Annotated in this window: 55 protein-coding genes (2 of these 55 cut by a window edge); 39 read left to right on the top strand and 16 right to left on the bottom strand. The window is 65.6% G+C overall.

The window, feature by feature from the left end:
• From J5M67_RS17220 to J5M67_RS17205, 4 genes are all read left to right on the top strand, one after another.
• On the top strand, window positions 1–1,267 hold the 3' portion of the coding sequence (locus J5M67_RS17220) for an ATP-binding protein (protein WP_207886550.1). 113 nt of this gene lie to the left of the window's left edge; only the last 1,267 of its 1,380 coding nucleotides appear in the window; the start codon falls outside the window, past its left edge; its stop codon occupies window positions 1,265–1,267.
• Window positions 1,268–1,382: 115 nt separating this feature from the next.
• Window positions 1,383–1,643 (top strand): hypothetical protein, encoded by a 261-nt coding sequence (locus J5M67_RS17215; protein WP_207886549.1) that lies wholly within the window; start codon window positions 1,383–1,385, stop codon window positions 1,641–1,643.
• Window positions 1,640–2,005: an NUDIX hydrolase gene (locus J5M67_RS17210; RefSeq protein WP_243434724.1), complete on the top strand. Its 366-nt coding sequence runs from the start codon at window positions 1,640–1,642 to the stop codon at window positions 2,003–2,005. Before J5M67_RS17215 ends, J5M67_RS17210 begins: the two co-directional genes overlap by 4 nt.
• 92 nt (window positions 2,006–2,097) lie before the next feature.
• Window positions 2,098–2,670, top strand: coding sequence for a hypothetical protein (locus tag J5M67_RS17205; protein ID WP_207886547.1), 573 nt, complete (start codon window positions 2,098–2,100; stop codon window positions 2,668–2,670).
• On the opposite strand, the gene J5M67_RS17200 is transcribed toward J5M67_RS17205, so the two are convergent.
• On the bottom strand, window positions 2,657–3,481 hold the full coding sequence (locus J5M67_RS17200) for a phosphatase PAP2 family protein (RefSeq protein WP_207886546.1): 825 nt from the start codon (window positions 3,479–3,481) through the stop codon (window positions 2,657–2,659). The genes J5M67_RS17205 and J5M67_RS17200 overlap by 14 nt on opposite strands.
• Before the next feature lie 17 nt (window positions 3,482–3,498).
• Window positions 3,499–4,152: a histidine phosphatase family protein gene (locus J5M67_RS17195; protein WP_207886545.1), complete on the bottom strand. Its 654-nt coding sequence runs from the start codon at window positions 4,150–4,152 to the stop codon at window positions 3,499–3,501.
• Window positions 4,153–4,492: 340 nt separating this feature from the next.
• Between J5M67_RS17195 and J5M67_RS17190 the strand changes: the two genes are divergently transcribed.
• From J5M67_RS17190 to aceF, 3 genes are all read left to right on the top strand, one after another.
• On the top strand, window positions 4,493–5,464 hold the full coding sequence (locus J5M67_RS17190) for a sensor domain-containing diguanylate cyclase (RefSeq protein WP_207886544.1): 972 nt from the start codon (window positions 4,493–4,495) through the stop codon (window positions 5,462–5,464).
• A gap of 178 nt (window positions 5,465–5,642) precedes the next feature.
• Window positions 5,643–8,291 (top strand): pyruvate dehydrogenase (acetyl-transferring), homodimeric type, encoded by a 2,649-nt coding sequence (aceE, locus tag J5M67_RS17185; protein ID WP_207886543.1) that lies wholly within the window; start codon window positions 5,643–5,645, stop codon window positions 8,289–8,291.
• 154 nt (window positions 8,292–8,445) lie between these two features.
• Entirely contained in the window at window positions 8,446–10,071 is a 1,626-nt protein-coding gene (gene aceF, locus J5M67_RS17180) for a dihydrolipoyllysine-residue acetyltransferase (RefSeq protein ID WP_207886542.1), read from the top strand.
• Between the two features lie 240 nt (window positions 10,072–10,311).
• Here aceF and J5M67_RS17175 read toward each other — a convergent pair whose 3' ends face one another.
• The 6 genes from J5M67_RS17175 to J5M67_RS17150 all read right to left on the bottom strand — a co-directional run bounded on the left by J5M67_RS17175 (window position 10,312) and on the right by J5M67_RS17150 (window position 14,091).
• Complete coding sequence (locus tag J5M67_RS17175) at window positions 10,312–11,175, bottom strand: MBL fold metallo-hydrolase (protein ID WP_207886541.1); 864 nt, start codon at window positions 11,173–11,175, stop codon at window positions 10,312–10,314.
• Window positions 11,172–11,606 carry a DUF6691 family protein gene (locus J5M67_RS17170; RefSeq protein WP_207886540.1) on the bottom strand — a complete coding sequence of 145 codons (435 nt, stop codon included), beginning with the start codon at window positions 11,604–11,606 and terminating at the stop codon, window positions 11,172–11,174. The genes J5M67_RS17175 and J5M67_RS17170 overlap by 4 nt, the downstream gene beginning before the upstream one ends.
• A gap of 3 nt (window positions 11,607–11,609) precedes the next feature.
• Window positions 11,610–12,038 (bottom strand): YeeE/YedE family protein, encoded by a 429-nt coding sequence (locus J5M67_RS17165; protein WP_207886539.1) that lies wholly within the window; start codon window positions 12,036–12,038, stop codon window positions 11,610–11,612.
• On the bottom strand, window positions 12,035–12,364 hold the full coding sequence (locus J5M67_RS17160; RefSeq protein WP_207886538.1) for a helix-turn-helix transcriptional regulator: 330 nt from the start codon (window positions 12,362–12,364) through the stop codon (window positions 12,035–12,037). Before J5M67_RS17160 ends, J5M67_RS17165 begins: the two co-directional genes overlap by 4 nt.
• A 154-nt stretch (window positions 12,365–12,518) precedes the next feature.
• A complete protein-coding gene (locus J5M67_RS17155; protein WP_207886537.1) occupies window positions 12,519–13,622 on the bottom strand; it encodes an exo-alpha-sialidase in 1,104 nt (367 codons plus the stop codon).
• A 199-nt stretch (window positions 13,623–13,821) separates the two neighbouring features.
• On the bottom strand, window positions 13,822–14,091 hold the full coding sequence (locus J5M67_RS17150) for a MoaD/ThiS family protein (RefSeq protein ID WP_207886536.1): 270 nt from the start codon (window positions 14,089–14,091) through the stop codon (window positions 13,822–13,824).
• 234 nt (window positions 14,092–14,325) lie between these two features.
• On the opposite strand from J5M67_RS17150, the gene J5M67_RS17145 reads away from it, so the two are divergent.
• The 8 genes from J5M67_RS17145 to J5M67_RS17110 all read left to right on the top strand — a co-directional run bounded on the left by J5M67_RS17145 (window position 14,326) and on the right by J5M67_RS17110 (window position 23,246).
• Window positions 14,326–14,514 carry a hypothetical protein gene (locus J5M67_RS17145; RefSeq protein WP_207886535.1) on the top strand — a complete coding sequence of 63 codons (189 nt, stop codon included), beginning with the start codon at window positions 14,326–14,328 and terminating at the stop codon, window positions 14,512–14,514.
• Between the two features lie 173 nt (window positions 14,515–14,687).
• The gene (locus J5M67_RS17140; protein WP_207886534.1) at window positions 14,688–16,052 is read left to right on the top strand and encodes a glutamine synthetase family protein; all 1,365 of its coding nucleotides are present in this window, start codon (window positions 14,688–14,690) and stop codon (window positions 16,050–16,052) included.
• Window positions 16,053–16,272: 220 nt separating this feature from the next.
• The gene (locus tag J5M67_RS17135) at window positions 16,273–17,586 is read left to right on the top strand and encodes an FAD-binding oxidoreductase (protein ID WP_207886533.1); all 1,314 of its coding nucleotides are present in this window, start codon (window positions 16,273–16,275) and stop codon (window positions 17,584–17,586) included.
• A gap of 664 nt (window positions 17,587–18,250) precedes the next feature.
• Window positions 18,251–19,174, top strand: coding sequence for a LysR substrate-binding domain-containing protein (locus J5M67_RS17130; protein ID WP_207886532.1), 924 nt, complete (start codon window positions 18,251–18,253; stop codon window positions 19,172–19,174).
• Window positions 19,175–19,310: 136 nt separating this feature from the next.
• Window positions 19,311–20,396 (top strand): ABC transporter ATP-binding protein, encoded by a 1,086-nt coding sequence (locus tag J5M67_RS17125; protein WP_207886531.1) that lies wholly within the window; start codon window positions 19,311–19,313, stop codon window positions 20,394–20,396.
• A 55-nt stretch (window positions 20,397–20,451) separates the two neighbouring features.
• Complete coding sequence (locus tag J5M67_RS17120) at window positions 20,452–21,567, top strand: ABC transporter substrate-binding protein (RefSeq protein WP_207886530.1); 1,116 nt, start codon at window positions 20,452–20,454, stop codon at window positions 21,565–21,567.
• Between the two features lie 16 nt (window positions 21,568–21,583).
• Window positions 21,584–22,420 (top strand): ABC transporter permease, encoded by an 837-nt coding sequence (locus J5M67_RS17115; protein WP_207886529.1) that lies wholly within the window; start codon window positions 21,584–21,586, stop codon window positions 22,418–22,420.
• Between the two features lie 10 nt (window positions 22,421–22,430).
• The gene (locus J5M67_RS17110; protein ID WP_207886528.1) at window positions 22,431–23,246 is read left to right on the top strand and encodes an ABC transporter permease; all 816 of its coding nucleotides are present in this window, start codon (window positions 22,431–22,433) and stop codon (window positions 23,244–23,246) included.
• Between the two features lie 216 nt (window positions 23,247–23,462).
• Here J5M67_RS17110 and tusA read toward each other — a convergent pair whose 3' ends face one another.
• Window positions 23,463–23,702 (bottom strand): sulfurtransferase TusA, encoded by a 240-nt coding sequence (gene tusA, locus J5M67_RS17105; RefSeq protein ID WP_015477744.1) that lies wholly within the window; start codon window positions 23,700–23,702, stop codon window positions 23,463–23,465.
• A 154-nt stretch (window positions 23,703–23,856) separates the two neighbouring features.
• On the opposite strand from tusA, the gene J5M67_RS17100 reads away from it, so the two are divergent.
• Window positions 23,857–25,413: an alpha/beta hydrolase gene (locus J5M67_RS17100; protein WP_207886527.1), complete on the top strand. Its 1,557-nt coding sequence runs from the start codon at window positions 23,857–23,859 to the stop codon at window positions 25,411–25,413.
• A gap of 115 nt (window positions 25,414–25,528) precedes the next feature.
• On the opposite strand, the gene J5M67_RS17095 is transcribed toward J5M67_RS17100, so the two are convergent.
• Window positions 25,529–26,407, bottom strand: a complete 879-nt coding sequence (locus J5M67_RS17095) for a MaoC family dehydratase (RefSeq protein WP_207886526.1) — start codon at window positions 26,405–26,407, stop codon at window positions 25,529–25,531.
• 390 nt (window positions 26,408–26,797) lie between these two features.
• Between J5M67_RS17095 and acnA the strand changes: the two genes are divergently transcribed.
• Together acnA and J5M67_RS17085 are read left to right on the top strand one after the other, a co-directional pair.
• Window positions 26,798–29,530, top strand: coding sequence for an aconitate hydratase AcnA (gene acnA, locus J5M67_RS17090; RefSeq protein ID WP_207886525.1), 2,733 nt, complete (start codon window positions 26,798–26,800; stop codon window positions 29,528–29,530).
• A 178-nt stretch (window positions 29,531–29,708) separates the two neighbouring features.
• Window positions 29,709–31,274 (top strand): PAS domain-containing methyl-accepting chemotaxis protein, encoded by a 1,566-nt coding sequence (locus J5M67_RS17085; protein WP_207886524.1) that lies wholly within the window; start codon window positions 29,709–29,711, stop codon window positions 31,272–31,274.
• A 50-nt stretch (window positions 31,275–31,324) separates the two neighbouring features.
• Here the strand turns inward: J5M67_RS17085 and J5M67_RS17080 are convergent, their stop codons facing one another.
• Complete coding sequence (locus tag J5M67_RS17080) at window positions 31,325–32,032, bottom strand: alpha/beta family hydrolase (RefSeq protein ID WP_243434714.1); 708 nt, start codon at window positions 32,030–32,032, stop codon at window positions 31,325–31,327.
• 120 nt (window positions 32,033–32,152) lie between these two features.
• Between J5M67_RS17080 and ccoN (J5M67_RS17075) the strand changes: the two genes are divergently transcribed.
• The 17 genes from ccoN (J5M67_RS17075) to J5M67_RS16995 all read left to right on the top strand — a co-directional run bounded on the left by ccoN (J5M67_RS17075) (window position 32,153) and on the right by J5M67_RS16995 (window position 48,792).
• Window positions 32,153–33,577, top strand: a complete 1,425-nt coding sequence (gene ccoN / locus J5M67_RS17075) for a cytochrome-c oxidase, cbb3-type subunit I (RefSeq protein WP_207886522.1) — start codon at window positions 32,153–32,155, stop codon at window positions 33,575–33,577.
• A 10-nt stretch (window positions 33,578–33,587) separates the two neighbouring features.
• Window positions 33,588–34,196, top strand: coding sequence for a cytochrome-c oxidase, cbb3-type subunit II (gene ccoO, locus J5M67_RS17070; protein WP_207886521.1), 609 nt, complete (start codon window positions 33,588–33,590; stop codon window positions 34,194–34,196).
• A gap of 5 nt (window positions 34,197–34,201) precedes the next feature.
• On the top strand, window positions 34,202–34,393 hold the full coding sequence (locus J5M67_RS17065) for a cbb3-type cytochrome c oxidase subunit 3 (protein WP_207886562.1): 192 nt from the start codon (window positions 34,202–34,204) through the stop codon (window positions 34,391–34,393).
• Window positions 34,390–35,313, top strand: coding sequence for a cytochrome-c oxidase, cbb3-type subunit III (gene ccoP, locus J5M67_RS17060; RefSeq protein ID WP_207886520.1), 924 nt, complete (start codon window positions 34,390–34,392; stop codon window positions 35,311–35,313). The genes J5M67_RS17065 and ccoP (J5M67_RS17060) overlap by 4 nt, the downstream gene beginning before the upstream one ends.
• A 333-nt stretch (window positions 35,314–35,646) precedes the next feature.
• Window positions 35,647–37,089 (top strand): cytochrome-c oxidase, cbb3-type subunit I, encoded by a 1,443-nt coding sequence (gene ccoN, locus J5M67_RS17055; RefSeq protein WP_207886519.1) that lies wholly within the window; start codon window positions 35,647–35,649, stop codon window positions 37,087–37,089.
• A complete protein-coding gene (gene ccoO / locus J5M67_RS17050) occupies window positions 37,089–37,697 on the top strand; it encodes a cytochrome-c oxidase, cbb3-type subunit II (RefSeq protein WP_207886518.1) in 609 nt (202 codons plus the stop codon). Before ccoN (J5M67_RS17055) ends, ccoO (J5M67_RS17050) begins: the two co-directional genes overlap by 1 nt.
• A 5-nt stretch (window positions 37,698–37,702) precedes the next feature.
• Window positions 37,703–37,894 carry a cbb3-type cytochrome c oxidase subunit 3 gene (locus J5M67_RS17045; RefSeq protein WP_207886517.1) on the top strand — a complete coding sequence of 64 codons (192 nt, stop codon included), beginning with the start codon at window positions 37,703–37,705 and terminating at the stop codon, window positions 37,892–37,894.
• The gene (gene ccoP, locus J5M67_RS17040) at window positions 37,891–38,856 is read left to right on the top strand and encodes a cytochrome-c oxidase, cbb3-type subunit III (RefSeq protein ID WP_207886516.1); all 966 of its coding nucleotides are present in this window, start codon (window positions 37,891–37,893) and stop codon (window positions 38,854–38,856) included. The genes J5M67_RS17045 and ccoP (J5M67_RS17040) overlap by 4 nt, the downstream gene beginning before the upstream one ends.
• 212 nt (window positions 38,857–39,068) lie before the next feature.
• Window positions 39,069–40,484, top strand: a complete 1,416-nt coding sequence (gene ccoG, locus J5M67_RS17035; protein WP_207886515.1) for a cytochrome c oxidase accessory protein CcoG — start codon at window positions 39,069–39,071, stop codon at window positions 40,482–40,484.
• 131 nt (window positions 40,485–40,615) lie between these two features.
• Window positions 40,616–41,161, top strand: a complete 546-nt coding sequence (locus tag J5M67_RS17030; RefSeq protein ID WP_207886514.1) for a FixH family protein — start codon at window positions 40,616–40,618, stop codon at window positions 41,159–41,161.
• Window positions 41,158–43,635, top strand: coding sequence for a heavy metal translocating P-type ATPase (locus tag J5M67_RS17025; protein ID WP_207886513.1), 2,478 nt, complete (start codon window positions 41,158–41,160; stop codon window positions 43,633–43,635). Before J5M67_RS17030 ends, J5M67_RS17025 begins: the two co-directional genes overlap by 4 nt.
• A 1-nt stretch (window position 43,636) precedes the next feature.
• The gene (ccoS, locus tag J5M67_RS17020; protein WP_207886512.1) at window positions 43,637–43,855 is read left to right on the top strand and encodes a cbb3-type cytochrome oxidase assembly protein CcoS; all 219 of its coding nucleotides are present in this window, start codon (window positions 43,637–43,639) and stop codon (window positions 43,853–43,855) included.
• On the top strand, window positions 43,848–44,573 hold the full coding sequence (locus tag J5M67_RS17015) for a sulfite exporter TauE/SafE family protein (protein ID WP_207886511.1): 726 nt from the start codon (window positions 43,848–43,850) through the stop codon (window positions 44,571–44,573). The genes ccoS and J5M67_RS17015 overlap by 8 nt, the downstream gene beginning before the upstream one ends.
• Before the next feature lie 72 nt (window positions 44,574–44,645).
• Window positions 44,646–46,028: an oxygen-independent coproporphyrinogen III oxidase gene (gene hemN / locus J5M67_RS17010; protein WP_207886510.1), complete on the top strand. Its 1,383-nt coding sequence runs from the start codon at window positions 44,646–44,648 to the stop codon at window positions 46,026–46,028.
• A 249-nt stretch (window positions 46,029–46,277) separates the two neighbouring features.
• Window positions 46,278–47,012, top strand: coding sequence for a transcriptional regulator Anr (anr, locus tag J5M67_RS17005; protein WP_024763934.1), 735 nt, complete (start codon window positions 46,278–46,280; stop codon window positions 47,010–47,012).
• A gap of 116 nt (window positions 47,013–47,128) precedes the next feature.
• Window positions 47,129–47,677: an adenine phosphoribosyltransferase gene (locus J5M67_RS17000; protein WP_207886509.1), complete on the top strand. Its 549-nt coding sequence runs from the start codon at window positions 47,129–47,131 to the stop codon at window positions 47,675–47,677.
• 284 nt (window positions 47,678–47,961) lie between these two features.
• Window positions 47,962–48,792, top strand: coding sequence for a metal-dependent hydrolase (locus J5M67_RS16995; protein ID WP_207886508.1), 831 nt, complete (start codon window positions 47,962–47,964; stop codon window positions 48,790–48,792).
• 158 nt (window positions 48,793–48,950) lie between these two features.
• Here J5M67_RS16995 and J5M67_RS16990 read toward each other — a convergent pair whose 3' ends face one another.
• Both J5M67_RS16990 and J5M67_RS16985 read right to left on the bottom strand, forming a co-directional pair.
• Entirely contained in the window at window positions 48,951–49,346 is a 396-nt protein-coding gene (locus tag J5M67_RS16990) for a GFA family protein (RefSeq protein ID WP_207886507.1), read from the bottom strand.
• 28 nt (window positions 49,347–49,374) lie between these two features.
• A complete protein-coding gene (locus tag J5M67_RS16985) occupies window positions 49,375–50,070 on the bottom strand; it encodes a TetR family transcriptional regulator (protein ID WP_207886506.1) in 696 nt (231 codons plus the stop codon).
• A 115-nt stretch (window positions 50,071–50,185) separates the two neighbouring features.
• Here J5M67_RS16985 and J5M67_RS16980 point away from each other — a divergent pair, with 115 nt between their 5' ends.
• Window positions 50,186–51,727 (top strand): NAD(P)/FAD-dependent oxidoreductase, encoded by a 1,542-nt coding sequence (locus tag J5M67_RS16980; protein WP_207886505.1) that lies wholly within the window; start codon window positions 50,186–50,188, stop codon window positions 51,725–51,727.
• Window positions 51,724–52,614, top strand: a complete 891-nt coding sequence (locus J5M67_RS16975) for an SDR family oxidoreductase (protein WP_207886504.1) — start codon at window positions 51,724–51,726, stop codon at window positions 52,612–52,614. Before J5M67_RS16980 ends, J5M67_RS16975 begins: the two co-directional genes overlap by 4 nt.
• Window positions 52,615–52,879: 265 nt before the next feature.
• Here J5M67_RS16975 and J5M67_RS16970 read toward each other — a convergent pair whose 3' ends face one another.
• Together J5M67_RS16970 and J5M67_RS16965 are read right to left on the bottom strand one after the other, a co-directional pair.
• Entirely contained in the window at window positions 52,880–53,692 is an 813-nt protein-coding gene (locus J5M67_RS16970) for a class I SAM-dependent methyltransferase (protein ID WP_207886503.1), read from the bottom strand.
• Window positions 53,693–53,721: 29 nt separating this feature from the next.
• A complete protein-coding gene (locus J5M67_RS16965; protein ID WP_207886502.1) occupies window positions 53,722–53,994 on the bottom strand; it encodes a DUF4242 domain-containing protein in 273 nt (90 codons plus the stop codon).
• A 181-nt stretch (window positions 53,995–54,175) separates the two neighbouring features.
• On the opposite strand from J5M67_RS16965, the gene J5M67_RS16960 reads away from it, so the two are divergent.
• Window positions 54,176–54,709 carry an OsmC family protein gene (locus tag J5M67_RS16960; protein ID WP_207886501.1) on the top strand — a complete coding sequence of 178 codons (534 nt, stop codon included), beginning with the start codon at window positions 54,176–54,178 and terminating at the stop codon, window positions 54,707–54,709.
• Window positions 54,709–55,677, top strand: coding sequence for an AraC family transcriptional regulator (locus J5M67_RS16955; protein ID WP_207886500.1), 969 nt, complete (start codon window positions 54,709–54,711; stop codon window positions 55,675–55,677). The genes J5M67_RS16960 and J5M67_RS16955 overlap by 1 nt, the downstream gene beginning before the upstream one ends.
• Before the next feature lie 38 nt (window positions 55,678–55,715).
• Here the strand turns inward: J5M67_RS16955 and J5M67_RS16950 are convergent, their stop codons facing one another.
• Window positions 55,716–55,727, bottom strand: the final stretch of a protein-coding gene (locus J5M67_RS16950) for an acyl-CoA dehydrogenase family protein (protein WP_207886499.1). Its footprint extends 1,128 nt past the window's final position; 12 of the gene's 1,140 nt are visible here — the last part of the coding sequence; its start codon lies beyond the right edge, outside the window; the stop codon is at window positions 55,716–55,718.

Below are 55,727 nucleotides of genomic sequence, written 5' to 3'. Positions count from 1 at the left end.
CTACGACGCCCACCTGGCCCAGAACGCCCGCCTGCTGCAGGGCGTGATGAGCCTGCCGCTGGCCGGCGCCGAGCGACAGACGCTGTACCACGCCTTCAATGAAGCACTCAGCCAGTCCGGCGAGGGGCGCCCTGGCCACCCGTACGAAAACAAGCTGGCCTTCGCCGTCTGGAGCGATGACGGCGAGCTGCATGTGCGCTCCCCCAGCGCGCCGACCTTCGACACGCCGCCCAAGGCTCCCGGCTTCAGCAACGAGACCCGCGACGCCCAGCAGTGGCGAAGCTTCGTGCTGCCGGTGCCGGCGCAGAAGCTGGTGATCTGGGTGGGCGAGCGTTACGACGTGCGCGACGACCTGGTCGGCCGCATCGTGCGCCACACCCTGATGCCCTACCTGGCCGGCAGCCTGGCGCTGGCGCTGCTGGTCTGGCTGGCGATCGGCTGGGGGCTGGAACCTCTGCAGAACATGGCGCGGGTGATCCGTGGCCGACATGCCGATTCGCTGGAACCCTTGCAACTGGTGCCGTTGCCGCGCGAGCTGGAGCCTATGCAGGCGGCGCTCAACCGCCTGCTCAGCCAGGTGGAATCCCTGCTCCACCGCGAGCACCGTTTCATCGCCGACGCGGCCCATGAAATGCGCACGCCCCTGGCGGTCCTGCGCCTGCACGCACAGAACGCCACCCAGGCGGACAGCGAGCAGGAGCGCCAGAAAGCCCTGGACTTCCTGATCGATGGGGTCGATCGGCTCAGCCGGGTGGTCAACCAGTTGCTGACCCTGGCGCGCCTGGAGCCGGCCGCCGACCGTAGCCACTGGAAGGTGCTGGATGTACAGGCATTGATCACCGACAGCCTCGCCGAGCTGACGCCCTGGATGCTGCGCCAGCAGGTGGAACCGGACCTTGAGATCGCCAGCGGCGATTACCTCACGCGAAGCGATCGCGGCGCGCTGGAAGTGGTCCTGCAGAACCTGGTCAGCAACGCGGTGAACTTCTCCCCCGCTGGCGCCACCGTGCGCATCGCCCTCGAACGCCAGGATGACGACCTGCTGCTGACCGTGCAGGACAGCGGCCCGGGGATAGAGGAAGCCCGGCTGGAGCGGGCCTTCGAGCGGTTCTACAGCGAAGGCAACCCCAATGGCGCAGGCCTGGGCCTGTCCATCGTCAACCGCGCGATGCAACGCCTGGGCGGCGACGTGAAGCTGAGCAACCGTCCCGAAGGCGGCCTCCAGGCCCGCGTGCGTCTGCCCGTGCAGGCCCCGTCCCGCCCCTGAACTTCACCGCACGTCGAGATTATTGGCCTAACCCATTTAGCCGATGGAGATTTTCTTCCGACCTCTTATGCTTACAGAAAAAAGCACCCGCGCTCTGAGGTAAGGAGAAAGGGTCATGGGGAAGAATCTCAAGGAACATGCCACCGCGCCCTGCCGTCTGAAGAAAAAATACCCCGGACGTTCGAGAGTCAGGATGTCGAAGCAGGATGCTAGGAAACCCCCTACAGACGCCGCTGAAGCCCGGCCCTTGCCATCCGCGCATTTCATCTACGTAACTGACTACCCCACCCAGCAATTCTTCATCCATGGCGACGCGTCCGAGGTTTGCAGAGTGATTGGTTTTGCCGCAGAGGTGCCGCCATGGGTAAATCGCTGAAAGAACGTGCGACGGTCATCTGCCGTCTCGACGACAAGATCCTCTTCGTCCGCAAGGCCCGGTCGAAATGGAACCTGCCCGGCGGGCGCATCGAACGGGACGAGCGCCCGGGCCAGGCCGCCTTGCGCGAACTGAACGAGGAAACCGGCCTGCACGCCGCGCAGCTCAGCTACCTCGCGCCGCTGGAGCTGTACCAGACGCTGCACTACGTGTTCGAAACCCCGATCGACCCGGCCCAGCAACCCGTACCGCTGAACGAGATCGCCGATTGCCGCTGGTTCGGCCCGGAAGACGTCGAGCGGCGCAAGATCAACAAATCGGTGCGCCGCCTGCTGCGCACCTGCCTGTCCAGGGCGAGCTGAGCCCCGGCGGGCAACTCGGAGGTGCAAGGCGCCGGTGCTTCGCGGTATCTTCGGCGCCTTCTGAATGATCCCTCTGACAGGACTTTCCACCCATGCGCCGCGTCACCCTGCTCTGCGCCACCCTTTTGTGTTCCGCCACTGCCCTGGCCAAGGTCGAGGTGCAGCCGGTGCAGCACAGCAAGGTCGGCCCGGTGCTGGCGGTGCGCATTTCCGAGGACATCGCCCCTGGGGACTACGAGCGGCTGCTCAAGGGTCTGATGGGCAATCCCGGGAAGTTCGCGCGCAAGGTGGCGTTGCTCGACAGCATCGGCGGCAGCGCGGCGGAGTCGATCAAGATGGGGCGCCTGCTGCGCGAGTCCGGCTTCGAGACGCTGGTGCCGTCCAACAGCCTGTGCCAGGGCTCATGCGTCTACCTGCTGGCCGCCGGCAAGCGCAAGACGGTGCGCGGCTATGTCGGCCTGCACCGTCCCTACTACCCGGGCGGCGACTCGTCCCTGGCCAGCGGCGCGTACAACGCCCGCGGCTACCTGCGCGACATGGACATCCCACTTGCCCTGGCCGACGACATGCAGGGCATCGAACCGCAGAAGATGCGCGTACTCACGCCGCAGGAACTGGAGCGCTACCGCCTGGGCAGCGCTTCCAGCAGCATCAGCGCGCGCTGACGGAAATCCCTTCGGCCACCGACTCCGGCGTCTGCCGGATCGCCCCCAAAGCGGGCTGGCTCAGACGCTCACGCCCGTAGAACGCCAGGGCGGTGCCCAGCATCGTCAGCCACACGAGAATGGCCGACCAGAAGGTGTGCGAAACGAAGTGCCAGCCCTGGGGTACGCGGGTGGTGCCGTAGATCATGCCGATGGTCATCACGGCGATGAACAGCTTGCGGGCGTGCTGCCAGCGATAACGACGGGCGACGAAATACAGCGCCAGCAGGGTGAAACCGCTGGAAGCATGGCCGCCCGGCCAGCAGCGCCCCTCGCCCGCCTCGTGCAGCAGGCTGAAGTTCTCGAACCACTCGCGCTTCTCGTGCACGCCGCCGTAGAGCGTGGTTTCCACCGGGCACCAGACACTGGTGTGGCTCTTGAAGTAATGCACCATGCCGGTGGTGATGGCGATCGATACCACCAGGAAAATGAAGTCGCGGCGATGCGCCACGAACCAGCGCAGCACCGGCGCGACCCGCACCTGCTCCAGCCAGGCGGTGAAGCGTCCCTTGGGCAACAGCGTCCAGACGAAGGACAGCACCATCCCGATCACCGAAAGCTCACCCAGGGAGTTGGGCAGGATGCGCGGCAACTTGTGGGTCAGCTTCTCGAACAGACGGTCGTGCTGCAGCACGAAGGTCTTCGTCAGCGGGTCGTAGAAGTGGTTGCTGATCAGCACATCCAGGTTGGTCAGGTCGAAGGTGCAGAACAGCAGTACCGCCAGAAGCAGCGGTACACCCAGGGTGATCAGGTAGAAACGTGTTGCGGACATGCAGGGTCCTTGCGGGGTCAACGGATCGGTGCGACGGCGGCCCATTGATCGGCATCCAGGTAGCCGAGCAGCTTGGGTGCGGTGCTGCCGTCGCTGATGAGGAACAGCGACGACGCATAGTCGGGCGTCGCCGGTTCGGCGATGCTCACGGTGGCCTCCAGATCCTCGATGCACTCGCTATGGGTCACCAGGATCAGGTTGCGGTGGGGAAGCTTGTGTTGCCGGGCATCGCGCAGCATCGAGCCCCGGCAACTGGCCAGCCACTCCTGCTGCGCCGGGGCCTGGCCGAACATCGAGGCGGCGGTCTGCTCGGCGCGGATTTTCGGGCTGCTGAGGATGTCGCTGTCGGTCAGGCCAAGTACGCGGAAGTGTTCGCCCAGCACCTGGGCTTCAGCCTGGGCACGCACGGTAATGCCTTCGGGCGAGGCCAGGCAGGGGGAATCGGAGCGGTCGCAACGCTCGGCGTGGCGCACCAGGACGATCAGGTCACCCTTGCGCCAGTGCTCGCGCAACGCATCGAGGCTGGCCTGGTCGTGGGCGATGTTCTCGGCGGCTGGCGGGCGAATGAGCCAGAAGCCGCTGATCAGCCCCAGGACGAGTACCACCAGCGGCACCACCAGCAAGCGCTTGGCAAGGATTCGTCGCACGTTACGGGCGAAGGGCATTGGCATTTGATTTCCGCTGGCTGGCATTCGAGGCTGCTTCCCTGCCCTACCCGGAATGCCCTGTGGCACACCGAGACCCTGCCCGCTCCTGGGCTCACATCGCACGGCTGGTTGTCGGATGTCGGGCGAGGAGAACGTAGCGCCGAGAGTGTGAAGATGGCGTCATGAATTGCTGAAGATGTCGTTACCACCCACCTGGACCTTGAGGACGCCGGGCACACGAGCGTTCAGGCCGATGACCGCCCGTCGAGAAGGCGCGCCAGGTGAGCCTCTCTGTCGCCCGGCGACACGCCGGGAGGCATGGGAGTACGGTATAAACAAGGCACTTTGCCACCAGGATGCGCACATGCAGTACGACGCCCCTTCCGACAGCGCGGTATACAAGACCTTGCTCGAATCGACCCAGGCCATCCCCTGGAAGATCGACTGGAAGACCATGACCTTCGCCTACATCGGCCCGCAGATCGAAGCGCTGCTGGGCTGGAGCCAGTCGAGCTGGATCAGCGCCAACGACTGGGCCGAACGCATGCATCCCGAGGACCGCGAGCGGGTCGTGGGCTTCTGCGTGTCGCAGTCGCGCGAGGGCACCGACCACGAGGCCGACTACCGGGCGCTCACCGCCACCGGCGACTACGTGTGGATTCGCGACGTGGTGCACGTGGTGCGCGACGCCAACGGCGAGGTGGAATCGCTGGTCGGATTCATGTTCGACATCAGCGAGCGCAAGCGCGCCGAGGAACAGCTGATCATGCTGCAGCGCCAGCTGGAGGAGTACTCCTACAAGGACGGCCTGACCGGCGTGGCCAACCGGCGCATGTTCGACTCGGTGCTGGACACCGAATGGGGCAGCGCCCAGCGCAGCGGCCAGCCGCTGTCGCTGGTCCTCCTCGATATCGACTACTTCAAGCAGTACAACGACCACTACGGCCACGTCCAGGGCGACGACTGCCTGCGCAGCGTCGGCAAGGCGCTGGCCGGCGCGCTGCACCGCCCGCGCGACTTCATCGCGCGCTTCGGCGGCGAGGAGTTCGTCCTGGTGCTGCCGGAAACCGACAGCGAGGCGGCGGCCCAGGTCGCCGAGCGCTGCCGCCACGTCATCCGCGAGCAGCGCATCGCCCATGAGCAGTCCCGCGTCGCCCCGCTGCTGACCATCAGCCTGGGCGTCGGTACCGCTGTGCCGCATGCGGGGGATCGCCCGCTGGACTTCGTGGCGGCGGTCGACCGGCTGCTCTACCAGGCCAAGCAGGACGGACGCAATCGGCTGGCAGTGGCGCAATGGGCGCGTGGCGAGGACCTGCGACTGGACGGCACGCGCTGATTCGACGACCTGCCCCGACAGGCGCGCCCGGGCTGACTAAGCTCTAACCCACGCGCGCGTGCCGGCGGCAGGCAGCGAAGTTCGGAAACGGACTTCGACCTTTCCGCCAAACTGGCGGTGGGACTGGCCCCGGAGCCGGCATAGCGTAGAGCCGACCCCGTAACCAGGACCCCTGACCATGCACGACATCGACCCCGTGGAAACCCAGGAATGGCTGGACGCGCTGGAATCCGTACTGGAAAAGGAAGGTGAGGACCGCGCCCGCTACCTGATGACCCGCCTCGGCGAGCTGGCCAGCCGCACCGGCACCCAACTGCCCTACGCCATCACCACGCCGTACCGCAACACCATCCCGGCCGGGCACGAGGCGCGCATGCCCGGCGACCTGTTCATGGAGCGACGCATCCGCTCCCTGGTGCGCTGGAACGCCCTGGCCATGGTGATGCGCGCCAACCACAAGGACCCGTCGCTGGGGGGGCACATCTCCACCTTCGCCTCCTCGGCAACCCTCTACGACATCGGCTTCAACTACTTCTTCAATGGCCCCACCGAGGAACACGCCGGCGACCTGATCTACTTCCAGGGCCATGCCTCGCCGGGCATCTACGCCCGCGCCTACATCGAGGGGCTGGTCAGCGACGAGCAATTGGTGAACTTCCGCCAGGAGGTGGACGGCAAGGGCCTCTCCTCCTACCCGCACCCACGGCTGATGCCGCACTTCTGGCAGTTCCCCACGGTGTCCATGGGGCTGGGGCCGATCCAGGCCATCTACCAGGCGCGCTTCATGAAGTACCTGGAAAGCCGCGGCTTCATCCCCGCCGGCAAGCAGAAGGTCTGGTGCTTCCTCGGCGATGGCGAGACCGATGAGCCCGAATCCCTCGGCGCCATCTCCCTGGCCGGGCGCGAGAAGCTGGACAACCTGATCTTCGTCATCAACTGCAACCTGCAGCGCCTTGACGGCCCGGTGCGCGGCAACGGCAAGATCATCCAGGAGTTGGAAGGCGTGTTCGGTGGTGCCAACTGGAACGTGATCAAGGTGATATGGGGCCGCTTCTGGGACCCGCTGTTCGCCAAGGACCATGCCGGCCTGCTGCAGGCGCGCATGGACGAAGCGGTGGACGGCGACTACCAGAATTACAAGGCCAAGGACGGGGCGTACGTCCGCGAGCATTTCTTCGGCGCGCGGCCGGAGCTGCTGGAGATGGTCAAGGACCTCTCCGACGAGGAAATCTGGAAGCTCAACCGGGGCGGCCACGACCCCTACAAGGTCTACGCCGCCTACCATGCGGCGGTGAACCACAAGGGCCAGCCCAGCGTGGTGCTGGCCAAGACCATCAAGGGCTACGGCACCGGCACGGGCGAGGCGAAGAACATCGCCCACAACATCCACGAGATCGACGTCGACAGCCTGCGCGCCTTCCGCGACCGCTTCGACATCCCGATCCGCGACGACGACCTCGCCAAGCTACCCTTCTACCGCCCCGAGGAAGGCAGCGCGGAGGCGCGCTACCTGAAGGAGCGCCGCGCCTCCCTGGGCGGCTTCATGCCCCACCGCCACGGCAACAACCAACGCATCGCGACACCGCCGCTCGACACCCTCAAGGCCATACTCGATGGCACCGGCGACCGGGAAATCTCCACCACCATGGCCTTCGTGCGGATCATCTCGCAGCTGGTCAAGGACAAGGAGCTGGGCCCGCGCATCGTCCCGATCATCCCCGACGAGGCGCGCACCTTCGGCATGGAGGGCATGTTCCGCCAGCTGGGCATCTACTCCTCGGTCGGCCAGCTCTACGAGCCCGTCGACAAGGAACAGCTGATGTTCTACCGCGAGGACAAGAAGGGCCAGATCCTCGAGGAAGGCATCACCGAGGCCGGCGCCATGTCCTCCTTCATCGCCGCCGGCACCGCCTACAGCAATTACCGCCAGCCGATGCTGCCGTTCTACATCTTCTACTCGATGTTCGGCTTCCAGCGCATCGGCGACCTGGCCTGGGCCGCCGGCGACAGCCTGACCCGCGGTTTCCTGCTCGGCGGCACCGCCGGGCGCACCACGCTGAACGGCGAAGGTCTGCAGCACGAGGACGGCCACAGCCACGTGCTGGCATCGGTGATCCCCAACTGCCGTACCTATGACCCGACCTACTCCTACGAGCTGGCGGTGATCATCCAGGAAGGCGTGCGGCAGATGATGGAGGAGCAGCAGGACGTCTTCTACTACATCACCGTGATGAACGAGAACTACCCGCACCCGCCGCTGCCCGAAGGCGCCGCGGCCGGGATCATCAAGGGCATGTACCTGCTCGACGAGGACCGCCGCTCTGCCGCGCATCACGTGCAGCTGCTCGGTTCAGGGACCATCCTGCGCGAGGTCGAGGCGGCGGCGAAGATCCTCCGCGAGGAGTTCGGCGTCGGCGCCGACGTCTGGTCGGTGCCCAGCTTCAACGAACTGCGCCGCGACGGCCTGGCGGTGGAACGCTGGAACCGCCTGCACCCGGGGCAGAAGCCCAGGCAGAGCTATGTCGAGGAATGCCTGGGTGGGCGCCGAGGCCCGGTGATCGCCTCCACCGACTACATGAAGGTCTACGCCGAGCAGATCCGCCAGTGGGTACCGAGCAAGGAATACAAGGTGCTGGGCACCGACGGCTTCGGCCGCAGCGACACCCGCGCCAGGCTGCGCCACTTCTTCGAGGTGGACCGCCACTGGGTGGTGCTGGCCGCCCTGGAGGCCCTGGCCGACCGTGGCGACATCGAGCCGAAGGTGGTGGCCGAGGCCATTGCCAAGTTCGGTCTCGACCCCGAAAAACCCAACCCGCTGGACTGCTAGAACCTGTTCAAGGTCTTGCCGAACGCAGCTCAGGCAAGGCGAGAGCAGGCGAGAAAGCGCAGTTTACGAGCGGTAAATGAGCATTTCGAGCCTGCTCTCAACGCCGCATGAGCAAGTGCAGGCAGACATTGAGCAGGTTCTGAGGAGAGACACAGTGAGCGAGACTATCCGCGTACCCGACATCGGCAACGGCCAGGGCGAAGTCATCGAACTGCTGGTCAAGGTCGGCGACCGCGTGGAGGCCGAACAGAGCCTGCTGACGCTGGAGTCGGACAAGGCCAGCATGGAAATCCCCTGCCCCCGCGCCGGCGTGGTGAAAGCCATCAAGGCGAAGGTGGGCGACACCCTCAAGGAAGGCGACGAGATTCTCGAACTGGAAGCGGAAGGCGCCGCCGCTGAAGCTCCGCCCCAGACGTCTGCCCCGCCCGCCGCCGAGGCACCGAAACCGGCTGCCGCCCCCGCGCCGCAACCTGTCTCCAGCGGTGGCGGCGTGGAAACCATCAAGGTGCCGGACATCGGCAAAGGACAGGGCGAGATCATCGAACTGATGGTCAAGGTTGGCGACCGCATCGAAGCCGACCAGAGCCTGCTGACGCTGGAATCCGACAAGGCCAGCATGGAAATCCCCGCGCCCAAGGCCGGCGTGGTGAAGGCCATCAAGGTGAAGATCGGCGACACGCTCAAGGAAGGCGACGACATCCTCGAACTGGAAACCGCAGGCGGTACGCCGGCGGCCAGTGCGCCTGCGGCAGCAGCCCCCTCGCCGGCACCGAGTGCGGAGAAACCCACTGCCCCCGCCACGAAAGCCGCCGAACCGCCCAAGGCTGCGGATGCAGCTCCGGTCGGCGCCCCCAGCCGCGACGGCACCAAGGTTCACGCCGGCCCGGCCGTGCGCATGGTCGCCCGCGAGTTCGGCGTCGACCTGGCGCAAGTCACCGGTACCGGGCCCAAAGGCCGCATCCTCAAGGAAGACGTGCAGGCGTTCGTGAAGGAACAGCTGCAACGCAGCAAGTCCGGTGTGCCAGCGGGAGCAACCGGTGACGCGGGCATCCCGCCGATCCCGGAAGTCGACTTCAGCAAGTTCGGCGACGTGGAGGAAGTGGCGCTGACCCGCCTGATGCAGGTCGGCGCCGCCAACCTGCATCGCAGCTGGCTCAACGTGCCCCACGTCACCCAGTTCGAGTCCGCCGACATCACCGAGGTGGAAGCCTTCCGCGTGGCGCAGAAGGCGGTTGCCGAGAAGGCCGGAACCAAGCTGACCATCCTGCCGATCCTGCTGAAAGCCTGTGCTCACTTGCTGCGCGAACTGCCAGACTTCAACAGCTCCCTGGCCCCCAGCGGCAAGGCGCTGATCCGCAAGAAGTACGTGCACATCGGCTTTGCCGTGGACACCCCGGATGGCCTGCTGGTGCCGGTGATCCGCGACGTGGACAGGAAGGGGCTGCTGCAACTCGCCCTGGAGGCTGCCGAGCTGGCGGAGAAGGCGCGCAGCAAGAAGCTCTCCGCCGACGCCATGCAGGGCGCATGCTTCACCATCTCCAGCCTCGGCCACATCGGCGGCACCGGCTTCACGCCCATCGTCAACGCACCGGAAGTGGCGATCCTCGGCGTGAGCAAGGCGGCGATACAGCCGGTATGGGACGGCAAGGCCTTCCAGCCACGGCTGATGCTGCCGCTGTCGCTGTCCTATGACCACCGGGTGATCAACGGGGCGGCGGCGGCGCGGTTCACCAAACGGCTGGGTGAGTTGCTGGGGGATATACGCAGTCTGTTGCTGTAAACCGAAGCCCCTGTAGGAGCAACTGTCTGCTAGCGGGTTAATCCGTGCCTGTGCTTCCCCTCACCCCAGCCCTCTCCCAGAGGGAGAGGGGGCTGTCCGTACCAGCTGACACCGTGGCTTCCGCCTGCACCCAACGGTCCCCTCTCCCGCTTGCGGGAGAGGGTTAGGGTGAGGGGCTCTTGATCTCGTAGGAGAGGGCCATGCCCGCGATCGCGCCCATGGGGCGCTCCTACAGGTTCGCTACATCCGATCCAGCGGAATCCTCAGGTAACGCACGCCGTTGTCCTCCTCCTCGGGCAACACCCCGCCGCGCACGTTCACCTGGATCGACGGCCAGATCAGCGCCGGCGCATGCAGCGTCGCATCGCGCTGCTGGCGCATGCTGACGAAGGTCTCTTCGTCCACACCGTCATGCACGTGCACATTGTCCTGGCGCTGCCGGGCGACGGTGGTTTCGTGCGCATGCTCCTCGCGGTGCGCCGACAGGTAGTCGTGACACATGAACAGCCGGGTCTCTTCCGGTAGTGCGAACAGCCGCTGGATGGAACGGTACAGCTGACGCGCGTCGCCGCCGGGGAAGTCGCAGCGGGCGGTGCCGTAGTCGGGCATGAACAGGGTGTCGCCGACGAAGGCAGCATCTCCGATCCGATAGGTCATGCACGCGGGGGTATGGCCGGGCGTGTGCAATGCCTCGGCCTCCAGCTCGCCGATGAAGAAGCGCTCACCGTCTTCGAACAGGTGGTCGAACTGGCTGCCATCACAGGGGAAGCTGCCACCCAGGTTGAGCAGCCCGGCAAAGGTGCGCTGCACCCGGGTGGTGTTCGCACCGATGGCCAGGCGGCCGCCCAGTTCACCCTTGAGCCAGGCCGACGCGGACAGGTGATCGGCGTGCAGGTGGGTCTCCAGCAGCCACTCCACGGCCAGGCCCTGTTCGCGCACGTAATCGACGATGCGCCGGGCGCTGGCATGACCGATGCGCCCGGCGGCAGCATCGTAGTCCAGCACCGGGTCGATGATCGCGCAGCACAGCGTCTGCGGATCACTCACCACATAGCTGTAGGTGGACGTGGCCGAATCGAAGAAGGGTTGGATAGTGGCGCTCATGCGGGTCTCCTCTTCGCGTCACGTTGCCATTCGTAGCCGGCGTGCAGCCCCATGCCCACCAGCATGGCGAGGCAGAACAGCGCGCCTTGCCAGTAGCCGGCGGCGAAGGTCACCAGCGCCGGCCCCGGGCAGATGCCGGCGATGCCCCAACCAACGCCGAACAACAGGCTGCCGCCGATCAATTGGCCATCCAGGTCGCGGCGCTTGGGCAACTGCATGACGCCGCCCAGCAGCGCCCGATCATGCCGCCGCGCCCAGGCGAAGAACGGCAGTGCCGTGCCGATGGCAGCGACCATCACCAGCGCCAGCGACGGGTCCCAGGGCCCGGCGAGATCGAGAAAGCCCAGCACCTTCTCCGGATTGGCCAGGCCCGACAGCAGCAGGCCGGTGCCGAACAGCAGTCCGGCCAGAAACGCGACGATCTTGCCCATGCTTCAGGCTCCCAGCAGGTGACGCAGAATGAACACGGTGATGAAGCCGGTGGCCATGAACGACAAGGTTGCCACCAGGGAACGGCCGGACAGCCGGGACAGGCCGCAGACGCCGTGGCCGCTGGTGCAGCCGGAACCGAAACGGCTGCCTACGCCGACCAGCAACCCCGCCGCCAGCAAGGTCGCCCAACCCGCTTCGAAATGAATCTCCGGCAGCGGCCGCATCAGCGCCCACAACAAGGGCGCCGCCAGCAGGCCAAGCAGGAACAACGGCCCCTCACCCCGCCAGCCGGAACCTTTGAAGAGCCCGCCGAGCAGACCGCTGATGCCGGCGATGCGGCCATCGAGCACGGCGAAGAGCCCCGCCGACAGCCCGATCAGCACGCCACCGGCCAGGGCACTGACGGGAGTGAAGCTGGTCCAGTCGATCATTGCGTTGCCTCCGCGCAAAACAGGCGATACAGGGTCTCGATCACCGCCAGCGCCTGCTGGCTGGCGATGCGGTAGTAGACCTGCTTGCCCTCGCGGCGGGTTTCCACCAGTTCCTCGCGGCGCAGCACCGCCAGCTGCTGCGACAGGGTCGGCTGGGCAATGCCGGTGCAGGCTTCCAGCTCGCCGACGTTCAGCTCGCCCTGGGCCAATTGGCAGAGCAGCATCAGGCGGTCGGTATTGGCCAGGGCCTTGAGCAACTGGCAGGCGGATTCGGCGGATTGGTGCAGGCGCAGGGCGTCGGCGGGGTCGAGCGTGGTAACGGTCATGGCAACGATCTACAAATAAACAATCTATATTTTTATAGATTGTTTTTCGCAGCGTGACCAGCCCGCTATCAGCCCACCAGATCAGCGGTGGGTTTTAGTGCAGGCCGCGCCGGGGCACTCCCCTGCCCTGGCGCCGCAATGCCGGACGCGGAACCTAACCGAAACGCACGCAGTAGATCGGCGGCAGGTTGGCCGACAGGCATTGCCAGTGGTCGCCGCCGTTTTCCGACAGCCACAGTCCACCGGTTGTGGAGCCCATCGCCAGGCAGATGCCGTCGTCATCCACCGCCAGGCCGTGGCGGTACACCAGATCGAACGCCGGCCCCTGCGGCAGGCCACTGTCCAGCACGTCGAAAGTGGCCCCGCCATCGCGCGTGCGGGTGACCACGAAGCGCCCGTCCACCGGCACCCGGCAGACGTCCTTCACCGCCGGTACGAACCAGGCGGTATCCGGCTCGGTGGGGTGCACCGCAACGGCGAAGCCGAAGCTGGACGGCTTGACCTGCACGTCGTGCCAGCGCGCACCGCCGTCGGTAGAGGTGAAGATGCCGTTATGGTGCTGTACCCACAGGCGGTCCGGTTGCGCCGGGCACTGCACCAGGCGGTGCGGGTCCTGGATGGCGCCATCCTCGCGCAGTTCCGGCGGCATGTAGTCGGCGTACATGCCCGTCGTGGTGTTGCGCCAGTTGGCGCCGCCGTCATCGCTCTGCCAGACACCGCCGCAGGACACACCCACGGTCAGGTGCTGGCTGTCACGCGGGTCGACGCAGACCGAATGGATACCCGGCCAGTCGTAGCCACCGCCGAACCAGCGGGCGCGCTCGGGGCGGTCCCACAGCGGGCGGTTCAGCTCCCAGCTGTCGCCGCCGTCAGCACTGCGGAACAGTCCGCCGGGAATGGTCCCGGCCCAGAGCACGCCGGGCTCGGCCGCGCCGCCGGTTTCCAGGCACCATATCTGCTGGAGGGTCCAGGGCGCGGGGGGCGCATCGCCCCCCTTCGGCTCCGGCAGCGGGTCGGGCTGCGGCGGGTAGACCGGCACCGCGATTTCCTGCCATTCCTCGCCCGGACGCTGGCGCCACAGCTTGCAGCCGAAGTGGCCAAGGTTGAGCGCGGCATAGAGGATGTCGTCGCGAGGATCGGCGAGCACCACGCTCAGGGGTTCGCCGAGGAATTCGCGGCGGGCTTCCTGCCAACCGTTCACGTCGCGCTGAAAGGTGAACAACCCCTTGCGGGTCGCCACCAGCAGTCGATCATCCATAGTCCGCCTCCTAATTCTCCAAGAGAAGTCGTCGAGCGAAGGTCAGGCGAGGCGCAACGACCAACGGGAGTAACAGCCAAAGGCTGGCCCGAAGGGCGAGCGCCAGCGAGTCAAATCGGTGAGGACGCGGAGTTTACGATCTGTAAATGAGCAGTCCGAACCGATTTTTAACGACGCATCACCGAGCGCAGACACTTCTCTAGCCGCCACTTAGAGCCTGCACCACATAGACCTCACTATCCGCCGCTAGCGCATCGCTCAGGCGGACACGGTCGCGCAGGCGCAGGCCGTCGATGAAGATCGTCAGGTGCCGGCGCAACCCGCCCTGGTCATCCAGCAGGTAGCCACGCAGGGCCGGCGCTTCGGCGAATACCATCTCCAGTGCCGCGCGCAGGGTCGGCGCCGACAGCTCACGCTCCTCCAGCGCGACATGGCGCTGGATCGAGGGGGCGAAGACGATGCGGCACATGGGCTGACCCGGTTCTGACGAAAGATGTTCCCAGTGTAGGGGAGGCTCGATTGCCCATCGGCGCACGCGACCGGCTGCATCCGATCCCCTCCCGACGCGTCTGGAACGGCGCTCGTGGCGATGAGCCTCGGGCATTCAGTTTCGATTTTTCAAATCTAAGCATCTCGAAAATCACATTTAATAAACGCATGAGCCTGTGCGACGCTGCTCGCATCGTCAGCCATCTCGCCCAACATGCACCTGCTCGTTTCGCCCGCACCGCTGGATACCGTCGCCGCCCGCAAGGCCGGCAGCGCTACCCGTCTGCCGCGCAAACATGCCCGTTGGCTCGAACTGCAACCGCTGACCCTGCCTCTCGAACTGGCCTTCTGGGCGCTCTGGCATTGCCGCCACGCGCGTCCACCGGATAGCGCCAACCACTGACGGGCCGCCGCGCCCGAACGCCATCGACGGAACTACGCTCAAGGGGGGCATGCGCCCTCCTCGAACAAGACGTAACCCGTTGCATCGCTTGCCTGCCTTTTATCCCCGCACCCGTGGTGCGGCCCTGGCCTGCAGGTCGTCAGCGCATCCGCCTGGATGCTATCGAGAGCCCCATGAATTTCGCCTCCGTGCAAGAAGCCCAGGATTTCCTGGCCCAGAACCCCGATATCGAAATGGTCGAGCTGTTCATCCTCGACGCCAACGGCGTGCCGCGCGGTAAGCTGCTGCACCGCGAGGAACTGCTCGCCGTGTACCAGTCCGGCCGGCCGCTGCCCAGCACCATCCTCGGGCTCACCCTCCATGGCGAGGATGTGGAGGACTCCGGGCTGGTCTGGGACGTCGGCGATATCGACTGCCGCGCCTACCCGCTGGCGGGCAGCCTGGTACGCCTGCCCTGGCGGCAGATTCCCACGGCGGCGGTGCAGGTCAGCATGCACCCCGTGGAAGGCAAACCGGCGGACATCGCCGACCCGCGCCATGTGCTGATCCACGTGATCGACCAACTGAAGGCCGAAGGCTTCCACCCGGTGATGGCCTGCGAGCTGGAGTTCTACCTGCTCGACGCCAAGCGCGACGCCAACGGCCGCCCACAGCCGGCGCTGGATGCCGACGGTGGCCGCCCGCGCGCTACCCAGGTGTATGGCCTGCGCGAGCTGGAGCAGATCGAGCCCTTCCTCGCCGACCTCTATGCCGCCTGCAGGGCCCAGGGCATTCCGGCGCGCACGGCGATTTCCGAGTACGCACCGGGTCAGGTGGAGATCACCCTGGAACACGGCGACGCGCTCACCGCCATGGACCAGGCGGTGCGCTACAAGCGCCTGGTGAAGGGCGTGGCGCACAAGCACGGCATGCAGGCGTGCTTCATGGCCAAGCCGTTCGACGACCTGGCCGGCACCGGCATGCACATGCACGTATCCCTGGCCGACGCCGAGGGCAACAACCTGTTCGCCAGCGAAGACCCAGCCGGTACGCCGCTGCTGCGCCAGTCCGTGGGCGGCATGCTGAAAAGCCTGCTCGACTCGCTGCTGCTGTTCTGCCCCAACGCCAACTCCTACCGCCGCTTCCAGGCCAACAGCTACGCGCCACTGGCGCCGACCTGGGGCTGCGACAACCGCACCGTGAGCCTGCGCGTTCCGGGCGGCCCGGCGCATACCCGGCATGTGGAGCACCGTATCTGCGGCGCCGATGCCAACCCCTATCTGGCGGCCGCCGGCATTCTCGCCGGCATCCATCGTGGCATCCGCGAGGCCATCGATCCGGGTGCGCCGGTGGAAGGCAACGGCTATGCCCAGGCCAAGGAGCTGCTGCCTACCGACTGGCTGACGTCGCTGCGCGCGCTGGAGCGCTCCAGCTGGGCGCGGGATGCGCTGGGGCATGAATTCCTCGGCGTCTACCTGAAGGTCAAGCAGGCCGAGTACCGCCAGTTCATGGGCGAGGTCGGCGAGCAGGATTGGCGGTGGTATCTGACGCAGGCGTGAGTATTCGAGGATCGCTAAAAAGCCCCTCACCCCAACCCTGGCTGCGCGCCCCGCTCCAGAGGGAGAGGGAGCCGAATGTGCCGAGATGAGCTTCCCACTCACTGAAACACCCGGCAAAAACCAGACATCTAAGCTTGCTCCGATCAGTCCCCTCTCCCTCTGGGAGAGGGTTAGGGTGAGGGAGGCAGGCCACACGAACGAACAAGAAAGGAACACCGCAATGAACGCCGCTGTTAACCCCGCCACTCCCGCCCCCGAGCGCGCGAAGTCCTATTACTCCGCCAGCCTCAACGAGGAAACCAGCTACCCCACTCTGCAAGGCGAGGTGAGAGTCGACATCGCCATCATCGGCGGCGGCTTCACCGGTGTCGCCACCGCCGTGGAGCTGGCCGAGCGCGGCTACAAGGTCGCCATCGTCGAGACCAACAAGGTCGGCTGGGGCGCCAGCGGGCGCAACGGTGGACAGGTCACCGGCAGCCTCTCGGGCGACGCCGCCATGAGCAAGCAGATGCGCCAGTGGCTGGGCGACGACGTCGACGACTTCATCTGGCACCTGCGCTGGCGCGGCCACGAGATCATCAGGAACCGCGTGGAGAAGTACGGCATCGCCTGCGACCTGAAATTCGGCCACCTGCACGCCGCGATGAAGCCCTCGCACATGGACGAGCTGAAGGCCTCCTATGAAGAAGCCAAGCGCCGCGGCATGGGTGACGAGATCAGCCTGCTGGACGGCGCCGGCGTGCGCGCGCACCTGGAGTCCGACCTCTACTGCGGCGCGATCAAGAACACCCGCAACATGCACCTGCACCCGCTCAACCTGTGCATCGGCGAGGCCAAGGCCGCCGCCAGCCTGGGCGCGCTGATCTTCGAGCATTCCGAGGTGCTGGACATCGTCCACGGCCCGCGCCCGGCGGTAGTCACCTCCGGCGGGCGGATCAACGCGTCCCAGGTGATGCTGGCCGGCGACGTCTACCACAAGCTGGAACGCAAGCAGCTCAAGGGCATGATCTTCCCGGCCATGGGCGGCATCGTCACCACCAAGCCGCTGGGCGAGCTGGCCAAGCGCATCAACCCGCAGGACCTGGCGGTCTACGACTGCCGCTTCGTGCTCGACTACTACCGCATGACCGGCGACGGCCGCCTGCTGTTCGGCGGCGGCGCCAACTACTCCGGCCGCGACTCGCGCGACATCGCCGGCGAGCTGCGCCCGTGCATCGAGCGCACCTTCCCGGCGCTCAAGGGCGTGGACATCGAGTTCCAGTGGAGCTGCGCCATGGGCATCGTGATGAACCGCATCCCGCAGCTGGGCAAGCTGTCGGAGAACGTCTGGTACTGCCAGGGCTACTCCGGCCACGGCGTGGCGACCACCCACATCATGGGCGAGATCATGGCCACGGCGATGACCGGCGACCTGGAGAAATTCGACACCTTCGCCCAGTGCAAGCACATCCGCGTGCCGATGGGCGACGTGTTTGGCAACCCGATGCTGGCGGCGGGGATGTGGTACTACCAGATGATGGAGAAGCTGCGCTGATAACCGGCTGAACTCCTTTGTAGGAGCGGGCCATGCCCGCGATCGCGCCCATGGGGCGCTCCTACAGACCAGCGCCGGGATTTCTGCTCTCGTAGGAGCGGACTCTGTCCGCGATGCTCTTGCTCTTCGTAGGGCGAATAACGCCTAAGGCGTTATCCGCCGAATCGGGGGTGGGTGTTTCTGCGCCGCTTCGGCGTGTGCTGATAGATTTTGTTTCGCCCCCTCGGGCGAGTTACTTTCTCAAACGACAGAAAGTAACCAAAGGTCTTTGCCCCATCATCCGGCCCCGGCTTCGCCGGGGTTCCCTCGCTCCATCGGAGTTTCAGGGGCCCGCCGCGAAGGGCCATCCCTGGCCCATCGCGGCTCTCGCGGCATCCATGCCGCTCAACCCCTGAAACTCCGATTCCACTCGGCCTCCTGAAGGGGCGCTCCGGAGTGCGCGGAGGTTTTTCTGGAAATCTTAGAGGGCCAAAGCCAGAGCAAAGGTCGTGGTGGGCTCTCGCAGGAGCGGACTCCGTCCGCGATATGCGCAAAGGGGCGCCAGGAACGTAGACACTTCATGCCCTACAGAAACCTCACGCCTACTTTCCTCCCGTACCCGCCCCACTCGACACCACCGCCCCGCTCAGGGATAAAGACTTCACTTCGCCGTTTGGAGTGAGCCATGCGTTTCCCCTCGATGACCGCCCTGCGCGTGCTGGACGCCGTCGCCCGCCTGGGCAGCCTGTCCGGCGCAGCCAGCGAACTGAGCCTGACCCGCAGCGCCGTCAGCCACCAGTTGCACAGCCTGGAGGACTGCCTGGGCATCCCGCTTACCGAGCGAGTCGGCCGCGGCATCGCCCTTACCTACCACGGCGAATGCTTCGCCCGGGAAACCCAGCGCGCCCTGGCGATCCTCAACGAGGCACGGCGCTTCGCCAACGCCGAGGAAGTCTCCGGCCGCCTGTGCGTGAGCTGCACGCCGGGCTTCGCCACCTACTGGCTATGCCACCAGATCGGCAAGTTCCAGCGCGCCCACCCCCAGGTGGAGCTGAACCTGGTCGCGCCACGGATTCCCGACGACGTCTCCAACCGCGATGTCGACCTGTTCATCGCCTACGGCGTGGGCGACTGGACGGACCTGCACGTCGACCTGATCGCCACCCTCGACACCTTCCCGGTGTGCAGCCCGTCGCTGCTCAATTCCATCGGTGGCCTGGATTCGCCGGAAGACCTCGCCAACCTGCCCTTCCTGCACATGGTCGACCACTCCGACTGGCTTCTCTGGGCCGCCGCCGCCGGCGTGCGCGATCTCAACGTGCGCAACGGCATCGTCTTCTCCGACGCGCACCTGGTGCAATCAGCGGCCATCGCCGGGCAAGGCGTGGCGATGGGCGATGCGCTGGTCAGCGGCGACGCCATGGCCAAGGGGCAACTGGTGCGCCTGTTCAACGTCGCCATTGAGCCGCCCAACCGCTACTACTTCGTCACCGACCCGGCCAAGACCGAACGCCCCGACGTGCAGGCCTTCAAGACCTGGATGAAGGCGGAATTGCGCATGTCCGAGCAGTTCCGCAAGGGCGGTCGCAACCTGATGATTGGTGAATGATTTCGAACAATGAGAGCAAAAAAACGCGATTGAAGCGGACAGAGATTTAACAATACTGCATTAAAAAAAGGCCGCTGATTTTTACCCCTCACCCGGCGACCTCTCGAACAAGAACAAGAAACTCGAGGTAAGTGCAGTGGAGCGACAGCCCCAACTTCGTGCCATCGGCATCGGCAAGAGCTACGGAAGTTTCAACGCGCTGGACGCCGTATCCATCGATATCCAGCAGGGCGAGTTCCTCACCCTCCTCGGCCCGTCCGGCTCGGGCAAGACCACCTTCCTGATGATCCTCGCCGGCTTCCAGGACCCGTCCCGCGGCAAGCTGGAAGAAGGCGGCATCGACATCACCCGGCGCCCCGCCGAGAAGCGCAACTTCGGCATGGTGTTCCAGGGCTACGCCCTGTTCCCGCACATGACCATCGAGGACAACGTCGGCTTCCCGCTGAAGATCCGCGGCGTGAAGGCCGAAGAGCGCAACCGCCGCGTGCGCCGCATGCTCGAAGTGGTCGGCCTGGGCGAGCACCTGGGCAAGCGCCCCGGCGAACTCTCCGGCGGCCAGCAGCAGCGCGTGGCCATCGCCCGCGCCCTGGTGTTCGAACCGGACATGCTGCTCCTCGACGAACCCCTCTCGGCCCTGGACAAGAACCTGCGCGAACAGCTGCAGGCGGAACTGCAGCGCATCCACCGCCAGGTCGGCACCACCTTCGTCTTCGTCACCCACGACCAGAACGAAGCCCTCGCCCTGTCCACCCGCATCGCCATCTTCAATCGCGGCCAGCTGGCCCAGGTCGACACGCCGGAAACCATCTACAACCAGCCGAACAACCGCTTCGTCGCCGAGTTCCTCGGCAAGATGAACCTGTTCCCGCTGACCCAGGTGGGCCGCGCCGGCGAGCTGGCCTGCGGGCGCTACGGCGAAGCCGAGCTGCGCGCCGAATACTCGCCCGCCCTGCAGGCCGCCGCCCCACTGCTGGCAGTGCGTCCGGAGCACATGCAACTGCACAGCGCGCCGCCGACCGCCGCCGGCCACAACGTGGTGCAGGCCGTGCTTACCGCCAAGACCTACCAGGGCGCCAGCACCGAGCTGGGCCTGGCCACCGCCGCCGAGGGCGCGCTGCCCATGAGCCTGGCGGTGCACGCCGACCACCAGGCCTCGCGCCTGGAACACGGCGCGAAGGTCTGGCTGAGCTGGCCCATCGAAAAGAGTTTGCTGCTGGCCTGAGCCAACGCACGCGTTCGTCCCCTTTCGCCATCCCTTCCGACCGGGAGTTGCACTCATGTTCAATCCGCACCAGCAAGACTGCATCGAAGTCCTCATCGAAAAAGCCCGCCGCGGGCAGATCGACCGCCGCACCTTCCTCAAGGGCATGGGCCTGATGGCCGCCCTGCCGCTGGCCCTGCGCAGCGGCGTCAGCTTCGCCGCCGGCGACAAGCCGCTGGTGGTGGTGAACTGGGGCGGCGACGCGATCAAGGCGTTCGGCAAGGCCTGGACCGAGGGCTTCTCCAAGGCCACCGGCATCCCGACCAAGATCGACGGCAGCGGCCCCACCGAAGGCGCCATCCGCACCCAGCTGTCCAGCGGCCGGGTGAGCTGGGACGTGGTCGACGCGGAAAGCTCGGTCCTGCAGATCCTCGGCAAGGAAGGCCTGGTACAGCCCATCGACTACAACGTCGTCTCCAAGGACAAGGTGCTGCCGGGCTTCGCCTACGAATACGGCATCGCCGACTACATGCTCAGCTACGTGATCGCCTACGACAGCGAGCGTTTCGGCGACAAGGCGCCCAAGACCTGGGCGGACTTCTGGGACGTGAAGACCTTCCCCGGCAAGCGCACCCTCTACAAGTGGATGAACGGCATGCTGGAGGCCGCGTTGCTGGCCGATGGCGTCACCCCGGACAAGCTCTATCCGCTGGACGTGCCGCGCGCGCTGAAGAAGATCGAGGAGCTCAAACCCCACGTGCTGTCCTTCTGGGGCTCGGGCGCGGAGACCCAGCAGCTGCTGATGGAAGGCGAAGTGTCCATGGGCGCCATCTGGAACACCCGAGCCCAGGTGATCAGCGAGGACAGCGAAAACCGCATCAAGTGGACCTTCGACAACGCCCTGCTCGGCTGCAGTAACTGGGGCGTGCTCAAGGGCAACCCGGCGGGCACCGAGGCGGCCATGAAGTTCATCGCCTACGCCCAGGACCCGCAATCCCAGGTCGAACTGTTCAAGATGTTCGGCAACGGCCCGGCCAACCCCGCTGCCGCCACGCTGATCCCGGAAGACCGCCGTCACCTGAACTGCACCGATCCGTCGAACCTGCCCAAGCAGATCATGCTCAGCCACGAGTGGTACACCGACCACTACGGGGCGACCCTGGAGCAGTACCTGACGCATATCTCCAAGTAACGCGGAGTGCCGGACCATGGCCAATAACGCCCCCTCGCGGCTGAAGCTGGGCGCGCTACTGCTGCCGCTGCCGGTCGTACTGATCCTGTTCTACGTACTGCCCTTCCTCGGCGTGCTCGGCTGGAGCGTCACCCTGCCGGAGCCGGGGATCGAGCAGTACCAGCGGATCATCACCGACCCGGCGATTCACGATGTGCTCTGGCGGACCTTCCGCCTGTGCGCCACGGTCAGCGTGGTGTCGCTGGTGATCGCCTACCTGATGGCCTACTGCTGGGTGTACAGCCCGCCGTTCTGGCAGCGCGTGGTGGAAATCTGCGTGTTCATCCCGTTCTGGCTGTCGGTGCTGGTGCGCGCCTTCGGCTGGCTGATCGCCCTGCGCAGCAACGGCCTGCTCAACGGCTGGTTGCAGAACCTGGGGATCATCAGCGAACCGTTGCAGTTGACGCGCAACGAGCTGGGGGTGGTGATCGGCATGGTCCACTTCATGGTGCCCTTCGCCCTGTTCCCGCTGGTCTCCACCATGCGCCGGCTCGACCCGCGCGTGCTGCTGGCCGCGCGTGGCCTGGGCGCCGGGCAACTGCGCACCTTCTGGAGCATCTTCGTGCCGCAGACCGTTCCCGGCATTCTCGGCGCCTTCATCATCGTCTTCGTGTTCTGCCTGGGCTTCTTCATCACCCCGGCGATCCTCGGCGGCGGGCAGACGGTGATGGTGGCCGAGTACGTCTACCTGCAGATGTTCCAGACCAGCAACTGGGGCCTGGGCGCCGCGCTCTCGGTGGTGCTGCTGATGCTGGTGAGCGGGATGATCTGGGCGCTGCTGCGCATGACCCGCGTCGACAAGCTGGTTGGCTGAGGACTCAACGATGAACTCACACGAAACCAAGGCACCGAGCCGCCTGCTGGCGACCATGGCGATGATCTTCATGGTCTTCCCGCTGCTGGCGGTGATCCCGGTGTCCTTCACCAGCAAGCGCTTCCTGTCGATGCCCAACGGCAACTGGTCGCTGCGCCACTACCAGGCGCTGCTGGACAGCCCCGAATGGCTCTCGGCGATCAGCCAGAGCCTGATCGTCGCCACCGCCACCTGCGTCATCGCAACGGCGCTGGCAGTGAGCTTCAGCCTCGGCATCTGGTACCTGCGCTCGCGCCTGGCGACCCTGCTGATCGGCCTGGTACTGCTGCCCATGGCGATCCCGCCGATGATCTCGGCGATGGTCCTGTACTTCATGGAAACCAAGGTCAGCCAGTTCGCTCCCGGCCTGGGCTACGACACCCTGTTCGGCCTGACCATCGCGCACATCGTGATGGTGGTGCCCTACGGCGTGGTGACCATGCTGGTGGCGCTGAGCCAACTGGACCGGCGCATCGAACTGGCCGCGCGCAACCTCGGCGCGAGCTTGGGCCAGACCACCTTCATGGTGGTGCTGCCGAACCTCAAGCTTGGCGTGGCGAGCACCGCGCTGCTGTGCTTCGCGCTGTCCTGGGAAGAGATCGCGGTGACCCTGTTCGTCACCAGCACCGAGGTGAACACCCTGCCCCGGCAGATCTGGTCGGGCCTGCGCGACAACATCGACCCGGCGGTGGCGGCCATCTCGGTGGTGCTGATCGGGCTGACCTTCGTCGCGCTGATTGGGCGGATGGTGGCCCAGAAGCTCGCGGCGCGGCCGGCGGGAAGCTGAGAAGTACCCTTGTAGGAGCGGGCCATGCCCGCGACCTGCCGCACGCCAAGCCGTGACGGGAAACACCTGTAGGAGCGGACCTTGTCCGCGAAACCCGTCGCGTCGAAATCTGCAGGTCCCGGTGACGCCTGTGTAAGGCGCCAACGCCGGCCCTGCCGGCGGATCGCGGGCATGGCCCGCTCCTACACGAACCCCGCGAAATAGGTGCCAGGCGGATCACTCCGCCTTCTTGCGAATCCAGTACAGATAGGTCCCCGCCTCTTCCTGCTGCTCCACCAGCTCATGCCCGAGGAACACGCAGAACTTGGGAATATCGCGGCGGGTGGACGGGTCGGTGGCGATGACCTTGAGCAGGCCGCCGGCCGGCAGGTCGCGCACCTTGTTGTGCAGCATCATGACCGGCTCGGGGCAGTTCAGGCCGGTGGCGTCGAGAATCGCGTCGACAGGCTGTGACATCGGGTAACTCCAGAAAAGCGAATGAGCGCATTGTCGCCCAAAGCGCACCGATCGGTCACCCTGCGTCCGTCCGGGTCACCGAACCTTGGTTGGGCGGTGAGTTGCGCGGGCGACGGGCATGCTGGCGCATTCGCCCCTTTCGACAGGAGTGTCGATGCGCGCCCTCTTCTGCCTGTTCGCCCTGCTGCTCGCCGGCTGTGCCGCCCGTGACCAGGTTCCCGATTTCAGTACCAGCGCCGGCAAGGACCTACCGGCCACCTGGTTCGAGGCCGTCATCACCGCCCGTGATGGCACCAGACTCTCCGCCACGGTCTTCCAGCCCGCGCTGAGGGCCGGCGAGACCGCCCCGCTGATCGTTCACACCCACGGCTGGGGCGGTTGGCGGGTCACCGGGCCGGACGGTTTCTACGGCAAGACCATGATGTCCGGCCGCGCCGCGCTCAAGGCGTGGAAGGCCGGCTACTGGGTGGTCAGCTACGACCAGCGCGGCTGGGGCGGCAGCGACGGGCGCATCGAGATGATGAACCCGCAATTCGAGGTGCAGGACGCCAGCGCGGTGATCGACTGGGCCGCCGCGCACCTGCCGCGCCTGGTCATGGACGGACCGAACGACCCGCGCGTCGGCATGCTCGGCGAGAGCTACGGCGGCGCGGTGCAGTTGCTCGCTTCGGCGGAGGACCCGCGCATCGACGCCATCGTCCCCATCGCCACCTGGTACGACCTGGCCGACGCCCTGGCACCGGACGGCCAGCTGAAGATAGGCTGGGGCGGCGTACTGGTCAGCCTGGGCCTGGCCACCGGCTACGACCTGGGCAAGTTCGTCCAGGCCGACTACCTGCACACCGCGGGCGGACGTATGGCCGGGCCGGTACAAGCCGAACTGCACGACCACAGCCTGGCGCGTTACTGCGCCGAGGGCCGTCGCCCCCACGCCGACGCGCTGCTGATCCAGGGTATGCGCGATACGCTGTTCCCGCTCGACCAGGGCCTGCAGATTCGCCAGTGCCTCAAGCAGGGCCCCGCCGACGTGCGCCTGCTGGGCATGCAGGGCGGGCATATCCTGCCGCCGCCGATGCAAGCCTGGAGTGGATTGCCACCCTTCAACAACGAGCCGGTGATCCATTGCGGCCCACGCGCCATCAATCTCTACCAGGGCATCGTCGCCTGGTACGAAGAGAAGCTGCGCGGCCGCGCCGGTGCCGCCGACAGCGTGCCGGACCTGTGCATCAGCCTGGACCTGGACCAGGGCGTGGCACTGAACGAACTGCCACCACCCGGCCCGACCGTTGCGCTGCCGGCCACGGCAATCCGCCCTGCGCTGAGCGGCCTGCTGCAACCGTCCCGGTTCATCCCCTTGCAGCGAGTCAGCGAGAACAGCGCCCTGCTCGGCAACGCGGAAATCCGCCTGGCGCAGCCCCTGGCCGAGCGGCCGGACGCGCAAGTGTTCGTCTCGATGGCAATTCGCAGCGCTGGCGGGCAAACCCGGCGGCTGGATGAGCAGGTGAAGCCGCTGGCGAACCAGGGCAGCACGCGCCTGAACGCGGTCAGCGCCAGCCTGGCGCCGGGGGATGAGATCGGCTTGCTGCTCAGTGGCTTCAGCGGCCAGTACCTGTTCAACAGTTCCTGGCGGATTTCGCCGGTGGAATTACGGGGTGAGGTGCAGTTGCCGAGCCTCATGCCGTTGCAACCGCGAGTCGCCGCGCGACCTTGATTCCTCTGCCATGCGGTTCGCGAGCAAGCTCGCTCCTACAGGGTGGCACCGCACGCTTTTCGTAGGAGCGAGCTTGCTCGCGAACAAAGCCGCACCAACGTGTCCAGCGAAACGACTAGCGCAACGGCCCGTCCGGCGCCTCATCCAGCTGCGCCAGCAGCATCGGCTCGCCCTCTCCTTCGGCGGGCAGCAGCGCCCACTGCTCCTTCGTGCCCAGCCGACGGTAGCTCTGCTTCACCTGGCTACCCAGCGGCAAGGGTGCCTTGAAGTGCGCATCCAGCCGCACGTTTTCCGCCAGACGCCGTCCGGTCAGGCTGCGCGCCAACCCCCACATGCCATGGGCAAAGGGCTTGCCGAAGCCATAGTGAGAGGCCATCAGCCGCGACAGGTGCAACGGATTGAAGTCGCCGCTCAACCCCGCATAGCGCCAGCCGACGATCTTCGGCACGCGCCATTGCACGCCGGCATGGATCGGCGCTTCCAGGGTATGCCACTGGGCACGCTCCGGCAGTGGGTCGGGCTCGGCGCCGGGCTCGAGGAAATCGCCGCGACGCAGGTAGGTGGTGATCGACTGCCAGTAGAGCATGTCGTGATGCCAGGCTTCGGTCACCACATCCACCTCCAGGCCCAATGCGCTGCGCCGGCTGGTGAGGATGCGGCAGTCGAACTGCAGTGGTTCGTGCTCGTCGAGCATGCGGTAGCGCTGGATATGGCTGCGCAGGTGGATCAGCCCGATGACCGAGAGCGGCATGCGCGAACGGCTGAGCAGGCGCAGGTGCAACGGCAGGCTGATCACCTGCGGATAGAGCAGCGGCACGCCCAGCGCCGGGTCGAGGCCGAAATGCTCGCGATAGGCACGCAGGTGGCGCAGGTCGAACTGCAGGGTGCGGCTGTCCATCGCCAGGTAGGGGACGCGCTCGCCCTGGCCCAGGCCACGGCGCGGCAGCAGCATGCGGCTGTAACTGCCCAGCAGGGAGGGCAACTTTCGCTTCACGAAGGTCTCCGGAAGATCTCGCGCGGCCTAGCATGGGCAATGCCACGCGGCACGACAAGTCGCCGAAGGTCGGGTGGCGCCGCGAGGCAGCTGCGGGTCGTCAGCGCTCGCCGTTGTCCAGGCGACGCAATAAGGATCGCGCCGATGCGGTCATGGTGTTCATCCGACAGGAACCTCGCGCCAGGCAACCGGTCCAGAACAGATGGCAAGACCCCGCACAGCGGTCTAGCTTGAGTGTTCTGGTGCAGTGCCCGCCGACTGGCGAGGCGATCACCCTGCATGGCGGAGATCGATGCCAATCGCAACTTTTCTGCGTTGGATCAGGGCACGTTGCCCACCCTTCGCCAAGTATCGGCAGCACGCTGCCGATCCAAGCCTGAGGAGAATGTCATGCCCGCCGTGGATAGCCTGAACAGCCTGCGCACCCTGGAAGTCGCCGGCAAGACCTACCACTACTACAGCCTGCCCGAAGCGGCGAAGAGCCTGGGGGACCTGGGCAAGCTGCCGATGTCCCTGAAAGTCCTGCTGGAGAACCTGCTGCGCTGGGAAGACGACAACACCGTCACCGGCGACGATCTGAAGGCGCTGGCCGGCTGGCTCAAGACCCGCAGCTCCGACCGCGAGATCCAGTACCGCCCCGCCCGCGTGCTGATGCAGGACTTCACCGGCGTGCCGGCGGTAGTCGACCTGGCCGCCATGCGCGACGCCATGGCCAGGGCCGGCGGCGATCCGCAGAAAATCAACCCGCTGTCCCCGGTCGATCTGGTCATCGACCACTCGGTGATGGTCGACAAGTTCGCCAGCCAGGCCGCCTTTGCCCAGAACGTCGAGATCGAGATGGAGCGCAACGGCGAGCGCTACGCCTTCCTGCGCTGGGGGCAGAACGCCTTCGACAACTTCCGCGTGGTGCCGCCGGGCACCGGCATCTGCCACCAGGTCAACCTGGAGTACCTGGGGCGCACCGTGTGGACCAAGGACGAAGACGGCCGCACCTACGCCTTCCCCGACACCCTGGTCGGCACCGATTCGCACACCACCATGATCAACGGCCTCGGCGTGCTTGGCTGGGGTGTGGGCGGCATCGAGGCGGAAGCGGCCATGCTCGGCCAGCCGGTGTCGATGCTGATTCCCGAGGTGATCGGCTTCAAGCTGACCGGCAAGCTGAAGGAAGGCATTACCGCCACCGACCTGGTGCTGACCGTCACCCAGATGCTGCGCAAGAAAGGCGTAGTCGGAAAATTCGTCGAGTTCTACGGTAACGGCCTCGCTGACCTGCCGCTGGCCGACCGCGCCACCATCGCCAACATGGCCCCGGAATACGGCGCTACCTGCGGCTTCTTCCCGGTGGATGAGATCACCCTGGGCTACCTGCGCCTGTCCGGCCGCCCGGATGAAGTCGTCAAGCTGGTGGAGGCCTACAGCAAGGCGCAGGGCCTGTGGCGCGAGAAAGGCCACGAACCGGTGTTCACCGACAGCCTGCAACTGGACATGGGCGATGTCGAGGCCAGCCTGGCCGGGCCCAAGCGCCCGCAGGACCGCGTCGCCCTTGGCCATGTCAGCCAGGCGTTCGACGACTTCCTCGGCCTGCAGGTCAAGCCCGCCGCCACCGAGGAAGGCCGCCTGCTCAGCGAGGGTGGCGGTGGCACCGCCGTGGGCGCGGCGGCACAGACCGGCGAGGCCGACTACCAGCACGACGGCCAGACCTATCGGCTGAAGAACGGCGCCGTGGTGATCGCCGCCATCACCTCCTGCACCAACACCTCCAACCCCAGCGTGATGATGGCCGCCGGCCTGCTGGCGAAGAAGGCGCTCGAGAAGGGCCTGCAACGCAAGCCCTGGGTGAAGAGCTCACTGGCGCCCGGTTCCAAGGTAGTCACCGACTACTTCCGCGCCGCCGGCCTGACCCGCTACCTGGACGAACTGGGCTTCGATCTGGTGGGCTACGGTTGCACCACCTGCATCGGCAACTCCGGGCCACTGCTGGAGCCGATCGAGAAAGCCATCCAGCAGGCCGATCTGACCGTCGCCTCGGTGCTCTCGGGCAACCGCAACTTCGAAGGCCGCGTGCACCCGCTGGTGAAGACCAACTGGCTGGCTTCACCGCCATTGGTGGTCGCCTACGCACTGGCCGGCACGGTGCGCACCGACCTGACCAAGGACCCGCTGGGTACCGGCAAGGACGGCAAGCCGGTCTATCTGAAGGACATCTGGCCAACCCAGCAGGAAATTGCCGAGGCCATTCAGAAAGTAGACACGGCGATGTTCCACAAGGAGTACGCCGAGGTCTTCCAGGGTGACGAGAAATGGCGTGCGATCCAGGTACCGGCCGCCCAGACCTACACCTGGCAGGACGATTCCACCTATATCCAGCACCCGCCCTTCTTCGAGCACATCGCCGAGGCGCCGCCGAAGGTCGAGGACATCCACAAAGCTCGCATCCTGGCGGTATTGGGCGACTCGGTGACCACCGACCACATCTCCCCCGCCGGCAATATCAAGAAGGACAGCCCCGCCGGCCGCTACCTCAGCGAGCACGGCGTGGCCTACGCCGATTTCAACTCCTACGGTTCGCGGCGTGGGAACCATGAAGTGATGATGCGCGGCACCTTCGCCAACATCCGCATCAAGAACGAGATGCTCGGCGGCGAGGAAGGCGGCAACACGCTCTACGTCCCAAGCGGCGACAAGCTGGCGATCTACGACGCCGCCATGCGCTATCAGCAGGACGGCACGCCCCTGGTGATCATCGCCGGCAAGGAATACGGCACCGGCTCGTCCCGCGACTGGGCGGCCAAGGGCACCAACCTACTGGGAGTGAAGGCGGTGATCGCCGAGAGCTTCGAGCGCATCCACCGTTCCAACCTGGTGGGCATGGGTGTACTGCCGCTGCAGTTCAAGGACGGTCAGGATCGCAAGGCCCTGAAGCTGACCGGCAAGGAGGTGCTGAGCATCAGCGGGCTGTCCAGCGAGCTGAAGCCACACATGAGCCTCAAGGTCGGGGTGGCGCGCGAGGACGGCAGCCAGGACAGCTTCGAGGTGCTCTGCCGCATCGACACCCAGAACGAAGTCGAGTACTTCAAGGCCGGCGGCATCCTGCACTATGTGCTGCGCAGCCTGATCTGAGCCCCAACGCGGCGGCCCGCAATGGGCCGCCCGCGACTTTCGCAGGATTCCGTGACTGATGGCACCCAGCTATCGTCCTGTGCTGCTCTGACATTTTTCCGAAACAACCATCAACTTGCCGGTCCGGCGGCCGATAGCCTGACCAAGCGATTTGCTTCTGCTGTGGAATTCTCCTCCCATGCGCAACAACCAGCCGATCACCCAGCGTGAACGCACCTTCCCCGCCGACCAGCGACTGATCTCCACCACCGACGCCCGTGGCGTGATCACCTACTCCAACGACGCCTTCACCGCCGTCAGCGGCTTCTCCCGCGAGGAACTGCTGGGCGCGCCGCACAACCTGGTGCGCCACCCGGACGTGCCGCCGGCGGTCTTCGCGCACATGTGGGGCACCCTGAAGAAGGGCCGGCCATGGATGGGCATCGTCAAGAACCGCTGCAAGAACGGCGACCACTACTGGGTCAGCGCCTATGTCACGCCGGTCTTCGAACGCAACGAAATCGTCGGCTTCGAGTCGGTGCGGGTGAAGCCCACCGCCGAGCAGGTGCGCCGCGCCGAGGCGCTGTACGCGCGAATCAACGCCGGTAAATCGGCCATCCCCAGCCGCGACCGCTGGTTGCCCGTGCTGCTGGACTGGCTGCCGTTCATCCTGATCGGCCAGATCGCCTTCCTCATCGGCGCCTGGCTGGACTCCCACTGGGGCTTCCTGCTCGCCGCGCTGCTCTCGATCCCGCTGGGCCTCGCGGGCCTGGGCTGGCAGCAACGTGGTCTCAAGCGTCTGCTGCAGCTGGCCGAACAGACCACCTCCGATCCGCTGATCGCGCAGATGTATACCGACAGCCGTGGCGCGCAGGCGCGGCTGGAAATGTCCATCCTCAGCCAGGAAGCGCGCCTGAAGACCTGCCTGACCCGTCTGCAGGACACGGCCGAATCCCTGACCGAACAGGCCCGCGAAGCCGACACCCTGGCGCACCACAGCTCCGCCGGCCTGGATCGCCAGCGCCAGGAGACCGAACAGGTGGCAACGGCGGTCAACCAGATGGCCGCCACCACCCAGGAAGTGGCCGACAACGTACAGCGCACCGCCGACGCCACCCGCCAGGCCAACGACCTGACCAGCCAGGGTCGGCTGATCGCCGCGGAAACTCGCGAGGCCATGCAGCGCCTGTCCAGCTCGGTGGGCGAAACCGGCGAAGCGGTCAGCCAGCTCGCCCGCGACAGCAATGAAATCGGCGGCGTGGTGGATGTGATCAAGGGCATCGCCGACCAGACCAACCTGCTGGCGCTCAACGCCGCCATCGAGGCCGCCCGCGCCGGCGAAATGGGCCGGGGCTTCGCCGTAGTGGCCGACGAGGTCCGCTCCCTGGCCCAACGCACCGCCGAATCCACCGGGCAGATCCACCAGTTGATCGCCAACCTGCAGAACACTGCCACCGAGGCCGTGCGCGCCATGGAGGCCGGCCGCCGTCAGGCCGATGAAGGCGTGGAGCGGGTACTGCGTGCCGACAACGCCCTGGTGGGCATCAGCGACGCGGTGGCCAACATCACCGAGATGACCACCCAGATCGCCGCCGCAGCCGAAGAACAGAGCGCGGTGGCTGAAGAGATCAACCGCAACATCAGTACCATCGCCGACCTGGCTGACCAGACTTCCGGCGAAGCACAGCGTACCGCGCAGCTCAGCGAGGAGCTGACGCAGACCGCGCACCGCCAGTATTCGCTGGTGGAGCGGTTCAATCGCTGAAGTGCGATGACCTGAATGAAAAAGCCCGTCCTTGAGACGGGCTTTTTCATTCAGCCGGGCAAATTCCTCAGGAATTCGCCGACAGACTCCGCCGTCGCGTCCAGATGCTGCCCATGGGTCAGCCCCGAAGCCTTGAGCGGCTTGAGATCATGGTCGGCAGCCGCCAGCCAGTGCAGCCGGATGGCTGGCGACAAGGCGTAGCCCTCGACCGTGGGTCGATCACCCAGCGCATCGCGCTCGCCCTGGACGATCAGGGTCGGCGTCTTCAATTCGGCCAGGTGCGCCACGCGCGGCTTCTCCGGCTTGCCGGCGGCATAGAAGGGATAGCCCAGGCAGACCAGCGCATCGGCGCCCAGCTCGTCCGCCAGCAGGCTGGCCATGCGCCCGCCCATGGATTTGCCACCAATGGCCAGCTTGCCGGGCACCTCGGCACGCACCTGCGCATAGACCGCGCGCCAGCACTCCAGCAGCTGCTTCTGCGGGTTCGGCGGACGCCGGCGACCATCCTCCCGCCGCATGGCCATATAGGGGAACTCGAAGCGCACCACCGAGATACCCCGTTGGGCCAGGCGCGCGGCAATCTCGTCCATGAACGGACTGTCCATCGGCGCTCCCGCGCCATGGGCAAGGACCAGCGTCGCCGACAGCTCTCCCACGACCGGGTTCCGCAGCAGCGACAAAGCACCGCAGGCCAGAGCTTTCCGGGTTTCTGACGGCAATTGATCAGAATCAATATTCCGCGAGGGGCCTTTATCCATCCTTCACTCCGCTAATTCCGAATTAGTACCTATCCCAAGGGGGAGGGGCGGCATACGCCGTAAGCCGTAAAAAACCTGCCGGGATGGGCATAGCCCATAACCGTGGATGGAAGCCCATAAATGAGCACAACCAATCAGACCGCTTATAACTATAAGGTGGTCCGCCAGTTCGCCATTATGACAGTGGTGTGGGGGATCGTCGGCATGGCCGTCGGTGTCCTGATCGCCGCGCAGCTGGTGTGGCCAGAACTCAACCTCGGCCTACCCTGGACGAGCTTCGGGCGCCTGCGCCCGCTGCATACCAATGCGGTGATCTTCGCCTTCGGCGGCTGCGCACTGTTCGCCACCAGCTATTACTCGGTGCAGCGTACCTGCCAGACCCGCCTGTTCTCCGACACGCTCGCTTCCTTCACCTTCTGGGGTTGGCAGCTGGTGATCCTGTGTGCCGCCATCACCCTGCCGCTGGGCCTGACTTCCTCCAAGGAATATGCCGAGCTGGAATGGCCGATCGATATCCTGATCACCATCGTCTGGGTTTCCTACGCCATCGTCTTCTTCGGCACGCTGCTGAAGCGCAAGACCAAGCACATCTATGTGGGCAACTGGTTCTTCGGCGGCTTCATCCTGACCGTGGCGATCCTGCACGTGGTCAACAACCTGGAAATCCCGGTCAGCCTGACCAAGTCCTACTCGCTGTACTCGGGCGCGACCGACGCCATGATCCAGTGGTGGTACGGCCACAACGCCGTGGGCTTCTTCCTGACCGCCGGCTTCCTGGGAATGATGTACTACTTCGTACCCAAGCAGGCCGAGCGTCCGGTCTACTCCTACCGCCTGTCCATCGTGCACTTCTGGGCGCTGATCGCCGTTTACATCTGGGCCGGTCCGCACCACCTGCACTACACCGCGCTGCCGGACTGGGCGCAGAGCCTCGGCATGGTGATGTCCCTGATCCTGCTGGCGCCGAGCTGGGGCGGCATGATCAACGGCATGATGACCCTCTCCGGTGCCTGGCATAAGCTGCGCACCGACCCGATCCTGCGCTTCCTGGTGGTGTCCCTGGCCTTCTACGGCATGTCCACCTTCGAAGGCCCGATGATGGCCATCAAGACCGTCAACGCCCTCTCCCATTACACCGACTGGACCATCGGCCACGTACATGCCGGCGCCCTGGGCTGGGTCGCCATGGTGTCCATCGGCTCGCTCTACCACATGATCCCGAAAGTCTTCGGTCGCGAGCAGATGCACAGCGTGGGGCTGATCAATGCCCACTTCTGGCTGGCCACCATCGGCACCGTTCTCTACATCGCCTCCATGTGGGTCAACGGCATCACCCAGGGCCTGATGTGGCGTGCAGTGAACGCCGACGGCACCCTCACCTACTCCTTCGTCGAAGCCCTGGCCGCCGGCCACCCCGGCTTCATCGTGCGGATGATCGGTGGCGCGGTGTTCCTGATGGGCATGCTGGTCATGGCCTACAACACCTGGCGCACTGTAGCAGCCGCCAAGCCGGCTGAAATGCACGCCGCGGCGCAGATGGCCTGAGGAGACCGACATGAAACACGAAGTACTCGAAAAAAACGTCGGCCTGCTGGCGCTGTGCATGGCGGTGGCCGTGAGCATCGGCGGCCTGACCCAGATCGTTCCGCTGTTCTTCCAGGACGTGACCAACACCCCGGTGGAAGGCATGAAGCCCTACACCGCCCTGCAGCTGGAAGGCCGTGACATCTACATCCGCGAAGGCTGCGTCGGCTGCCACTCGCAGATGATCCGTCCGTTCCGCGCCGAGACCGAGCGCTACGGTCACTACTCCGTCGCCGGTGAGAGCGTCTGGGACCACCCGTTCCTGTGGGGCTCCAAGCGTACCGGTCCGGACCTGGCCCGCGTCGGCGGCCGCTACTCCGACGACTGGCACCGCGCGCACCTGTACAACCCGCGCAACGTGGTGCCGGAGTCGAAGATGCCCGCCTACCCCTGGCTGGTCGAGAACAAGCTCGATGGCAAGGACACGGCGAAGAAGCTGGAAGTGATGCGCGTCATGGGCGTGCCCTACACGGACGACGACATCGCCGGCGCCAGCGACGCCGTCAAAGGGAAGACCGAAATGGACGCTGTCGTTGCGTACCTGCAGGTCCTCGGCACCTCCATCAAGAACAAGCGGTGACAGCATTGGATATCGGGACTATTCGCGGCCTGGGCACCGTCATCGTGATGGCCGCCTTCATCGGCGTACTGCTCTGGACCTACAGCGGCAAGCGCAAGCAGCGTTTCGACGAGGACGCCCTGCTGCCCTTCGCGGATGACCCGATGGCCAAGCGGCACGCTGAGCAAGAGCAAGCTTCTAGGAGCAACAACGCATGACTACCTTCTGGAGTCTGTACGTCACCGTACTAACAGTCGGCTCGCTGATCGCCCTGCTGTGGCTGGTCTTCGCCACCCGCAGCGGCCAGTCCGCGAACACCACCGACCAGACCATGGGCCACGCCTTCGACGGTATCGAGGAATACGACAACCCGCTGCCGAAGTGGTGGTTCATGCTGTTCGTCGGCACCATCGTGTTCGCCGCCGGCTACCTGGTGCTCTATCCGGGACTGGGCAACTGGAAAGGCATCCTGCCGGGCTACGACGGCGGCTGGACCCAAGACAAGCAATGGGAGCGTGAAGAAGCCCTGGCCAAGGATAAATATGGCCCGATCTTCGCCAAATACGCTGCGATGCCCGTGGAAGAAGTGGCCAAGGACCCGCAAGCCCTGAAAATGGGCGAGCGTCTCTTCGCCACTTACTGCTCCATCTGCCATGGCTCCGATGCCAAGGGCGCGGTCGGCTTCCCGAACCTGACCGACGCCGACTGGCGCTGGGGCGGCGACGCCAAGAGCATCGAGACCACCATCCTCGGCGGCCGTCATGCGGCCATGCCGGCCTGGGGCGATGTGCTGGGCGACAAGGGCGTGCAGGACGTGGCCGCCTTCGTCACCGCCAAACTGGACGGCCGCAAGCTGCCCGAAGGCGTGACCGAAGAACAGGTCGACAACGGCGGCAAGGTCTTCGCCACCAACTGCGTCGCCTGCCACGGGCCGGAAGGCAAGGGCAACGCGCTGATGGGCGCACCGAACCTGACCCACCCGGGCGCGTTCATCTACGGTTCCAGCTACGCACAACTGCAGCAGACCATCCGCCACGGCCGCCAGGGCCAGATGCCGGCGCAGGAGCAATACCTGGGCAAGGACAAGGTGCACATCCTCGCCGCCTACATCTACAACATCTCCGGCCAGGCCAAGTAAATCCGCTCCACCACTCGCGCCCGTTACCGGGCGCGAGTTCCTCCCGCCCCTCGCGACGAAGTGTCGCACCCTCCCCGTCCCCTTTCTTCACACCCTCAAAGTTCGCGTCTAAGCTGGTTTCCATTCGCAAACCTGCAATATGACTAACCTGACCTGACTCAGGTTTGACCCGAGCGGCTCGGAATAACTGGCGGACAGCGGCCGAAAGCGCTCTGAAGCAAGCATCGAACCGGCCTTGGGCCTAGGCCTGGCGCGTTGCATTGCCTATCTGCTTTCTCCATACTTGCCGCCGTTTTTTTGTCCATAAATACTCAAAAACCGTGGAACCTTAGAATGAGCACAGCAATCAGTCCGACTGCTTATAACTATAAGGTCATCCGCCAGTTCGCCATCATGACGGTGGTCTGGGGGATACTTGGAATGGGGCTCGGTGTTTACATCGCCTCACAGTTGGTTTGGCCCCAACTGAACCTGGACCTCCCCTGGACCAGTTTCGGGCGCCTGCGTCCGCTGCACACCAACCTGGTGATCTTCGCCTTCGGCGGCTGTGCTCTGTTCGCCACCTCCTACTACGTTGTACAGCGCACCTGTCAGACTCGTCTGATTTCTGACAGCCTCGCGGCCTTCACCTTCTGGGGTTGGCAAGCCGTGATCGTGCTGGCCGGCATCACCCTGCCGCTGGGCTACACCTCCTCCAAGGAGTACGCCGAGTTGGAGTGGCCGATCGACATCCTGCTGGCCATCGTCTGGATCACTTACGCTGCGGTGTTCTTCGGCACCATCGTCAAGCGCAAGACCAAGCACATCTACGTGGGCAACTGGTTCTACGGTGCGTTCATCGTGGTCACCGCCATGCTGCACATCGTCAACAGCATGGAAATCCCGGTAACCGCCTTCAAGTCGTACTCGATCTACGCCGGTGCGACCGACGCGATGATCCAGTGGTGGTACGGCCACAACGCCGTGGGCTTCTTCCTGACCACCGGCTTCCTCGGCATGATGTACTACTTCGTTCCGAAGCAGGCCGAGCGTCCGATCTACTCCTATCGCCTGTCCATCGTGCACTTCTGGGCACTGATCACCCTGTACATCTGGGCCGGTCCGCACCACCTGCACTACACCGCGCTGCCGGACTGGGCGCAGTCCCTGGGCATGGCGATGTCCCTGATCCTGCTGGCTCCGAGCTGGGGTGGCATGATCAACGGCATGATGACCCTCTCCGGCGCCTGGCATAAGCTGCGCACCGACCCGATCCTGCGCTTCCTGGTGGTATCCCTGGCCTTCTACGGCATGTCCACCTTCGAAGGCCCGATGATGGCCATCAAGACCGTCAACTCCCTGTCGCACTACACCGACTGGACCATCGGCCACGTACACGCCGGCGCTCTGGGCTGGGTAGCGATGATCTCCATCGGCTCCCTGTACCACCTGATTCCGAAGGTCTTCGGTCGTCAGCAAATGCACAGCGTGGGCCTGATCAACGCCCACTTCTGGCTGGCCACCATTGGCACCGTGCTGTACATCGCCTCCATGTGGGTCAACGGCATCACCCAGGGCCTGATGTGGCGTGCGGTCAACGCCGACGGCACCCTCACCTACTCCTTCGTGGAAGCCCTGCAGGCCAGCCACCCGGGCTTCATGGTCCGTGCGCTGGGCGGCGCCTTCTTCGCCTCCGGCATGCTGCTGATGGCCTACAACACCTTCCGTACTGTGCGCGGTTTCAAGCAGGCTGACGCCGACGCCGCTGCCCAGATCCCCGCTGTAGGAGCTCACTGATGAAGCACGAAGTAGTCGAGAAGAACATCGGCCTTCTGGCCTTCTTCATGGTCATCGCCGTGAGCATCGGCGGCCTGACCCAGATCGTTCCGCTGTTCTTCCAGGACGTGACCAACAAGCCGGTCGAAGGCATGAGGCCGCGCACCGCGCTGGAGCTGGAAGGCCGTGACATCTACATCCGCGAAGGCTGCGTCGGCTGCCACTCGCAGATGGTCCGTCCGTTCCGCGCCGAGACCGAGCGCTACGGCCACTACTCCGTCGCCGGCGAAAGCGTCTGGGACCACCCGTTCCTGTGGGGCTCCAAGCGTACCGGTCCGGACCTGGCCCGCGTCGGCGGCCGCTACTCCGACGACTGGCATCGCGCGCACCTGTACAACCCGCGCAACGTAGTGCCTGAGTCGAAGATGCCGTCCTACCCGTGGCTGGTCGAGAACAAGCTCGATGGCAAGGACACGGCGAAGAAGATGGAAGCCCTGCGCACCCTGGGCGTGCCCTACACCGACGACGACATCGCCGGTGCACGTGATGCCGTCAAAGGCAAGACCGAGATGGATGCTGTCGTCGCCTACCTGCAAGGCCTCGGCACCATCATCAAGAGCAAACGGTGACGGTGATGGATATCGGGACGATTCGCGGTGTCGGCACCGTAGTAGTGATGGTCGCCTTCATTGGCGTACTGCTCTGGGCCTACAACGGCAAGCGCAAGGAGCGTTTCGACGAAGACGCCCTGCTGCCCTTCGCGGACGACCCGGTCGCCAAAAAGCACGTCGAGCAAGAGCAAGCTTCTAGGAGCAACAAAGAATGACAACCTTCTGGAGTCTGTACGTCACCGTACTTACCCTGGGCACCATCTTCGCCCTGGCGTGGCTGCTGTTCGCTACCCGCCGCGGCCAGCGCAGCGAAGCCACCGACGAGACCGTTGGCCATGCCTTCGACGGTATCGAGGAGTACGACAACCCGCTGCCGAAATGGTGGTTCATGCTGTTCGTGGCCACCTTCGTCTTCGCCCTCGCCTACCTGGCCCTGTACCCGGGCCTGGGCAACTGGAAAGGCCTGCTGCCGGGCTACCAGGACAAGAACGAGTTCGCCAACGGTCAGGCCGGCTGGACCGGTGTGCACCAGTGGGAAAAGGAAATGGCCAAGGCCGACGAGAAGTACGGCCCGCTGTACGCCAAGTTCGGCGCCATGCCGATCGAGGACGTGGCCAAGGACGAGCAGGCCCTGAAAATGGGTAACCGCCTGTTCGCTTCCAACTGCTCGGTCTGCCACGGCTCCGACGCCAAGGGCGCCCACGGCTTCCCGAACCTGACCGACGCCGACTGGCGCTGGGGCGGCGAGCCGAAGGACATCGTTGCCACCATCGAAGGCGGTCGCCACGCGGCCATGCCGGCTTGGGGCGAAGTCCTCGGCGATGCCGGCGTTCACGACGTAGCTGCCTTCGTCACCACCAAGCTGGACGGCCGCAAGGCCCCCGAAGGCGTGACTGACGAGCAGGTTGCCAACGGCCAGAAGATCTTCCAGACCAACTGCGTGGCTTGCCACGGTCCGGAAGGCAAAGGCACCGCCGCCATGGGCGCACCTAACCTGACCCACCCGGCCGCGTTCATCTACGGCTCGAGCTTCGCCCAGCTGCAGCAGACCATCCGTTACGGCCGTCAGGGCCAGATGCCGGCTCAGCTGGAACGTCTGGGCAAGGACCAGGTCCACCTGCTCGCTGCCTACGTGTACAGCCTGTCCCATGGCGAAGGTGAGAAGAGCGCCGAATAAGCCTCCCCTCCCCTACTCCAAAAGCGACACCCCAGCGGCGCCGGTTCCTACACCGGCGCCGCTCTATTTCTGGGTCCATAATTCCTTGCGCGACCAACTGTCGCACCGTTGCAACACCCACCACGCCGTATCATTGTGAGGCGTGCAAGCCTATTCTGACCCTGCTCGGCATGTATCGACAGGGCGCCCTCCCGCTGCCGTGGAATGCACTGATGAGCAAACAGATTCCCGTCCAGGACGTCACTCCGCCCACCAAGGGCAAGGGTGAAACTGTCGACCTTTATGCCTCTCGGGAAAAAATCTACACCCGAGCCTTCACCGGATTCTTCCGAAATCTCCGAATGGCTGGAGGCGCCTTCCTCTTCCTCCTCTACTTCGGCACCGTCTGGTTGACCTGGAACGGCCGCCAGGCAGTCCTCTGGGACCTGCCCGAGCGCAAGTTCTACATCTTCGGCGCGACCTTCTGGCCGCAGGACTTCATCCTCCTCTCCGGCCTGCTGATCATTGCCGCCTTCGGCCTGTTCTTCATCACCGTATTCGCCGGCCGCGTCTGGTGCGGCTACACCTGCCCGCAGAGCGTGTGGACCTGGATCTTCATGTGGTGCGAAAAGGTCACCGAGGGTGACCGCAACCAGCGCATGAAGCTGGACAAAGCTCCCATGAGCGGCCAGAAAGTCCTGCGCAAGGTCGCCAAGCACAGCCTGTGGCTGCTGATCGGCCTGGTCACCGGCCTGACCTTCGTCGGCTACTTCGCCTCCATGCGCGAGCTGCTGCCCGACCTGGTCACCGGCCAGGCCGATGGCTGGGCCTATTTCTGGGTCGGCTTCTTCACCCTCGCCACCTACGGCAACGCCGGCTGGCTGCGCGAACAGGTGTGCATCTACATGTGTCCCTATGCGCGCTTCCAGAGCGTGATGTTCGACAAGGACACCCTGATCGTCTCCTACGACCCGCGCCGCGGCGAAAGCCGTGGCCCGCGCAAGAAGGGCATCGACTACAAGGCCCAGGGCCTGGGTGACTGCATCGACTGCACCATGTGCGTACAGGTCTGCCCCACCGGCATCGACATCCGCGACGGCCTGCAGATCGAGTGCATCGGCTGCGCCGCGTGCATCGACGCCTGCGACAGCATCATGGACAAGATGAACTACCCGCGCGGGTTGATCAGCTACACCACCGAGCACAACCTGTCCGGGCAGAAGACCCACCTGGTGCGCCCGCGCCTGATCGGCTACGCCATCGCCCTGTGCCTGATGATCGGCCTGCTGATCACCGCCGTGATCATCCGTCCGCTGGTAGGCTTCGACGTCAGCAAGGACCGCGTGCTCTACCGCGAGAACGCCGAAGGCCGGATCGAGAACGTGTACAGCCTGAAGATCATGAACAAGGATCAGCAGGATCACACCTACGTGCTTGGCGCCAAGGGCCTCGACGGCCTGATCCTGGAAGGCAAGAAGGAAATCTCGGTGGCCGCCGGCGACATCGTCAGCATGCCGGTGGAGCTCTCCATCGATCCGGAGAAGCTGCCCTCCACCACCAACGAGATCAGCTTCACCATCCAGTCGGTGGACAATCCGTCCATCAGCAAGGAATCCTCCAGCCGCTTCATCGGCCCGCGCGTTCGTTGAACCGCAGCTGAACCAATTGGCACCCCATGTTGCACATGGGGTGCCAGTGCCGGACGAAGCACGTAGAATCCGCCCGCCCCTGCAACGGGCAGACCGCGACAGCGCGGGCCATTCCAGTGAGAGAAAAGAGAATGCAATCGGCAATGAAAACGCCCGTGGAACCCTGGTACAAGCACCTCTGGCCATGGATCATCATCGGCATGCTGGGCATCTCGGTGTTCCTCAGCCTGATGATGGTCAACATCGCAGTGAACAACCAGGACTCCCTGGTCAGCGACAACTACTACGAGGCCGGCAAGGGCATCAACCGCTCCCTGGACCGTGAGCACCTGGCGCAGCAGCTCAAGCTGCAGGCGAAGATCAGTTTCGACGAACTGACCGGCGAGATCGACCTGCGCCTCTCCGGCGACAGCCACCCGGACAAGCTCACCCTCAACCTGCTCTCCCCCACCCTGGAAGCCCAGGACAAGCACATCGAGCTGCTGCCCAGCCCGGCCCAGCCCGGCCGCTACACCGGCAGCCTCGACGCCGCCGTCAATGGCCGTCGCTTCATCGAACTGCTCGGCCAGGAAAACGGCCAGGCCTGGCGCCTGTTCGAAGAAGAGAAAGTCGCCCCCGGCGGTTCGTTCGTCCTTGGCGACGAGCCCCTCAGCGGAGACGAAGCTCAGCGCCCATGAGCGCCCCGCTGCCCTGCTACCACTGCGCCCTGCCGGTTCCCGCCGGCAGCCGTTTCACGGCGCAGGTCCTTGGTGAAACCCGCGAATTCTGCTGCCCGGGCTGCCAGGCCGTGGCCGAAGCCATCGTCGCCGGCGGCCTGGAAGGCTACTACCGCCACCGCACCGAAGCGGCGCCCAACCCCGACGTATTGCCCGAACAGCTCAGCGACGAGCTGAAACTGTTCGACCGCCCCGACGTGCAGCAACCCTTCGTCCGCCACGACGGCGAGCTGGCGGAAACCACCCTGATACTCGAAGGCATCAGCTGCGCCGCCTGCGGCTGGCTGATCGAGAAGCACCTCAAGGGCCTGCCGGCCATTGCCGAGGCCGGCCTCAACCTGTCCAACCACCGCCTGCACGTGCGCTGGTCCGACAGCCAGATGCCCCTGAGCGCGCTGCTCGCCGAACTGCGCAAGATCGGCTACGCCGCCCACCCCTACCAGCCCGACCGCGCCGCCGAGCAACTGCACGAAGAAAACCGCCGCTCCCTGCGCCAGCTGGGCGTCGCCGGCCTGCTGTGGTTCCAGGCGATGATGGCGACCATGGCCACCTGGCCGGAATTCAACATCGACCTCAGCCCCGAGCTTCACGAAATCCTGCGCTGGGTGGCGATGTTCCTCACCACGCCGATCGTCTTCTACTCCTGCCAGCCGTTCTTCCGCGGCGCCCTGCGCGACCTGCGCACCCGCCACCTGACCATGGACGTCTCGGTCTCCCTGGCCATCGGCGGCGCCTACCTGGCCGGCATCTGGACCGCCATCACCGGCAGCGGCGACCTGTATTTCGACGCCGTCGGCATGTTCGCCCTGTTCCTGCTCTCCGGCCGCTACCTGGAGCGCCGTGCTCGCGAGCGCACCGCTGCGGCCACCGCACAACTGGTCAACCTGCTGCCCGCCTCCTGCCTGCGCCTGGACGCGAGCGGCCAGAGCACCCGCGTGCTGCTCAGCGAGCTGAACGTCGGCGACCGCGTACTGGTGCAGCCCGGCGCGGTGATTCCCGCCGACGGCCAGATCCTCGATGGCCAGTCCAGCATCGACGAATCCCTGCTCACCGGCGAATACCTGCCGCAACCGCGCCAGACCGGCGACAACGTCACCGGCGGCACCCTGAACGTGGAAGGCCCGCTGACCGTACGGGTCGGCGCCCTCGGCAGCGACAGCCGGCTCTCCGCCATCGTCCGTCTGCTGGAACGCGCCCAGTCGGACAAGCCGCGCCTCGCCGAACTCGCCGACAAGGCCGCGCAGTGGTTCCTCGTCGCGCTGCTGGTGCTGGCCGCCGTAGTCGGCCTGTTCTGGTGGCAGCACGACGCCTCCCGCGCCTTCTGGGTGGTGCTGGCGATGCTGGTGGCGACCTGCCCCTGCGCCCTCTCCCTGGCCACGCCCACCGCGCTCACCGCCGCCACCGGCAGCCTGCACAGGCTCGGCCTGCTGGTGACTCGCGGCCACGTGCTGGAAGGCCTGAACCATATCGACACGGTGATCTTCGACAAGACCGGCACCCTCACCGAAGGCCGCCTGACCCTGCGCGCGGTACGCCCGCTGGGCGAGCTGGACAGCGACACCTGCCTGGCGCTGGCGGCGGCACTGGAAAACCGCTCGGAACATCCCATCGCCCGCGCCTTCGGCCGTGCGCCGCAGCCGGCCGAGGGCGTCGAAAGCCATCCCGGCCTGGGCCTGGAGGGTCGCGTCGGCGAACGCCGCCTGCGCATTGGCGAGCCGTCCTTCGTCTGCGCCCTGAGCCAAGGCGTGGCACCTGCGCACCCGCAGGAACCCGGCCAATGGCTGCTGCTCGGGGATGAGCGCGGCGCGCTGGCCTGGCTGGTGCTCGACGACCGCATCCGCGAAGACGCCGCGGCCCTCCTCGACGCCTGCCGCAGCCGTGGCTGGCGGACTCTGTTGCTCTCCGGCGACAGCTCGCCCATGGTCGGCCAGGTGGCTGCCGAGCTGGACATCGACGACTGCCGGGGCGGCCTGCGCCCGGACGACAAGCTGGAAGTCCTGCGCCAGCTGCACCAGGAAGGCCGTCGCGTGCTGATGCTGGGTGACGGCGTGAACGACGTGCCGGTGCTGGCGGCCGCCGACATCAGCGTCGCCATGGGCTCGGCCACCGACTTGGCCAAGACCAGCGCCGACGCCGTACTCCTGTCCAACCGCCTGGACAGCCTGGTGCAAGCCTTCAGCCTGGCACGGCGCACCCGCCGGGTGATCATCGAGAACCTGATCTGGGCAGGGTTGTACAATGGGCTCATGTTGCCCTTCGCCGCCCTTGGCTGGATCACGCCCGTGTGGGCCGCGGTGGGCATGTCGATCAGCTCGCTGACCGTGGTGCTCAACGCCCTGCGCCTGACCCGGCTGCCCAGGGCCGTCGACGCCTCCTCGGCGACCACCGCGCGCCCGGCCGTCCTGGAGACGAGCCCGGCGCTGCCACGGAGTTGAAATGCCCGCACTCTACGTCATGATCCCGATCGCCGTGCTGATCGTCGGCATCTGCATCTGCATCTTCTTCTGGGCGGTGAATAGCGGCCAGTACGACGACATGGACAGCCCGGCCCACAGCATCCTGTTCGACGACGAGGACCCCAAGCACCAGGCCGGCATCGACGAAGCCGAAGGCCAGGACGAGCACAAGGGCCAGAAGGACAAGCGCGATGCCTGAGCTGGCGCCCCTGCTGGCGTCGGCGCTGATCCTCGGCCTGCTCGGCGGTGGTCACTGCCTGGGCATGTGCGGCGGCCTGATGGGCGCGCTGACCCTGGCGATTCCGCCGGAGCAGCGGGCCCGACGCCTGCGCCTGCTGCTGGCCTACAACCTCGGACGTATCCTCAGCTACGCCTGCGCGGGCCTGCTCCTCGGTCTCGCCGGCTGGGCCATCGCCCGCACGCCGTTCGCCTCGGCCCTGCGCGTCGTTGCCGGGCTGCTGCTAATCGCCATGGGCCTGTACCTGGCAGGCTGGTGGAGCGGCCTGACCCGCATCGAAGCCCTGGGTCGCGGCCTGTGGAAGCACATCCAGCCCTTCGCCAGCCGCCTGCTGCCGGTCGCCACGGTTCCCCGTGCGCTGCTGCTGGGCGCCCTGTGGGGCTGGTTGCCCTGCGGCCTGGTCTACAGCACTCTGCTGTGGGCCACCAGCCAGGGCTCGGCGGTGGACAGCGCGCTGCTGATGCTCGCCTTCGGCCTGGGCACCTGGCCGGTGCTGCTGGCCACCGGGCTTGCCGCCGAGCGCATCACCGCCCTGCTGCGCAAACGCAGCGTGCGCATGGCCGGCGGCATCCTGGTCATCCTCTTCGGCCTCTGGACCCTGCCCGGTCCGCACCAGGCGTGGATCATGGGCCACGAGATGCACGCCAGCGCCAGCCATACCCACCACAAAGCCGCTTGATACAGGTCAACAGGCCCTTGTCGGACTCTCCCTAGACTGCGCGGGAAAAGCTCGCCAACCGGGGACCTCGGCATGCTCGACAATATTCGCTGGGACGCAGATCTGATACGCCGCTACGATCTGTCCGGCCCACGCTACACCTCCTATCCCACAGCCGTGCAGTTCCACGAAGGCGTCGGACCCTTCGACCTGCTGCATGCGCTGCGCGATAGCCAGAAGGCCCAGCGCCCGCTCTCGCTCTACGTGCACATCCCGTTCTGCGCGAACATCTGCTACTACTGCGCCTGCAACAAGGTCATCACCAAGGACCGCGGCCGCAGCGCGCCCTACCTCGCCCGGCTGATCCGCGAGATCGAGATCGTCAGCCGCCATCTGGGTCGCCAGCAACAGGTCGAGCAACTGCACTTTGGCGGCGGTACCCCGACCTTCCTCAGCTCCGGCCAGTTGCGCGAACTGATGAGCCAGTTGCGCACGCACTTCAACCTTCTCGACGACGACTCCGGCGACTACGGCATCGAGATCGATCCGCGCGAAGCCGACTGGTCGACCATGGGCCTGCTCCGCGAGCTGGGCTTCAACCGCATCAGCCTCGGCGTGCAGGACTTCAACCTGGAGGTGCAGCAGGCCGTGAATCGCCTGCAGAGCCTCGACGAAACCCGCGCCGTCATCGACGCCGCGCGCACCCTGCAATACCGTTCGATCAACATCGACCTGATCTACGGCCTGCCCAAGCAGAATCCCGACAGCTTCGCACGCACCGTCGAACAGGTCATCGCCCTGCAACCCAACCGGCTGTCGGTGTTCAACTACGCACACCTGCCGGAACGCTTCATGCCGCAACGGCGGATCAACGCCGACGACCTGCCCTCCCCCGGCCAGAAGCTGGAAATGCTCCAGCGCACCACCGAACAGCTGGAAGCCGCCGGCTACCGCTACATCGGCATGGACCACTTCGCCCTGCCGGACGACGAGCTTTCCATGGCCCAGGAAGACGGCACCCTGCAACGCAACTTCCAGGGCTACACCACCCACGGCCATTGCGACCTGGTCGGGCTCGGCGTCTCGGCGATCAGCCAGATCGGCGACCTCTACAGCCAGAACAGCAGCGACATCGCCGACTACCAGAGCTCGCTGGACCAGAGCCAGCTCGCCACCCGTCGCGGCCTGCACTGCAACAAGGACGACATCATCCGCCGCGCCGTGATCCAGCAACTGATCTGCCACTTCCAGCTGGACTTCGAGGAGATCGAAGAGCTCTACAACATCGATTTTCGTGGCTACTTCAACGAAATCTGGCCGGAGCTCGAACGCTTCGCTGCCGACGGCCTGATCAACCTCAATTCGCGTGGCATCGATGTCAGCGCCTCAGGTCGGCTACTGGTGCGCAGCCTCTGCATGTTGTTCGATCGCTACCTGCCGACGCAGAACCTGCAACGCTTCTCGCGGGTCATCTGACCCGCGGCAACGCGACAGACGGCAGAGGTCGACTGTCGCACCCATTGCAACAGGATATGTCCTTGGCCCTGATCTGAGGGAAGAGCCCTGAGACGGCCCTTTTCGAAGCATTTCGAACCCTCCCGCGCCCCGCGAGAACCCTCGTTTTCCCTACCGAAACCTGCGATTCAGACAGGCTGCCAACTGGCGCCCGATCCGCCGTCTGCGGTACCCTTGATTTTTGTGTGCCATCCCATTCAAGGAACACTCATGGCCGAAACCATCAAAGTGCGCGCCCTGCCCCAGGCGCACTGCAAGGATTGCAGCCTGGCTCCTCTCTGCCTGCCCCTGTCGCTCAACCACAGCGACATGGACGCCCTGGATGAAATCGTCAAACGCGGCCGGCCGCTGAAGAAAGGCGAATTCCTGTTCCGTCAGGGCGACGCTTTCGGCTCGGTCTTCGCGGTTCGCTCCGGCGCACTCAAGACCTTCAGCATCACCGACGGCGGTGAAGAGCAGATCACCGGCTTCCACCTGCCCAGCGAACTGGTCGGCCTGTCCGGCATGGACACCGAGAGCTATCCGGTATCGGCCCAGGCGCTGGAAACCACTTCGGTCTGCGAGATTCCCTTCGAACGCCTGGACGAGTTGTCCGAGCAACTGCCGCAGTTGCGCCGCCAGTTGCTGCGGGTGATGAGCCGCGAAATCCGCGACGACCAGCAGATGATGATGCTGCTGTCGAAGAAGACCGCCGACGAGCGCATCGCCACCTTCCTGGTGAACCTCTCCGCGCGTTTCCGCGCCCGTGGCTTCTCGGCCCAGCAGTTCCGCCTGGCCATGTCGCGCAACGAGATCGGCAACTACCTGGGCCTGGCGGTGGAAACCGTCTCCCGCGTGTTCACCCGCTTCCAGCAGAACGGCCTGATCGCCGCCGAAGGCAAGGAAGTGCACATCCTCGACTCCATCGAGCTGTGCGCACTGGCCGGGGGCCAACTGGAAAGCTGAACCGCTTGAAAGCTGACTGAATAGTTGACTTTCCGGTCATCGAAAACGGGCTCGCCGACTGGCGGGCCCGTTATACTTTGGCCTCTGCAAAAACCCGCATCAGGTGCACATCCAGCATGATCCTCAACCAACTCGACCTGAAGTCCGTGATCCGTGCCGTTCCCGACTTTCCCAAGCCTGGCGTCATGTTCCGCGACATCACCCCGCTGTTCCAGTCGCCGCGAGCCCTGCGCTTCGTCGCCGACAGTTTCATCCAGCGCTATGTCGAGGCCGAGTTCACCCACATCGGCGCCATGGACGCGCGCGGCTTCCTGATCGGTTCGATCATCGCCTACGAACTGAACAAGCCCCTGGTGCTGTTCCGCAAGCGCGGCAAGCTGCCGGCCGACGTGCTCTCCCAGGCCTACGAGACCGAGTACGGCGAAGCCCTGCTGGAAGTTCACGCCGACAGCCTGTGCGAAGGTGACAGTGTGCTGATCTTCGATGACCTGATCGCCACCGGCGGCACCCTGCTGGCCGCCGCACAACTGGTGCGCCGCATGGGCGCCAGCGTGTTCGAAGCCGCCGCGATCATCGATCTGCCGGAGCTGGGCGGTTCGGCCAAGCTCAACGACGCGCAGATCCCCACCTACAGCCTGACTGCCTTCGCCCTCGACGAGCAGTAACAGACCGCTGTCGGTAACAAACGGGCGCCCAGGCGCCCGTTTTCGTTTCCGTCTCCTCAATAGACGCCCCATCCAATGGCTGGTCATGGCCGGTTTGGCCTGATTCGACCCAGCCATGGCCGCATATGACCTGGCGATTGTCAGACAAGACTCCGAACATGACATCAGCTAATGACACATTCCGAGGTGGCATAGCGAACTAACGACAGGGCTTGCCCGAGTCGCGGCACCTGCCAAGCGCGCGCTCCAGCATCCCAAGCCCGCACAACAACAAGGAGTTAGTCATGAACGCCAGCACCACGCCGATCCGCGCCAATTTCCCGGTCCGCCGCATGGACTTCAGCTTCAGCGAAACGCCGAAGTACTGGTGGGACAGGCAACCTTTCATGACCCACTTCATGAATAACCTGTCTTCGCTGTTCCCCTACGGCGAGAAGTTCTTCGTCGACAGCGTGCGCGCCGTGCGCGAGCGCATCCAGGACCCGCAGCTGCAGAAGGACGTCAGCGCCTTCATCGGCCAGGAGGCCATGCACTCCAAGGAACACGCAGCCTACAACGAGTACGCCGACGAACACGGGATCGACCTGGAAACCCTGGAGCTGCGCATCAAGGTGCTGCTGGAGAGCATCAGCAAGGTCACCACCAGGAAGCACCAGCTGGCGATCACCTGCGCCCTGGAACACTTCACCGCGACCATGGCCGAGCAGTTGCTCAAGCGCGAAGACCTGAGCAGCCAGATGAAGTCGGACAAGATGTACAAGCTGTGGATGTGGCACGCCGTCGAGGAGAACGAGCACAAGGCGGTAGCCTACGACGTCTATCAGCAGGTCTACGGCGGCTACTTCACCCGCACCGCGGTGATGCTGCTGACCACCGTGATCTTCCTCAGCGTCATCGCCGGCTTCCAGATCAACCTGCTGCGCCGCGACGGCCAGCTGTTCAACTGGCGCAGCTGGAAACATGGCCTGGGCGTGCTGCTGCACCCACGCCGCGGCTACTTCGTCAACCTGATCCGCCCGTGGCTGGACTACTTCCGCCCCGGATTCCACCCCTTCGACCATGACACCAAGGCGCTGGAAACCCGCTGGAAGAACCAGCTGGACTTCGCGGGCTGATCCCTAGTGTGCAAATGAAAACGCCAGGCAATGCCTGGCGTTTTACATTCAGCCCGATGCACCCAAGGCTATCTCTGCGTAGGAGCGGACTCCGTCCGCGATGTCGTCCGGCGCGATGCGAACCTATCGCGGACAGAGTCCGCTCCTACGAATGCCGGCTAGCCCTCAGCGCGACGCGGCAGATCGTCTTTCGTGTCGAACCAGGTCAGCCGCGACGAACACCACACATGGCACTGCGGCTCGATCAGCCCCGGGTCATCCAGCGTCACGTAATTGATCCCCACCGTATCGCCGTCGCGCACGCGAAACTCCATCGGCGTACCGCACTTCACGCAGAAGCGCCGCTCGCCCTCCTCGCTCGAGCGCCACATTCCTAGCTCGCCGGACAGATACTGGAACCCCGACAGCGGAATCACCGCCCAGGGCACCGCCGGCGCAGCGTTGGATTTCTGGCAGATGCGACAGTGGCAATAACCGGTCTCCGTAGGCTCGGCATCCACCCGGTAGCGCACTGCGCCGCAGGCGCAGCCGCCCAACAGGGGCAAGGGCAACATGGCGATCTCCCGATACGGCAAAAGAGACTCAGAGCCTAGCCAGCATCCCGAAGGTCTGCAGCACCGCGACACCGGTAAAGAGCAACAGGATCTGTCGCCCGGCCAGGGCACAGACTTCCCCGCGCTGCTCAGGCGGCCGTTCCAGGTAGTCCAGCGATTGCTGGAACAACTGCCGGCTGATCGACCGCGACAACTGCTTCAACTCGCCCTCGTCGACATCCGGCAGCAGATGGAACTGGCGGATGTCCTCGGCCATGTCCTCGCCGAACTCGTCCATCACCCGCGCCAGCGCCGCGCGCAGCACCGGCGAAGGGCCGTGCAGTTCACGCACCCCGATGACGAAGGCCTCCGGGTGACTCTCGACGAAGTCGAAGAACAGCCGCACGGTTTCCCGCGTCACCCGCAGGCCGCGCTCCAGGTCCAGGCCGAACGGCACGCTGGCGGCGCCCTGCCCCGGCTGCGCGCGCTCGGCGGCTTCCCGGCGCAGGTCACGCAGCGGCTGACGCAACTGGCTGGAGATGTCGCGGATGATCGCCAGGCCCAGGTCGTCCACATCGTCGAAGTGCCGGTAGAAGGTGTTCGGGTTCAGCCCCGCTTCCCGCGCCAGCTCCCGCAGCCCCAGGCTGCTCAGGCTGCGTCGGCTCGATGCCAGGCGCAGCGCCGCATCGATCAGCGCCCGTTTGCCCGCGGCTTCCGCCGGGCGTTCTTCCTGTCCGATTTCCATGAGTCTGGCGCCCGGCCCCACCGAAGGTTGGTTGTTCGCAAAGTATACAGGTGTCTACATTCACACCACGTAGACAGTTGTATACGCCAGCAATAATCATAACAGGAGCTTGGCAATGGGTACCCAACCAAAGACTGCCCCGAGACACTGCAAGGTCGCCATCATCGGCACCGGGTTTTCCGGGCTGGGCATGGCGATCCGCCTGAAGCAGGAAGGCGAGAACGACTTCCTGCTGTTCGAAAAGGACGCCGGCGTCGGCGGCACCTGGCGGGTCAACAATTACCCGGGCTGCGCCTGCGACGTGCAATCCCACGTCTACTCCTTCTCCTTCGAGCCGAACCCGGACTGGACGCGCATGTTCGCCCGCCAGCCGGAAATCCGCGCGTATCTGGAAAACTGCTGGAAGAAGTACCGCCTGGAAGACAAGACGCTGCTCAACACCGAGATGGCGCGTTTCGAGTGGAACGACAGTCAGCAGCTCTGGCACCTGTTCGACGCCGCCGGCAACCACTACACCGCCAAGGCCGTGGTCTCCGGTATGGGCGCCCTGTCGATCCCGTCGATCCCGGCGCTCAAGGGCCTGGAGAACTTCCAGGGCAAGGCCTTCCACTCCCAGCAGTGGGACCACGACTATGACCTCAAGGGCAAGCGCGTCGCAGTAATCGGTACTGGCGCCTCGGCCATCCAGTTCGTCCCGGAAATCCAGCCGCTGGTGGCCAAGCTCGACCTCTACCAGCGCACCGCGCCGTGGATCCTGCCCAAGCCGGACCGCGCCATCAGCGAGAAGGAACGCGCGCGCTTCCGCCACTTCCCGGCGGTGCAGAAACTCTGGCGCGGCGCGCTCTACAGCCTGCTCGAAGGCCGCGTGCTGGGCTTCACCTTCGCGCCCTGGGCGATGAAGCTGGTAGGCAAGCTGGCCGAACGCTTCATCCGCCAGCAGATCAAGGACCCGGACCTGCGCCGCAAGCTGACCCCGGACTACACCATCGGCTGCAAGCGCGTGCTGATGTCGCACAACTATTACCCGGCACTGGCAGCGTCCAATTCCTCGGTGATCACCGACGGCATCCGCGAGATCAAGGCCGGCAGCATCGTCACCAGCGACGGTCGCGAGCGCCCCGTGGACGCCATCATCTTCGGCACCGGCTTCACCGCCAATGACCCGATCCCGCGCGGCGTGGTGTTCGGCAAGAACGGCGTGGACCTGCTCGACACCTGGAAGAACGGCCCGGAAGCCTACAAGGGCACCATGACCCGCGGCTTCCCCAACCTGTTCTTCCTCATGGGCCCGAACACCGGCCTGGGCCACAACTCCATGGTCTACATGATCGAATCGCAGATCGCCTATGTGCTGGGCGCCATCAAGCTGATGGATCGCCGCGAACTGCAGAGCGTCGAAGTGAAGGAAGACGTGCAGGAGCGCTGGAACGAGAAGCTGCAGCGCGGCCTGAACCACAGCGTGTGGAACACCGGCGGCTGCAAGAGCTGGTACCTGCACCCGGTGAGCGGACGCAACTGCACCCTGTGGCCGGGCTTCACCTGGCGCTTCCGCGCCCTGACCCGGCAGTTCGACCCGTCCGCCTACCATCTGAAAGCCAAGCCCCTGAGCAGCCCCGTCGTCCAACCGCAACGCCACGCCGAGGAGGTGCCGGCATGAAGAACTTCGAGAACAAAGTCGCCGCCATCACCGGCGCGGGCTCCGGCATCGGTCGCGCCCTGGCCGTGGAACTGGCCTCCCGTGGCTGCCACCTGGCCCTGGCGGACGTGAATGCCACCGGCCTGGAAGAAACCCGCCAGTTGCTCACGTCCAGCGGCGTGCGCGTGTCCATCGACACGGTGAACGTCGCTGACCGCGAGCAGGTGCACGCCTGGGCCGACAAGGCCGCCCGCGAGCACGGCAAGGTCAACCTGATGTTCAACAACGCCGGCGTCGCCCATGCCGGCACCGTGGAAGCCAGCGACTACGAGGAGTACGAGTGGATCACCAACATCAACTTCTGGGGCGTGGTCTACGGCACCAAGGCCTTCCTGCCGCACCTGAAGGCCTCCGGTGACGGCCACATCGTCAACGTCTCCAGCGTGTTCGGCCTGTTCTCCCAGCCGGGCATGAGCGCCTACAACGCCACCAAGTTCGCCGTGCGCGGCTTCACCGAGTCGCTGCGCCAGGAACTGGACATGGAGCGCGTCGGCGTCTCCGCCAGCTGCGTGCACCCCGGCGGGATCAAGACCAATATCGCCAAGACCGCGCGGATGAACGACAGCATGATCAAGGTCACCGGGCAGAACGCGGAAGCTGCGCGCAGCCAGTTCAACGACCAGCTGCTGCGCACCACGCCGCAGAAGGCTGCGCAGGTGATCATCCGCGGCGTGGAGCGCGATTCGCGGCGCATCCTGATCGGCCCGGACGCCCATGCCATCGACCTGATGCTGCGTTTGCTGCCGGTCTGGTACCAGAAGGTGGTCACCGGCAGCATGAAACTGGCCAAGCGCTTCGCTCCCAAGCCCAAGCGCAAGCACGGCGCTGAAGGGTACGAGGCCAAGTAAGAACCTGTTGACGATCTCGCGAGCTAGAGCAGAACAAGGTGCAACGACCAACGGGAGTAACAGCCGAAGGCTGGCCCGAAGGGTGAGCGCCAGCGAATCAAACAGGCGAGGACGCGGAGTTTACGAGCTGTAAATGAGCAGTCCGAGCCTGTTTTTAACGCAGTTATGCCGACGCGCAGCAGATCGTAAACAGGTTCGAAGAGTCCCTTTTCCCCTCTCGGGCCGGCGCCCACCCATTACCCCCGGGTGGGCGCCGTTTTTTGTTTCAGCGGCGCACCAGCACCACCTCCAGATACTCGCTGGGCACCACCAGCGACGACGGACCGGCACGGTTGCTCGCCTCCAGCAACTGGGTCAGGTCGCGCTCCAACCCTTTCGCCTCGGCATCCGGCAGGCTGGCAAAGGCCTTGTGCAGCGGGCCATACCAATCGCGGAAGACCTCGATGAAATGCGCCGCCGAGCGATAGCGGAAGTTGAAGATCTGCCGCGAGGCACGCAGCTCACTGATCGAATCACCGAACAGCTCGCGCAGATGCTCCTCCCGCCCCCAGGCCGACGGCGGACGCACACCGGCGGCCGGCGGCACGTAGCCCGAAAGTACCTTGAACAACTGGCCGATGAAGCCTTCCGGGGTCCAGTTGGCCAGGCCGATGCGCCCGCCGGAGCGGCAGACCCGCGCCAGCTCGGCAGCCGCCTTCGGCTGGTCCGGGGTGAACATCACGCCGAAGGTCGAGACGACGGCATCGAAGCTGCCCGCCTCGAAGGGCAAGGCTTCCGCATCGGCCTCGCGGAACTCCACGTCCAGGTGCTCGGCGCGGGCACGCTCGGCGCCCAGTTCCAGCAGACGCGGCACATAGTCGGTGGACATGACCCGGCAACCGCGCCGGGCCGCCGCCAGGGTCGCATTGCCGTTGCCGGCGGCGACATCCAGCACCCGCTCGTCGCAGAGCAGGTCGCAGGCTTCGGTCAGGCGCTCGCCGACGATCTGCAAGGTGGTACCGATCACGGCGTAGTCGCCGCTGGCCCAGGTGGCCATCTGGCGTTGTTTCAGGGCATTGAGGTCTACGGCGGTGCTCATCTGTGCATCTCCAGGCAGTGCAGGCGCGCTCATTCGGCGGTGGTCGGGTCGATGATGTTGACGACCTGCGATATCCGGTTGGCCGGGAATCCGCCCAGGCTCGCATGCTCACGCACGGTGGCCTCGTCGGGCGCGATGTACACGCAGTAGATGCGGTCGTCGACCACGTAGCTGTGCAGCCACTGGATCTGTGGGCCGAGCTGGTTCAGGACTTTGCAGGACTTCTGCGCGATGGCTTTGAAATCGCGCTCGGACAGGGCGCCGGCGCCAGGAATTTCGCGCTCGATAACGAACTTGGGCATGACATTCTCCGGTGGGTGGGAAACGTCGGGGACCACAACCTCCCGCACCTTCATACTGCGCCGGGGTCCGGTTGCCGTCCTGCTCCAGCGTCGGCCTTCCCTGCCCGATCGTCCGGCGGCCCGTCACGGCTTCGCTTTCACGCCCAGACTTCGGAGAAGCCCCGGCCCCGAGGAGCACCCCATGAGCTCGGACACCCTCCTTGACGCCCAGCAGCGTCTCGAACGTCTGGTGCGCCAGCGCCCGGCTGTCGCCCGGATCAGGGACGTCCCTGCCACCGCCCTCTGGGAAGGCGGGGGCAGGACCTGCGTGCTGCATCCGGACGGCAACATGGTGTACACCGACCTGCCCCGGGAACTGGGCGGCAATGGCGCGCAGGTCAGCCCCGGCTGGCTGCTGCGGGCAGCCCTGGCGTCCTGCGCCGTCACACGTATCGCCATGCTCGCCGCCGAACGCGGGATGCAACCTGAGCGGCTGGAGGCGGACGTCACCAGCGAAACCGACCTGCATGGCCTGCTCGGCCTCTGCCGTGAAGACGGCCAACGAGTGCCCCCCGGGCCACTGGCAATCCACTTGCGACTGCGCATCCGCGTGCCCAACGTCGAGGACCGGGCCGTGCGCGATCTCGTCGAACAGGCCATGGGCGTGTCTCCCGTGCTGGGCGCGATGACGGAAGCGGTGGTAGTACGCCTGGACATCGACAGCGGAGCCGCTTGATGGACGCGCTGTCGGAAACCCTGCGGGTGGTACGCCTGATCGGCGCCATCTTCATCAATGCCCGCTTCACCGCGCCCTGGTGCTACCAATCACCGCGCGCCGATTCGGTGATCGAGCTGCTGGAGCCCGGCGCCGAGCAGTTGGTGATTTTCCACCTGATCACCGAAGGCGAATGCTTTGTCGAGATGGGCAAGGCCGAACCGGTGAGACTGGTGGCGGGCGATGCGGTGCTGTTCCCCCAGGGGCATGCGCACCGCATGACCTCGCAGCCCGGCGTGCCACCCGCCACAGGCGCGCAGTTGGAAGCGGTGCTCGCACGGCGTCCCCGGCAACTGGCCTACGGTGGCGGCGGCGCGACGACCCGCCTGGTGTGCGGCTACCTGGCCTGCGACGCCCGCCTGGCGCGGCTGCTCCTGGCGGGCCTGCCGGCCCTGGTGAAGGTCAACGTGCGCGGGTCCGACGCGGGCGCCTGGCTGGAGTCCTCGGTTCAGTACGCCCTGGCCGAGGCGCGCTCGCCCAGGCCCGGCGGGGCTGGCGTGCTGGCCAAGCTGGCGGAGGTACTGTTCATCGAAGTGCTGCGCCTGTACATGGCGCAGCAGGGTGAAGAGCGCACCGGCTGGCTGGCCGGACTGCACGACCGCATCGTCGGCTCCGCCCTCGGCGAGCTGCACAAGTCACCTGCCCACGCCTGGAGCCTGGAAGAGCTGGCCCGCTGCGCCGGTACCTCACGCTCGGTGCTGGCCGAGCGCTTCCAGTGCCTGGTCGGTTGCCCGCCGATGCAGTACCTGACCCAGTGGCGGATGCTTCTGGCGGCCAACCTGCTGCGCGGCAGCAACGCTCCGCTGGCGCGCATCGCCGAGGATGTCGGCTACCAGACGGATACTGCCTTCAGCCGCGCCTTTCGCCGTGAATATGGCTGCCCGCCAGCGGCATGGCGACGCAACCAGAGCGCCGGCGCCCGCGTGTAGTAGCGCACCATGCGCGCGATCGCGGGCATGGCCCGCTCCTACAACCCCAT

Source organism: Pseudomonas sp. 30_B (assembly GCF_017491605.1).
In the GTDB taxonomy this organism is placed as follows: Bacteria; Pseudomonadota; Gammaproteobacteria; order Pseudomonadales; family Pseudomonadaceae; genus Pseudomonas.
This window is presented reverse-complemented; position numbering and strand designations above follow the sequence as displayed.

Bases quoted from the DNA above. Each gene is read 5' to 3' on its own strand.
- J5M67_RS17215 (WP_207886549.1), top strand. From the start codon at position 1,383: ATGGGGAAGAATCTCAAGGAACATGCCACCGCGCCCTGCCGTCTGAAG.
- J5M67_RS17205 (WP_207886547.1), top strand. From the start codon at position 2,098: ATGCGCCGCGTCACCCTGCTCTGCGCCACCCTTTTGTGTTCCGCCACT.
- J5M67_RS17200 (WP_207886546.1), bottom strand. From the start codon at position 3,481: ATGTCCGCAACACGTTTCTACCTGATCACCCTGGGTGTACCGCTGCTT.
- J5M67_RS17195 (WP_207886545.1), bottom strand. From the start codon at position 4,152: ATGCCAATGCCCTTCGCCCGTAACGTGCGACGAATCCTTGCCAAGCGC.
- J5M67_RS17190 (WP_207886544.1), top strand. From the start codon at position 4,493: ATGCAGTACGACGCCCCTTCCGACAGCGCGGTATACAAGACCTTGCTC.
- aceE (WP_207886543.1), top strand. From the start codon at position 5,643: ATGCACGACATCGACCCCGTGGAAACCCAGGAATGGCTGGACGCGCTG.
- J5M67_RS17175 (WP_207886541.1), bottom strand. From the start codon at position 11,175: ATGAGCGCCACTATCCAACCCTTCTTCGATTCGGCCACGTCCACCTAC.
- J5M67_RS17170 (WP_207886540.1), bottom strand. From the start codon at position 11,606: ATGGGCAAGATCGTCGCGTTTCTGGCCGGACTGCTGTTCGGCACCGGC.
- J5M67_RS17165 (WP_207886539.1), bottom strand. From the start codon at position 12,038: ATGATCGACTGGACCAGCTTCACTCCCGTCAGTGCCCTGGCCGGTGGC.
- J5M67_RS17160 (WP_207886538.1), bottom strand. From the start codon at position 12,364: ATGACCGTTACCACGCTCGACCCCGCCGACGCCCTGCGCCTGCACCAA.
- J5M67_RS17155 (WP_207886537.1), bottom strand. From the start codon at position 13,622: ATGGATGATCGACTGCTGGTGGCGACCCGCAAGGGGTTGTTCACCTTT.
- J5M67_RS17150 (WP_207886536.1), bottom strand. From the start codon at position 14,091: ATGTGCCGCATCGTCTTCGCCCCCTCGATCCAGCGCCATGTCGCGCTG.
- J5M67_RS17145 (WP_207886535.1), top strand. From the start codon at position 14,326: ATGCACCTGCTCGTTTCGCCCGCACCGCTGGATACCGTCGCCGCCCGC.
- J5M67_RS17140 (WP_207886534.1), top strand. From the start codon at position 14,688: ATGAATTTCGCCTCCGTGCAAGAAGCCCAGGATTTCCTGGCCCAGAAC.
- J5M67_RS17135 (WP_207886533.1), top strand. From the start codon at position 16,273: ATGAACGCCGCTGTTAACCCCGCCACTCCCGCCCCCGAGCGCGCGAAG.
- J5M67_RS17130 (WP_207886532.1), top strand. From the start codon at position 18,251: ATGCGTTTCCCCTCGATGACCGCCCTGCGCGTGCTGGACGCCGTCGCC.
- J5M67_RS17120 (WP_207886530.1), top strand. From the start codon at position 20,452: ATGTTCAATCCGCACCAGCAAGACTGCATCGAAGTCCTCATCGAAAAA.
- J5M67_RS17115 (WP_207886529.1), top strand. From the start codon at position 21,584: ATGGCCAATAACGCCCCCTCGCGGCTGAAGCTGGGCGCGCTACTGCTG.
- J5M67_RS17110 (WP_207886528.1), top strand. From the start codon at position 22,431: ATGAACTCACACGAAACCAAGGCACCGAGCCGCCTGCTGGCGACCATG.
- tusA (WP_015477744.1), bottom strand. From the start codon at position 23,702: ATGTCACAGCCTGTCGACGCGATTCTCGACGCCACCGGCCTGAACTGC.
- J5M67_RS17100 (WP_207886527.1), top strand. From the start codon at position 23,857: ATGCGCGCCCTCTTCTGCCTGTTCGCCCTGCTGCTCGCCGGCTGTGCC.
- acnA (WP_207886525.1), top strand. From the start codon at position 26,798: ATGCCCGCCGTGGATAGCCTGAACAGCCTGCGCACCCTGGAAGTCGCC.
- J5M67_RS17085 (WP_207886524.1), top strand. From the start codon at position 29,709: ATGCGCAACAACCAGCCGATCACCCAGCGTGAACGCACCTTCCCCGCC.
- J5M67_RS17080 (WP_243434714.1), bottom strand. From the start codon at position 32,032: ATGGATAAAGGCCCCTCGCGGAATATTGATTCTGATCAATTGCCGTCA.
- ccoN (WP_207886522.1), top strand. From the start codon at position 32,153: ATGAGCACAACCAATCAGACCGCTTATAACTATAAGGTGGTCCGCCAG.
- ccoO (WP_207886521.1), top strand. From the start codon at position 33,588: ATGAAACACGAAGTACTCGAAAAAAACGTCGGCCTGCTGGCGCTGTGC.
- ccoP (WP_207886520.1), top strand. From the start codon at position 34,390: ATGACTACCTTCTGGAGTCTGTACGTCACCGTACTAACAGTCGGCTCG.
- ccoN (WP_207886519.1), top strand. From the start codon at position 35,647: ATGAGCACAGCAATCAGTCCGACTGCTTATAACTATAAGGTCATCCGC.
- ccoO (WP_207886518.1), top strand. From the start codon at position 37,089: ATGAAGCACGAAGTAGTCGAGAAGAACATCGGCCTTCTGGCCTTCTTC.
- J5M67_RS17045 (WP_207886517.1), top strand. From the start codon at position 37,703: ATGGATATCGGGACGATTCGCGGTGTCGGCACCGTAGTAGTGATGGTC.
- ccoP (WP_207886516.1), top strand. From the start codon at position 37,891: ATGACAACCTTCTGGAGTCTGTACGTCACCGTACTTACCCTGGGCACC.
- ccoG (WP_207886515.1), top strand. From the start codon at position 39,069: ATGAGCAAACAGATTCCCGTCCAGGACGTCACTCCGCCCACCAAGGGC.
- J5M67_RS17030 (WP_207886514.1), top strand. From the start codon at position 40,616: ATGCAATCGGCAATGAAAACGCCCGTGGAACCCTGGTACAAGCACCTC.
- J5M67_RS17025 (WP_207886513.1), top strand. From the start codon at position 41,158: ATGAGCGCCCCGCTGCCCTGCTACCACTGCGCCCTGCCGGTTCCCGCC.
- ccoS (WP_207886512.1), top strand. From the start codon at position 43,637: ATGCCCGCACTCTACGTCATGATCCCGATCGCCGTGCTGATCGTCGGC.
- J5M67_RS17015 (WP_207886511.1), top strand. From the start codon at position 43,848: ATGCCTGAGCTGGCGCCCCTGCTGGCGTCGGCGCTGATCCTCGGCCTG.
- hemN (WP_207886510.1), top strand. From the start codon at position 44,646: ATGCTCGACAATATTCGCTGGGACGCAGATCTGATACGCCGCTACGAT.
- anr (WP_024763934.1), top strand. From the start codon at position 46,278: ATGGCCGAAACCATCAAAGTGCGCGCCCTGCCCCAGGCGCACTGCAAG.
- J5M67_RS17000 (WP_207886509.1), top strand. From the start codon at position 47,129: ATGATCCTCAACCAACTCGACCTGAAGTCCGTGATCCGTGCCGTTCCC.
- J5M67_RS16995 (WP_207886508.1), top strand. From the start codon at position 47,962: ATGAACGCCAGCACCACGCCGATCCGCGCCAATTTCCCGGTCCGCCGC.
- J5M67_RS16990 (WP_207886507.1), bottom strand. From the start codon at position 49,346: ATGTTGCCCTTGCCCCTGTTGGGCGGCTGCGCCTGCGGCGCAGTGCGC.
- J5M67_RS16985 (WP_207886506.1), bottom strand. From the start codon at position 50,070: ATGGAAATCGGACAGGAAGAACGCCCGGCGGAAGCCGCGGGCAAACGG.
- J5M67_RS16980 (WP_207886505.1), top strand. From the start codon at position 50,186: ATGGGTACCCAACCAAAGACTGCCCCGAGACACTGCAAGGTCGCCATC.
- J5M67_RS16975 (WP_207886504.1), top strand. From the start codon at position 51,724: ATGAAGAACTTCGAGAACAAAGTCGCCGCCATCACCGGCGCGGGCTCC.
- J5M67_RS16970 (WP_207886503.1), bottom strand. From the start codon at position 53,692: ATGAGCACCGCCGTAGACCTCAATGCCCTGAAACAACGCCAGATGGCC.
- J5M67_RS16965 (WP_207886502.1), bottom strand. From the start codon at position 53,994: ATGCCCAAGTTCGTTATCGAGCGCGAAATTCCTGGCGCCGGCGCCCTG.
- J5M67_RS16960 (WP_207886501.1), top strand. From the start codon at position 54,176: ATGAGCTCGGACACCCTCCTTGACGCCCAGCAGCGTCTCGAACGTCTG.
- J5M67_RS16955 (WP_207886500.1), top strand. From the start codon at position 54,709: ATGGACGCGCTGTCGGAAACCCTGCGGGTGGTACGCCTGATCGGCGCC.